Source organism: Paracoccus sphaerophysae (genome assembly GCF_000763805.1).
Taxonomy (GTDB): domain Bacteria; phylum Pseudomonadota; class Alphaproteobacteria; order Rhodobacterales; family Rhodobacteraceae; genus Paracoccus; species Paracoccus sphaerophysae.
On sequence record NZ_JRKS01000017.1, the window covers coordinates 1 to 54,882 of the forward strand.

General features: G+C 70.3%; 47 protein-coding genes and 1 tRNA gene. 14 read left to right on the top strand and 34 right to left on the bottom strand.

Annotation, left to right across the window (positions count from 1 at the left end; genetic code table 11):
- The 5 genes from IC63_RS07110 to IC63_RS07130 form a co-directional block, all read left to right on the top strand.
- Positions 1 to 3,713 (top strand): glycosyltransferase (locus IC63_RS07110; protein ID WP_036718469.1); only part of this gene is annotated, 3,713 nt, incomplete at its 5' end.
- A gap of 17 nt (positions 3,714 to 3,730) precedes the next feature.
- Positions 3,731 to 4,606 carry a sulfotransferase family 2 domain-containing protein gene (locus IC63_RS16950; RefSeq protein WP_052041941.1) on the top strand — a complete coding sequence of 292 codons (876 nt, stop codon included), beginning with the start codon at positions 3,731 to 3,733 and terminating at the stop codon, positions 4,604 to 4,606.
- Positions 4,603 to 5,706, top strand: a complete 1,104-nt coding sequence (wecB, locus tag IC63_RS07120; protein ID WP_036718472.1) for a non-hydrolyzing UDP-N-acetylglucosamine 2-epimerase — start codon at positions 4,603 to 4,605, stop codon at positions 5,704 to 5,706. Before IC63_RS16950 ends, wecB begins: the two co-directional genes overlap by 4 nt.
- 70 nt (positions 5,707 to 5,776) lie before the next feature.
- Positions 5,777 to 6,496 carry a molecular chaperone DjiA gene (locus IC63_RS07125; protein WP_052041942.1) on the top strand — a complete coding sequence of 240 codons (720 nt, stop codon included), beginning with the start codon at positions 5,777 to 5,779 and terminating at the stop codon, positions 6,494 to 6,496.
- A gap of 95 nt (positions 6,497 to 6,591) precedes the next feature.
- Positions 6,592 to 7,098: a hypothetical protein gene (locus tag IC63_RS07130; protein WP_036718473.1), complete on the top strand. Its 507-nt coding sequence runs from the start codon at positions 6,592 to 6,594 to the stop codon at positions 7,096 to 7,098.
- A 3-nt stretch (positions 7,099 to 7,101) separates the two neighbouring features.
- Here the strand turns inward: IC63_RS07130 and IC63_RS07135 are convergent, their stop codons facing one another.
- From IC63_RS07135 to acs, 8 genes are all read right to left on the bottom strand, one after another.
- Positions 7,102 to 9,288 (bottom strand): 3'-5' exonuclease, encoded by a 2,187-nt coding sequence (locus IC63_RS07135; protein ID WP_036718475.1) that lies wholly within the window; start codon positions 9,286 to 9,288, stop codon positions 7,102 to 7,104.
- A complete protein-coding gene (locus IC63_RS07140; protein ID WP_036718478.1) occupies positions 9,285 to 9,650 on the bottom strand; it encodes a response regulator transcription factor in 366 nt (121 codons plus the stop codon). Before IC63_RS07140 ends, IC63_RS07135 begins: the two co-directional genes overlap by 4 nt.
- Positions 9,647 to 12,370, bottom strand: coding sequence for a sensor histidine kinase (locus tag IC63_RS07145; RefSeq protein ID WP_036718480.1), 2,724 nt, complete (start codon positions 12,368 to 12,370; stop codon positions 9,647 to 9,649). The genes IC63_RS07140 and IC63_RS07145 overlap by 4 nt, the downstream gene beginning before the upstream one ends.
- A 4-nt stretch (positions 12,371 to 12,374) precedes the next feature.
- Positions 12,375 to 12,608 carry a hypothetical protein gene (locus tag IC63_RS07150; RefSeq protein ID WP_052041944.1) on the bottom strand — a complete coding sequence of 78 codons (234 nt, stop codon included), beginning with the start codon at positions 12,606 to 12,608 and terminating at the stop codon, positions 12,375 to 12,377.
- Entirely contained in the window at positions 12,605 to 14,056 is a 1,452-nt protein-coding gene (locus IC63_RS07155) for a DUF294 nucleotidyltransferase-like domain-containing protein (RefSeq protein ID WP_036718481.1), read from the bottom strand. The genes IC63_RS07150 and IC63_RS07155 overlap by 4 nt, the downstream gene beginning before the upstream one ends.
- 56 nt (positions 14,057 to 14,112) lie before the next feature.
- A complete protein-coding gene (locus IC63_RS07160) occupies positions 14,113 to 15,834 on the bottom strand; it encodes a cation acetate symporter (RefSeq protein WP_036718482.1) in 1,722 nt (573 codons plus the stop codon).
- Between the two features lie 8 nt (positions 15,835 to 15,842).
- On the bottom strand, positions 15,843 to 16,151 hold the full coding sequence (locus IC63_RS07165) for a DUF485 domain-containing protein (protein WP_036718485.1): 309 nt from the start codon (positions 16,149 to 16,151) through the stop codon (positions 15,843 to 15,845).
- 110 nt (positions 16,152 to 16,261) lie between these two features.
- Entirely contained in the window at positions 16,262 to 18,214 is a 1,953-nt protein-coding gene (gene acs, locus IC63_RS07170) for an acetate--CoA ligase (protein WP_036718486.1), read from the bottom strand.
- A 187-nt stretch (positions 18,215 to 18,401) separates the two neighbouring features.
- Between acs and IC63_RS07175 the strand changes: the two genes are divergently transcribed.
- On the top strand, positions 18,402 to 18,908 hold the full coding sequence (locus IC63_RS07175; protein WP_036718488.1) for a pyridoxamine 5'-phosphate oxidase family protein: 507 nt from the start codon (positions 18,402 to 18,404) through the stop codon (positions 18,906 to 18,908).
- 60 nt (positions 18,909 to 18,968) lie between these two features.
- Here IC63_RS07175 and IC63_RS07180 read toward each other — a convergent pair whose 3' ends face one another.
- Together IC63_RS07180 and IC63_RS07185 are read right to left on the bottom strand one after the other, a co-directional pair.
- A complete protein-coding gene (locus IC63_RS07180; RefSeq protein WP_036718490.1) occupies positions 18,969 to 21,260 on the bottom strand; it encodes a glycosyl hydrolase family 28-related protein in 2,292 nt (763 codons plus the stop codon).
- A gap of 140 nt (positions 21,261 to 21,400) precedes the next feature.
- Positions 21,401 to 22,993, bottom strand: a complete 1,593-nt coding sequence (locus IC63_RS07185; RefSeq protein ID WP_036718493.1) for a lysine--tRNA ligase — start codon at positions 22,991 to 22,993, stop codon at positions 21,401 to 21,403.
- Positions 22,994 to 23,074: 81 nt separating this feature from the next.
- Here IC63_RS07185 and IC63_RS07190 point away from each other — a divergent pair, with 81 nt between their 5' ends.
- Positions 23,075 to 23,497 carry a tellurite resistance TerB family protein gene (locus IC63_RS07190; protein ID WP_036718495.1) on the top strand — a complete coding sequence of 141 codons (423 nt, stop codon included), beginning with the start codon at positions 23,075 to 23,077 and terminating at the stop codon, positions 23,495 to 23,497.
- A 78-nt stretch (positions 23,498 to 23,575) separates the two neighbouring features.
- On the opposite strand, the gene IC63_RS07195 is transcribed toward IC63_RS07190, so the two are convergent.
- Genes IC63_RS07195 through IC63_RS07215 form a run of 6 tightly spaced genes read right to left on the bottom strand, consistent with a single transcriptional unit; the run spans position 23,576 to position 31,879 of the window.
- Positions 23,576 to 25,036, bottom strand: a complete 1,461-nt coding sequence (locus IC63_RS07195; protein WP_052041946.1) for a D-alanyl-D-alanine carboxypeptidase — start codon at positions 25,034 to 25,036, stop codon at positions 23,576 to 23,578.
- Positions 25,037 to 25,045: 9 nt separating this feature from the next.
- The gene (locus tag IC63_RS07200) at positions 25,046 to 27,196 is read right to left on the bottom strand and encodes a hypothetical protein (RefSeq protein WP_052041948.1); all 2,151 of its coding nucleotides are present in this window, start codon (positions 27,194 to 27,196) and stop codon (positions 25,046 to 25,048) included.
- Complete coding sequence (locus IC63_RS19170) at positions 27,193 to 28,062, bottom strand: DUF4159 domain-containing protein (RefSeq protein ID WP_332257760.1); 870 nt, start codon at positions 28,060 to 28,062, stop codon at positions 27,193 to 27,195. The genes IC63_RS07200 and IC63_RS19170 overlap by 4 nt, the downstream gene beginning before the upstream one ends.
- Complete coding sequence (locus IC63_RS07205) at positions 28,059 to 29,999, bottom strand: BatA domain-containing protein (RefSeq protein WP_156965399.1); 1,941 nt, start codon at positions 29,997 to 29,999, stop codon at positions 28,059 to 28,061. Before IC63_RS07205 ends, IC63_RS19170 begins: the two co-directional genes overlap by 4 nt.
- On the bottom strand, positions 29,996 to 30,874 hold the full coding sequence (locus IC63_RS07210; protein WP_052041950.1) for a DUF58 domain-containing protein: 879 nt from the start codon (positions 30,872 to 30,874) through the stop codon (positions 29,996 to 29,998). The genes IC63_RS07205 and IC63_RS07210 overlap by 4 nt, the downstream gene beginning before the upstream one ends.
- A 3-nt stretch (positions 30,875 to 30,877) precedes the next feature.
- Positions 30,878 to 31,879 carry an AAA family ATPase gene (locus tag IC63_RS07215; RefSeq protein WP_036718549.1) on the bottom strand — a complete coding sequence of 334 codons (1,002 nt, stop codon included), beginning with the start codon at positions 31,877 to 31,879 and terminating at the stop codon, positions 30,878 to 30,880.
- Between the two features lie 63 nt (positions 31,880 to 31,942).
- Between IC63_RS07215 and IC63_RS07220 the strand changes: the two genes are divergently transcribed.
- The 4 genes from IC63_RS07220 (at position 31,943) to IC63_RS07230 (ending at position 34,272) form a co-directional block, all read left to right on the top strand.
- Positions 31,943 to 32,497, top strand: coding sequence for a DUF1285 domain-containing protein (locus tag IC63_RS07220; protein WP_036718497.1), 555 nt, complete (start codon positions 31,943 to 31,945; stop codon positions 32,495 to 32,497).
- A 1-nt stretch (position 32,498) separates the two neighbouring features.
- Complete coding sequence (locus IC63_RS07225) at positions 32,499 to 33,263, top strand: hydroxypyruvate isomerase family protein (RefSeq protein ID WP_036718498.1); 765 nt, start codon at positions 32,499 to 32,501, stop codon at positions 33,261 to 33,263.
- 471 nt (positions 33,264 to 33,734) lie between these two features.
- On the top strand, positions 33,735 to 33,911 hold the full coding sequence (locus IC63_RS18030) for a hypothetical protein (protein ID WP_156965400.1): 177 nt from the start codon (positions 33,735 to 33,737) through the stop codon (positions 33,909 to 33,911).
- Positions 33,912 to 34,195: 284 nt separating this feature from the next.
- Positions 34,196 to 34,272, top strand: a tRNA-Arg gene (locus IC63_RS07230).
- 1,053 nt (positions 34,273 to 35,325) lie between these two features.
- On the opposite strand, the gene IC63_RS07235 is transcribed toward IC63_RS07230, so the two are convergent.
- From IC63_RS07235 to IC63_RS07265, 7 genes are read right to left on the bottom strand one after another with little or no spacing between them, the layout of a single operon-like run.
- The gene (locus IC63_RS07235) at positions 35,326 to 35,667 is read right to left on the bottom strand and encodes a hypothetical protein (protein WP_036718501.1); all 342 of its coding nucleotides are present in this window, start codon (positions 35,665 to 35,667) and stop codon (positions 35,326 to 35,328) included.
- On the bottom strand, positions 35,667 to 36,053 hold the full coding sequence (locus tag IC63_RS07240) for a response regulator (RefSeq protein WP_036718503.1): 387 nt from the start codon (positions 36,051 to 36,053) through the stop codon (positions 35,667 to 35,669). The genes IC63_RS07235 and IC63_RS07240 overlap by 1 nt, the downstream gene beginning before the upstream one ends.
- A gap of 18 nt (positions 36,054 to 36,071) precedes the next feature.
- Positions 36,072 to 36,896, bottom strand: coding sequence for a CheR family methyltransferase (locus IC63_RS07245; RefSeq protein WP_052041952.1), 825 nt, complete (start codon positions 36,894 to 36,896; stop codon positions 36,072 to 36,074).
- A 4-nt stretch (positions 36,897 to 36,900) separates the two neighbouring features.
- Positions 36,901 to 37,383: a chemotaxis protein CheW gene (locus tag IC63_RS07250; RefSeq protein ID WP_332257761.1), complete on the bottom strand. Its 483-nt coding sequence runs from the start codon at positions 37,381 to 37,383 to the stop codon at positions 36,901 to 36,903.
- Complete coding sequence (locus tag IC63_RS07255) at positions 37,373 to 39,541, bottom strand: chemotaxis protein CheA (RefSeq protein WP_052041953.1); 2,169 nt, start codon at positions 39,539 to 39,541, stop codon at positions 37,373 to 37,375. Before IC63_RS07255 ends, IC63_RS07250 begins: the two co-directional genes overlap by 11 nt.
- A gap of 13 nt (positions 39,542 to 39,554) precedes the next feature.
- Positions 39,555 to 39,920, bottom strand: coding sequence for a response regulator (locus IC63_RS07260; RefSeq protein ID WP_036718508.1), 366 nt, complete (start codon positions 39,918 to 39,920; stop codon positions 39,555 to 39,557).
- Positions 39,917 to 40,192 carry an STAS domain-containing protein gene (locus tag IC63_RS07265; protein ID WP_052041954.1) on the bottom strand — a complete coding sequence of 92 codons (276 nt, stop codon included), beginning with the start codon at positions 40,190 to 40,192 and terminating at the stop codon, positions 39,917 to 39,919. The genes IC63_RS07260 and IC63_RS07265 overlap by 4 nt, the downstream gene beginning before the upstream one ends.
- 308 nt (positions 40,193 to 40,500) lie before the next feature.
- Here IC63_RS07265 and rpsB point away from each other — a divergent pair, with 308 nt between their 5' ends.
- Together rpsB and tsf are read left to right on the top strand one after the other, a co-directional pair.
- Positions 40,501 to 41,295, top strand: a complete 795-nt coding sequence (gene rpsB, locus IC63_RS07270; protein WP_084115600.1) for a 30S ribosomal protein S2 — start codon at positions 40,501 to 40,503, stop codon at positions 41,293 to 41,295.
- Positions 41,296 to 41,368: 73 nt separating this feature from the next.
- Complete coding sequence (gene tsf, locus IC63_RS07275; protein ID WP_036718557.1) at positions 41,369 to 42,256, top strand: translation elongation factor Ts; 888 nt, start codon at positions 41,369 to 41,371, stop codon at positions 42,254 to 42,256.
- Between the two features lie 110 nt (positions 42,257 to 42,366).
- Here tsf and glcF read toward each other — a convergent pair whose 3' ends face one another.
- The 4 genes from glcF to IC63_RS07295 form a co-directional block, all read right to left on the bottom strand.
- Positions 42,367 to 43,704, bottom strand: coding sequence for a glycolate oxidase subunit GlcF (gene glcF, locus IC63_RS07280; protein ID WP_036718511.1), 1,338 nt, complete (start codon positions 43,702 to 43,704; stop codon positions 42,367 to 42,369).
- Position 43,705: 1 nt separating this feature from the next.
- Entirely contained in the window at positions 43,706 to 44,764 is a 1,059-nt protein-coding gene (locus IC63_RS07285) for an FAD-binding protein (RefSeq protein ID WP_036718514.1), read from the bottom strand.
- The gene (locus IC63_RS07290) at positions 44,754 to 46,202 is read right to left on the bottom strand and encodes an FAD-linked oxidase C-terminal domain-containing protein (RefSeq protein WP_036718516.1); all 1,449 of its coding nucleotides are present in this window, start codon (positions 46,200 to 46,202) and stop codon (positions 44,754 to 44,756) included. The genes IC63_RS07285 and IC63_RS07290 overlap by 11 nt, the downstream gene beginning before the upstream one ends.
- Before the next feature lie 123 nt (positions 46,203 to 46,325).
- Positions 46,326 to 46,571, bottom strand: coding sequence for a YdcH family protein (locus IC63_RS07295; protein WP_036718519.1), 246 nt, complete (start codon positions 46,569 to 46,571; stop codon positions 46,326 to 46,328).
- 96 nt (positions 46,572 to 46,667) lie between these two features.
- Between IC63_RS07295 and IC63_RS07300 the strand changes: the two genes are divergently transcribed.
- A complete protein-coding gene (locus IC63_RS07300; RefSeq protein ID WP_198026271.1) occupies positions 46,668 to 47,387 on the top strand; it encodes a DUF599 domain-containing protein in 720 nt (239 codons plus the stop codon).
- On the opposite strand, the gene IC63_RS07305 is transcribed toward IC63_RS07300, so the two are convergent.
- The 7 genes from IC63_RS07305 to IC63_RS07335 form a co-directional block, all read right to left on the bottom strand.
- Positions 47,346 to 48,542, bottom strand: coding sequence for an MFS transporter (locus tag IC63_RS07305; protein ID WP_036718521.1), 1,197 nt, complete (start codon positions 48,540 to 48,542; stop codon positions 47,346 to 47,348). The genes IC63_RS07300 and IC63_RS07305 overlap by 42 nt on opposite strands.
- 111 nt (positions 48,543 to 48,653) lie before the next feature.
- Entirely contained in the window at positions 48,654 to 49,439 is a 786-nt protein-coding gene (locus tag IC63_RS07310; RefSeq protein WP_036718524.1) for a crotonase/enoyl-CoA hydratase family protein, read from the bottom strand.
- Entirely contained in the window at positions 49,436 to 50,299 is an 864-nt protein-coding gene (locus IC63_RS07315; RefSeq protein WP_036718526.1) for a hydroxymethylglutaryl-CoA lyase, read from the bottom strand. Before IC63_RS07315 ends, IC63_RS07310 begins: the two co-directional genes overlap by 4 nt.
- Positions 50,292 to 50,942, bottom strand: a complete 651-nt coding sequence (locus IC63_RS07320; protein ID WP_036718528.1) for a glutathione S-transferase family protein — start codon at positions 50,940 to 50,942, stop codon at positions 50,292 to 50,294. Before IC63_RS07320 ends, IC63_RS07315 begins: the two co-directional genes overlap by 8 nt.
- Before the next feature lie 52 nt (positions 50,943 to 50,994).
- A complete protein-coding gene (locus IC63_RS07325; RefSeq protein ID WP_036718531.1) occupies positions 50,995 to 52,941 on the bottom strand; it encodes an acetyl-CoA carboxylase biotin carboxylase subunit in 1,947 nt (648 codons plus the stop codon).
- Positions 52,942 to 53,019: 78 nt separating this feature from the next.
- Positions 53,020 to 53,511, bottom strand: a complete 492-nt coding sequence (locus IC63_RS07330) for an O-acetyl-ADP-ribose deacetylase (protein ID WP_036718534.1) — start codon at positions 53,509 to 53,511, stop codon at positions 53,020 to 53,022.
- Between the two features lie 53 nt (positions 53,512 to 53,564).
- A partial coding sequence (locus IC63_RS07335; protein WP_036718563.1) for a carboxyl transferase domain-containing protein occupies positions 53,565 to 54,882 on the bottom strand: 1,318 nt, incomplete at its 5' end.

Genomic DNA, 54,882 nt, shown 5'->3' on the forward strand with positions numbered 1-54,882 from the left:
CGCCCACCCTGCCCGCGCCCGATCCGGCCGTGCTGTCGCGGCTGGACGAGGCCATCGCCACCAGCTTCGGCGATGCCGACCGCATCGTCGTCAAGGACCCGCGCCTGTCGCTGACCCTGCCGCTGTGGCGGGCCTGGGCCGACGCCCGGGGCGCGAAGGCGGTCGTCGTCATCGCCCTGCGCGACCCGCGCGAGGTTGCCCATTCGCTGGACCGGCGCGACGGCATGGCCGCCGATGCCGCGATGCTGTCCTGGATCGCGCACACGCTCGGCTCGGTCGAGCACAGCGAGGGCTTGCCGCGGCAGATCGTGGTGTTTCCCGACTGGATGCAGGCCCCGGCCCGCACGCTCGAGGCGATTGCGGCGCTGGACGGAAGCAGCGTGCCGCCGGACGCCCGCCGTCTGGCCGACGCGGCCTTCATCCCCGGCGCCGTCCACGGCCGCGGCAGCACCTCCGCCGCCGAGGGCCCGATCGAGGCGCTGGCGATGGAGCTGTTCACCACCCTGCGCACCGCCGCCAATGCCGGCCGCGTCCCGCCGGCCGCCGACCTGGCGGGCTTTCGCAAGCGCCTTGACGCGCTGTCGGCGGCGGCGCGCGGGGTCGAGGCCGTCCACGCCACCCGGCACCGCGACGACCACGACCGCATCGCGGCGCTGGACGCCCGCCGCGTCCAACTGGAGACCGACGTCGCCGACCGCCTGGCCGACTGCCGCGCGCTGGCCGACCGGATCACCGCGACCGAGGCGCAGCGCGACACCGCCGCGGCCGAGTTCCTCCGCCGGCTGACCGAAACCGAACGCCAGCGCGACGAGGGCCTTGCCGCCGCACAGCGCCGCGCCGCCGAGGCCGAGGCGCAGCGCGACGCGGGCATGGAATCCGCGCAGCGCCGCATCGCCGACACCGAGGCGCAGCGCGACGAGGCCGTCGCCTCCTTCTCGCGCCGGCTGGCTGCAACCGAGGCGCAGCGCGACGAGGCCGCGGCCGCCGCGCAGCGCTACGGCGCCCAGGCCGACGCCCTGCGGGCGCTGCTGGCCGACACCGAGGCGCAACGCGACGAGGCCGCCGCCTCCTTCTCGCGCCGGCTGGCTGCAACCGAGGCGGAGCGCGACGAGGCCGCGGCCGCCGCGCAGCGGCACGGCGCCCAGGCCGACGCCCTGAAGGCGCTGCTGGCCGACATCGAGGCGCAACGCGACGAGGCCGCCGCCTCCTTCTCGCGCCGGCTGGCTGCAACCGAGGCGGAGCGCGACGAGGCAGCGGCCGCCGCGCAGCGCCACGGCGCCCAGGCCGACGCCCTGAAGGCGCTGCTGGCCGACACCGAGGCGCAACGCGACGAGGCCGCCGCCTCCTTCTCGCGCCGGCTGGCTGCAACCGAGGCGGAGCGCGACGAGGCCGCGGCCGCCGCGCAGCGCCACGGCGCCCAGGCCGACGCCCTGCAGGCGCTGCTGGCCGCGACCGAGACGCAGCGCGACGAGATGGCCGATCTGGCCGATGATCGCTGGCAGGTGATATGCGCGCTGCAGGACGAACTTGCCCACGCCACCGCACATATCGAGGCCAGCGACCGCGCGCTGGCCGAGGCCACACGCTGGCTGGAAAAGGAACGCATGACCGTGCTGAAACCGATCTATCGCCGGCTCTACCGGTGGGGCGGGCGCACCTTGCGGTCGGTGGTCCCCGCCCCGGTGGTCGAACGGATCAAGCGCCGGCTGCCGGTCCCGGGCGGCATCCCCCGCGGGCTCGCCTTCACGCCGCTGGCGGCCGATGCGGCCCCGGCGCACCGCTATGCCGAGGTGCCCGCGCGGACCGGCGACAAGCCCGACATCTTCGTGATGTCGATCATCGGCTGGGATTTCCGCACCCAGCGCCCGCAGCATTTGGCGACCCAGATGGCCGCGGCGGGACACCGGGTGTTCTACCTGGAAATGGAACAGAACCTGGGCGAGGGTACCGCCCGCGACGTCGCGCCCGGCGTGCAGGTGATCCGCCTGCCGAACCGCGGCATGCGCGGCCTCGCGGCCTATACCGGCGTCCCGACGCCGCGGCAGGCGCAGGCCTGGGTCGACCATTTCCACGCCCTGACCGACGCGGTCGGCGCCTCGCCGGTCAGCCACGTGGTGATCGAACACCCCTACTGGTGGCACCTCGCCCGGCACCTGTCGCCCGAATATCAGGTCACCTTCGACTGCATGGACGACATCGGCGGGTTTTCGAACACCGAGGCGCATGTCCTTGAAACCGAAATGGACATGATCGCGCGGGCCGACAAGATGGTGGTCAGCTCGCAGTATCTGTACGACAAGTTCGCCCCGATGCGCGACGTGGTCATGGTCCGTAACGGCACCGATGTCAGCCACTTCATCCGCGACCCCGAGGATGAGCCCGCCCCCGGCTGGCTGGCCGGCAAGCTGAAGCCGGGCACGATCCGGGTCGGCTATGTCGGCGCGATCGCCGAATGGTTCGACACCGACCTGCTGGAACGCGTCGCCCGCGACAACCCGGATTTCGACATCCACCTGTGCGGCGCCGTCACCGCCGAGCCGCCGCTGCGTCTGGGCAAGCTGGCCAACGTGACGCTGCACGGCGAGATCCCCTATCGGGACGTGCCGGCCTTCCACAAGCAGATGGACGTCCTCATCATCCCGTTCCAGCTGCTGCCGATCATCAAGGCCTGCGACCCGGTCAAGTTCTATGAATATTCGGGGGTGATGCGGCCCACCGTCTCGACCTCGCTGCCGGAACTGGACCGTGCGGGGGACCTGGTGTTCCGCGCCGACGATCCCGCGGCCTTCGCCGCCCAGATCCGCCGCGCCGCGCCACTGGCGCGCGACGCCGCCTTCGGGCAGCAGCTGCGCCGGTATGCGCTGGACAACGCGTGGAGCTATCGCGCCGCCGACATGCTGGCGGAGATGGAGCGTGAACCCAGGCTGTCCGTCGTCGTGCTGCATTACGGCGCGGACACCGACATGACCCTGGCCACGCTGCACGCGATGCTGGGCCGCGGCGAGGTCTATCCGAATCTCGAGGTGGTGCTGGTCGACAACGGCTCGACCCCGGCGGTGCTCGAGGTGCTGCGCGCCCGCGCCGCCGCCGATCCGCGCATCGTGCTGGTCGAGAACGGCGAAAACTTGGGCTTCGCGCGGGGCAACAACCGCGGCATCGCGGCGGCCTCGGGCGACTACGTGCTGCTGCTCAACAACGACACCTTCCTCGCCCCCGGCGCGCTGCTGGCGATGGTCCGCCACCTGCAGCGCAACCCCGAGATCGGCATCGTCGGCCCGATGACCAACAACATCGGCAACGAGGCGCGGATCGAGATCGCCTATGCCGACATGGACGGCATGGCCCGCGCCGCCCGCGCGCTGGCAACCGGCCATCGCGGCCAGTGGTCGCCGATCCCCGTCTGCGCCTATTTCTGCGCCATGTTCCGCCGCGCCGACCTGGACCGGCTGGGCGATCTGCCCGAAATCTATGGCCGCGGCATGTTCGAGGATGATGACCACTGCGCGACCTTCCGCGCCGCCGGCCTGCAGACGGCGCTGGCCGAGGACGCTTTCTGCCACCACCACCTGTCGGCCAGTTTCGACGCCCTGCCCTCGGGCGAGAAACAGGCGCTGTTCGACCGCAACAAGGCGATCTATGAGGACCGCTGGGGGGCGTGGGTGCCGCACCGATACCGCGAGACCCGACCCGAGCCGACGCTGAGGCGCGGTTGACAGAAAGGATCGGGCCGATGCGGACCGTTATCGTGCATTACCATATCTACAAGAACGCGGGGACGTCGTTCGACCACGTGCTGCAGCACAATTTCGGCGACCGCGTCGAATTGTTCGACGGCCCCTATCCGTTCTTCACCATCGACCAGGAACAGCTGGACCGCATCATCCAGCGGCGCCCGGCGGCGGTGGCGTTCTCGTCCCACCAGGTCATCCTGCCGGCGCCCAGCTCGCTGGACTACCGGACCCTGTCGGCGATCTTCGTGCGCAACCCGTTCCTGCGCATCGCCTCGATCTATCGCTTCAAGCGCGGGCCCGAGACGGTCGACGGCGTCCCGATCGGTCTGCTGCCGGCCGAGGACCGCGTTCCGGCGCTGGAGCTGGCCGGCCTGGCGCCGGAACTGGCCTATCACATCGACACGACCGCCACAGCCGAGGCCGCCCGCGGGCATGATTTCGCGGGCTGGGTGGAACATTGCCTGACGACTCCGGCCGAGGCGGTGCATGTCTCGAACGCCCAGACCCGGTTCTTTGCCAGCGTCCACCGCCAGCGCCCGCTGATCCGACGCTCGGTCGCGGGGCTGGTCTATGACCTCGCCGCCGCCTTCCGCAACCTGTCCGCGATCGAGCTGCTTGGCCGGACCGAGCATTTCGAAACCGACGTCGCGCGCTTTGCCGACATCCTGGCGGATCACGGCATCACCCTGGCCCTGCCCGAGGACACCCGCAAGAACGTGACCCAGCACCACGAAAACACCATCTCCGAGCGGGTCGAGGCGCTGCTGGCGCCGCTGCCCGCCCCGCTGCGCGAGCGGCTGCAGGCGGCCAACGTGCAGGACGTGGCGCTGTATGACCGCGCCTGCCAGCTGATCGAACGGGACCACCGGATATGACACGCAAGACCGTTCTCGTCACCGTCGGCACCCGCCCCGAGGCGATCAAGATGGCCCCGGTGATCCGGGCGCTGCAGGCCGATCCCGACCTGGACTGCCGGGTGCTGGCCACCGCCCAGCACCGCCAGATGCTGGACCAGGTGCTGGCGGTCTTCGGCATCACCCCCGACATCGACCTGGACATCATGCAGCCCGGCCAGACCCTGTCCGGGCTGACAGGCCGTCTGCTGATCCGGCTGGAGGAGGTGCTCGCGGCCGAAAGACCCGCCGCGATCCTGGCCCAGGGCGACACCACGACCGTGCTCGCGACGGCGCTGGCGGCGTTCTATGACCGCATCCCGCTGGGTCATGTCGAGGCCGGGCTGCGCACCGGCGACATCACCAACCCCTTCCCCGAGGAGATGAACCGCGTCGTCGCCAGCCACCTGACCCGCTGGCACTTCGCGCCGACGCAGCTCGCGGCCGACCGGCTGCTGGCCGAGGGCTATGCCCCGGACAGCGTCCAGGTGACCGGCAACACCGTCATCGACGCGCTGCACCACGTCGCGGCGATGAACCCCGACACCGGGCTGGACCTCGATCCCGGCAAGCGGCTGCTGCTGGTGACGCTGCACCGGCGCGAAAACTTCGGCGCCCCCCTGGCCCGCATCTGCGACGCGCTGGAGCGGCTGATGGCCGACAACCCCGACCTGCAGATGGTGCTGCCGGTGCACCACAATCCCAACGTGCGGGGCGTGGTGAACGCCCGCTTCGGGGGCGCCGACCGGGTGATCCTGTGCGAGCCGCTGGACTATACCGCCTTCGTCGGCGCGATGAGCCGCGCGACGCTGATCATGTCGGATTCCGGCGGCGTGCAGGAAGAGGCCCCTGCCCTCGGCAAGCCCGTCCTGGTGCTGCGCGAGACGACCGAGCGTCCCGAGGCGGTGACCGCCGGCGTCACCCGGCTGGTCGGCACCCAGACCGAGCCGATCCGTGCCGCGGCGCAGGAATTGCTGGACGATCCGGCCGCCTATGCGGCGATGGCGCGGCGGGAATCGCCCTATGGCGACGGCAAGGCGGCTGGCCGCATCGTGCAGACTCTGCGCCGCGACCTGCTGTAACCACCCCTCTCCCGCCGGGCCGGTCCCGGTTTCGCTTTCGTCGCCGGGCGTGCTTCGCTAGGTTGGGGGCATGGACGATCTCGCCCATCCCCCGGCCCCGACGCCCGCGCCCCATCTGCCCCCGCCGCGCGGGTTCTGGCAGCGCATCGGCGATCGGCTGGCGGCGCTGATCGGCCGGCCGCGGGCGGCGGCGCCCCCCGAACGCTCGGTCGCCTTCACCATCGCCGTCATCGCGCTGGGGGCCAAGCTCGCCAAGGCCGACGGCCGTGTCGCGCGGGAAGAGGTCGCGGCCTTCCGCCGCATCTTCAAGATTCCGCGGACCGAGGAACGCCACGCCGCCCATGTCTTCGACCTCGCCCGGCGCGACGTGGCGGGGTTCGACCTGTGGGCGCATCGGATCGCGGCGCTGTTTCCGCCCGACGACCCGGTGCTGGTCGACGTGCTGGACGGGCTGCACGTGATCGCCGTCGCCGACGGCGCCGGGCTGCATGAAAACGAGGTCATATTCCTCGACGAGGTCGCCCGCATCTTCGGCATCCCCGCCGATCAGGTGGCCGCGATCCGCGCCAGCCGGACGCCGGCCACCGGCTGCCCGCCCTGCGAGGTGCTGGGCATCCCCCCCGGAACGCCGCTGCCGCAGGCGCGGGCGCGCTATCGCGACCTGATCCGCGAACACCACCCCGACCGCGCCCAGGCCCACGGCCTGCCGCCCGAGGCGGTGCGCCTGGCCGAATCCCGCACCCGCGCGATCAACGCCGCCTGGGCCAGCTATCGCGCAAACCACCTGTAGAGGTGACCCCCTGAGATCAGCGGCGGGGAACTGCCGGCGGCCAAAGCCGGTTCTGAGGGGACGGGTGTTTTGCCCCTTTCCGGAAAGGCTGACCGATGAGCCGCCACGCTATCCTGACCGCCCTGTTCTTGGCCGCCGCGGGTGCCATCCCGGCGCTGGCCCAGACCGCGGCCCCGTTCGACATGCCCAGGGCCGACGAGGCCCCGCCCGCGACCGGCGGCACCGGAGGCGATCCCTTCCGCTTTCCCGATCGCGCGCCGTCGAGCGAAAACAATCCATTGGACGAACTTCTGAACAACATGCTTGAACGTGCGCAGCCGCATCTCGAGGGTCTGGCGCGCGACATGGGTGGGCTGTTCGATGAATACGCGCCGGTCCTGGAAGAACTGGGCAACCTGATGGACGACATCGGCAATTACGAGATGCCGCCCGAGCGCCTCGCCAATGGCGACATCCTGATCCGCCGCAAGGCCGGGGCCCCGCCGCCCCCGCCGCTGGAACAGTTGCCGAACTTCGTCCCTAAGGGCGACGGTACCCAGCCGCCCGCCCAGCCCGCAGCGCCCGTCGTCACCGCGCCGGACGGCTCGCAGATCGAACTGTGACGCTCAGTACCGCAGGCGGGCGAATTGCGACCGGCCCGAGGCCTCGCGCGCCTCGCCCAGCGTGGTGACGCCCTGCCGCGCCAGCAGCGGGATCAGCCGCGTGAACACCTCGGCCGTCGCCCGCGCATCCCCCAGCGCGGTGTGCCGCCCGCCGATGGTGATGCCCAGCCGCGCGGCGATCGCCTCGAGGCTGTGGCTTTCCTCGGCGGGGTGGACCACCGACGACAGCAGCAGCGTGTCCAGCACCGGATGGTCGAAGACGCAGCCGGTCGCCGCCTCCTTGAGCTTGAGGAAGCGCATGTCGAAGGCGACGTTGTGGCCGACCAGCACGCTGCCCTGCGCAAAGCGGTGAAACACGGGCAGCGCCTGGGCGATGGTCGGCTGGCCGCGGACCATGTGCGGGTGGATGTGGTGGATCGGGATCCCGGCCTCGGGGATCGACCGCTGCGGATCGACCAGCTGGTCGATGGTCTCGCCAGTGAGGATGCGGCCGTTGACGATGCGCACGGCGCCGATCTGGATGATCTCGTCCCCGCCTGACGGGTCCAGCCCGGTCGTCTCGCAGTCGAAGACCGTGAAGGTCAGCCCGGCCAGCGGCTGGTCGTCCGAGGCGCTGCCCGCGCCGGCGGTGAACAGGTCGAAGTCGTAGAATTCGGGCCGGCTGCCGATCTGGGCAGCAGGCTCGGCGATGTCCACGGCGGCCAGCGGCAGCAGCATGCGGAAGAAGGGCTGCGCCGGCTCTCCGCCGATGCCGCGGCCGCGTTCCAGCCAGATCTCGCCGCCATGGCGTTCCACGATCTCGCGCGCCGAGGCGCCCAGCATCTGGCCGTCGGTCTCGACCGCCAGCGAGGGCAGCGCGGTCAGCCGCGCCGCATCCGGCGCCCCCGCCCCCGCGCGCCCGACCCAGCCGAGATCCAGCAGCGCGCGCTGGTTGCCGCGGGTCAGCCGCAGCCACAGCACCGGGTCGTCCTGCAGGTCGCGCAGCTGCCGGGCGAGGAAATCCAGCGCCTGGATCAGCCCGAAACTGTCGATCCGCAGCCACAGGTCGTCCTCGACCGGGGCGGTGGTGATCGGCGTGCCGGTGGTCTCGCCCAAGCGGCGGACGGCGGCGGCGATCAGGTCGCCGCCCAGCATGTCGTTCAGCGGCCAGCGGGTGGCGCGGGTCTGCAACTCGCCCTCGGCAATAGCGCCGATGCGCTCGCCCATCGCGGCCACCTCGTCGCGGACGATGGCGAGGAAGCGGTCGCGGTCCTCTGGGGCGAGGTCGCGGTAGTCCAGCATCTCCAGCGCCGCCTGCATGCTGGCGATGGCGGCGCGGCTCGATTCGGTCAGCCGCAGCAACGCCTCGTCCCGACGCGAGGATTGCTGCTGGTCCAGCGTGATGTCGTCGATCAGCAGCACATAGCCGGTGACCGGGCCGCCCTCGCCCTCGCCGTGATCGGAGCGGCGGATCGGCGACAGGCTCACGCGCAGCAGATGGCCGCCGCGGGCGGTGGTCACGAACTGCGCCACCGCCGCGGCCGCGGCCACCCCGCGCGCCATCCGCCCCTCGACGGTTTCCAGCGCATGGGCGATGGCGGCCTTGTCCAGCAGGTCGTGGACCGACCGGCCGAGGCCGATCAGCGAGCCGTTCTCGAACCCCTGCCCGGCCAGCCGGCGGACCAGATCCCGCGCCTGGCCGTTATACAGCAGCACGCTGCCATCGCGGTTGCACACGATCACCGCCTGGCTCAGCTCGGCCATCAGCGCCGCCAGCTGGTCACGCTGGTCCGAGACCGAGCGGCTCGCCTCGTCCACCAGCCGCGCCATGTCCATCCGCAGCTCGTCGCGCTGGGCGGCCATGTGTTCGAATTCGCGGCCGACCAGACGCAGCATCGGCGCGGCGTCCTCGCTTAGCGGCAGGCTCGTCACGCTCATGTCCGAAGTCATGATCCGCGCCGCGTTCAGCAGCTTGGCCGGACCCAGCACATGCACCCGCCACAGCCGGTGCATCACCCAGGCCCCCGCGGCCAGAGCTGCCAGCCACAGGGACAGCAGCACCATCGCGACCGGCTGCACCACCTGCGGCGCCACCGCGATCCCCGATCCGCCGGTGACGAGCCCCACCAGCAGCAGCGTCACGGCCAGCCACAAGGCCAGCGCCAGCCCGGGCGCGAGCAGGACCAGGATCAGCCGGCGCGTCAGCCTCATGCCAGAAGCTCACCCACGCGCTGGACCAGCTCCTGGGTCGAGAACGGCTTGATGACATAGGCGTCGGCGCCGGCGCCCATGCCGCGGGCCACGTCGGTGTCGCGGCCCTTGGCGGTCAGCATCACGATGCGGGTGCCGGCGAGGTCGGGATCGGCGCGCACGGCCTCGCATACCTCGAAGCCCGACATGCCGGGCATCATCCCGTCCAGCAGCACCAGCGCCGGGCGGCTGGCCCTGATCGTCGCCAGAGCCTCGGTGCCGTCGCGGGCGACGAGAACGTCGTAGCCCTCGCGCTTCATCATGAATTCCAGCGAGACGACGATATTCGGCTCGTCATCGGCAATCAGGATTCGGTGGCTCATCTCGCTTCCCCCTCGCGGCGATCATAGGGCAGACGAAAGGCGAATGTCGCCCCCTGTCCGGGGGCGGAATCGACCCAGATCTCGCCCCCGAAATGTTCGATGATGCGGCGGCTGATGGGCAGGCCCAGCCCGGTGCCGCCGGGGTGACCCGCGGCCTCGCCCACCTGCCGGAACCGTTCGAATACGGCGTCCTGGTCCTCGGGCGCGATGCCGCGGCCGTCGTCGGACACCCGCAGGGTCAGGGAATCGGGGCCGGCGTCCAGCGCGACCGTCACCCGCGCGCGGGCGAACTTGGCGGCGTTCGACAGCAGGTTCAGCACCACCTGGGTCAGCCGGTCGGGATCGGCGCGGATCACCAGCGCCGCGGGCGGCAGCTGCAGGTCGACCCCGATGCCGCGGTCCTGGAACAGCGCCTCGGTCGCGCGCACGGCGTCGCTGACCAGGGTGCGCATGTCGACATCCTCGCTGTGCCAGTCGGCATGACCGGATTCCAGCTTGGCCATGTCCAGCACCTGGTTCACCAGCCGGCTCAGCCGCTGCGATTCCGCGACCACGATGCGCAGGAACTCGGCCCGCTGGGGCTCCTCCATGTCGGGCGCATCCAGCATCAGCTCGCTGAGCGCGCGGATCGAGGTCAGGGGCGTGCGCAGCTCATGGGTGATCGAGGACATGAACTCGTCCTTCATGTGATCGAGGCTGCGCAGCGCCTCGTTCGCCGCGCGCAGTTCGGCCGTCGCCGCCTCGAGCGAGGCGGATTTCTCCTCGAGGGCGCGGGCATAGCCGCGGATCTGCGAAGCCTCGTCGAGGATTTCCAGCACGTCGGCCACGGCCAGCGGTTCCTCCTGCACGACCGAGGCGACCATGACCCGGGCCGAGGCGCTGCCGATCGCGCCGGCGATCTGGCGTTCGACCTGATCGACCATGCGGGCGTCAGCGAAGGGCGCGGCCGCGGCGGCGCCGGTTTCGGCGACGATCTGGTCGGCGCGGGCCGGTCCCAGCAGACGGCGGGCCAGCGCCATCAGGTCGGCGGTCCGCGCCCGGCCGCGCCAGAACACCGGCACCGCCGCGGCCTCGCCCCGGTCATAGACGTCGACGAACAGCACCGCCTGGCTCGCCTCGCGCGCCGAGGCCGGGCGGGCCAGCGACAGCACCACGTACAGCCCGATATTGGCCAGCATCGACCAGAACAGCGCGTGGGTCAGGTTGTCGAAGCCCGACAGCCCGAACAGCCGCTCTGGCGCCAGCCAGCCGATGCCGAACGGCCCGTCGAGGATGCCCGCGGGCAGCCAGCCTGACTTGACCATCGAGGGCAGCATCAGCGTATAGCCCCAGACCGCAAACCCGCCCAGCAGCCCGGCCATCGCACCCCGCCCCGTCGCGCCGCGCCAGTAGATGCCGCCCAGCAGCGCCGGCGCGAACTGCGCCACCGCGGCAAAGCTGATCAGCCCGATCGAGACCAGCGCATAGACGTCTCCGGCGACGCGGAAGTAGACGTAGCCCAGCAGCAGCACCGCGACGATGGCGGCGCGACGGATGTTCAGCAGCAGCCGCGTGACGTCCGGGCCGCGCCCCTGCCCGACCTTGCCCAGACGCAGCAGCGCAGGCATCACCAGGTCGTTGCAGACCATCGTCGACACCGCCACGGTTTCCACGATCAGCATCCCGGTCGCCGCCGACAGCCCGCCCAGATAGGCCAGCAGCGCCAGCCCGGTCGCGCCCTGGGCCAGCGGCAGCGAGATCACGAAGGTCTCCGGGTCGGCGCCGCCGGGGTCAAAGATCAGCAGCCCGCCGATGGCCAGAGGCAGCACGAACAGGTTGATCGCCAGCAGATAGGCCGCAAAGACCCACGCGGCGCGCAGGATGTGACGCTCCTCGACGCATTCGACAACCATCATCTGGAACTGCCGGGGCAGCAGCAGGACCGACAGCATGGCGAGCATCGTCATCGCGAACCACTGCGCCGCGGCAAAGCCCGTCCCCGGCGCCGCCCCCGCGGCCGCGCCCCCCAGCCGCATCAGCGGCGCGAGGTCGGGCGAGGCCGCGGCCCGCGCCCAGATGTCGGTGGGGCCGTCGAACAACCCCCAGGTCACATAGGCGCCGACGACCAGAAAGGCGCCCAGCTTGACCAGCGATTCCAGCGCTACGGCGGCGACCATGCCCTCGTGCCGCTCGGACAGGTCGAGGTGCCGGGTGCCGAAGACGATGGTGAAGGCCGCGAGCCCCAGCGTCACCCCCAGCGTGCCGTCCTGCCACCAGTGGGCGGGGGTGAAACGGTCCCCGGCGAGGATCTCGTAGCCCGCCGACACCGCCTTCACCTGCAGCGCGATATAGGGGATGATGCCGACCACCGTGACCAGCGTCACCGCCGCGGCCAGCGCCGGGCTCTTGCCATAGCGGCTGGCGATGAAGTCGGCGATCGAGGTGATGCGGTAGCTTTGCGCGATCCGCACCATCTTGCGCAGCACCACCCAGGCCAGCGTCATCGCCAGCGTCGGCCCAAGATAGATCGGCAGGAACCAGATGCCCCCGGCTGCCGCCCGCCCGACGCTGCCGAAATAGGTCCAGGCCGTGCAATAGACCGCCCAGGACAGGGCATAGACCCACGGATTGGCGATGATCGAGCGCCCGGCCCGGCCGCGCCGCTCGGCATAGGCCGCGACGACGAACAGCAGGCCCAGATAGGCCACCAGCGTGACGAGAACGGCGGAGGGCCCGATCATGGGCCTAGCGCCGGCCGCCGCCGCCCGGCGCGCGGGACAGCAGCGCCAGCGCGACGATCAGCGCCGCCCAGATGGCGAACAGGGCGACGGCGAGGACCGGCAGCCCCAGCACCGTCGCCGGCCGGTCCCACAGCAGCAGCAGCGGAAAGTTCAGCACCAGGGCGGCGGCTGCGAACAGCGCGATCAGCGGACCGGGGGCCGGGCCCGAGCGCGCCTCGGGGCGGCGGTCCCGGGTCATGTCGAAAGCCTGAACTGCTGGCTGATCCAGTCGCGGAAATCACGCACGATCCCCAGCGAATCCTTCAGCGCCTGCCGGTCCAGCGTGCCCATGTCCTCCAGCCGGATCAGGTTGTCGGGCGTCCGCCCCTGGGCGATCTGGGCCAGGTTGTTGTCGAGCTTGGCGCCCATCAGGAAATGCAGCGCGTCGGTCAGGTCGCGCGCCATCGGGGCGGGCAGCCGCCGCTGTTCGGCCAGCGCGGCCAGCCGTTCGGCGGTGGGCAGCGCCGCGATGCCGTGTTTCAGCGCCAGCGCGCGGGCGCCCTGCACGATCGGAAAGATACCCAGCTTCTTGAGGTCGATCTCGGCCGAGGCCCGTCCCCGCATCCCCGGCAGCCGGGTCCACCAGCTGCGGTCATCCGAAAAGCTGTTCACCGAGGCGGCGAAGCGCGCGAGATAAGCGTCGCTGTCCGACATCAGCCGCTGCATGTGGCCCTTGGCTTCGTCCAGCAGCCGCGCGTCACCGGCGACCGCCAGCGCGTCCATGAAGATGGCAAGGTTCATCGGCCCCTCGGGGTCCTCGCCATAGATCCAGCGGCCGATGGTCTGGCGATAGCCCGACACGGTCTGCCGCCAGACCGGGGTCCTTGCCATAATCCCGCCCGGACAGGGCGGATAGCCGAAATCGACCAGCGCGGCGGTGAAGGCCTCGGCCGCCGGCGCGGCAGCGGCGGGGTCCACGTCGTCGGCCAGGATCAGCCCGTTATCCTGGTCGGTGCGGATGATCTGTTCGCCCCGCCCCTCGCTGCCCATCACGATCAGGCAGGACCGCGCCCGCAGGTCCTCGGGCGAGACCAGTTCCCACAGGCGGCGGAAAACGGCGCGGTTCAGCTCGCCCACCAGCTCGGCGATGACCTCGACACGCACCCCGTCGGCGTGCAGGACCCGGATCAGCGGCTCGATCTGGTCGGCGGCGGCTTTCAGTTCCGGGATCGAGGCGGCCTCGGCGGCCTCGACGGCGATGAGATGCGAGTGGTTGGCGACGAAGCCCATCAGGTCGAGCTGACTCAGCACGCCGGCCACGGCGCCCGCGTCGTCACGCACCACCAGCCGGTGGACGCGGTGACGCAGCATCAGGATCATCGCCTGGAACAGGTCGTCCCCGATCGGGATCGAGACGGCGGGAAAGCTCGCGATCTCGTCCACCCGGATCGCCGCGGGCGGGCGATCCATCAGCAGCACGTCGCGCAGGTTGGTGGTGGTGAAGATGCCCAGCCGGTCGCCGTCCCGGACCAGCGCATCGCCGATGTCGCGCGCCGCCAGTTCGCGGCACAGCGTCACGAGGTCGGTCGCGCCGTCGACGAAGTACGGCTTGCGCAGGAACGCATCCCCCACGCGCGAGGACATCAGCGACAGCGATTCCCGCTGGGCGTGGCCGCCCGAGGCGGCGGTCAGCGCGGCCCGCGGCATGGAAACGGCCGGACCCTTCGGTCCGGCCGCCTTCCCGTTCGTGGACGGATCGTCCGTCAATGCGCCGAGGCCTCGGAGGCGCCGATCCCGGTTTCCGACCGGACTTCCTGCGCCAGGTAGCCGGCCTTGTCGATCGCCGCGCGGCGGCTCTTGTCGGTGACCGAGAACAGCCAGATCCCCAGGAACGCCAGCGTCATCGAGAACAGCGCGGGCGAGGTATAGGGGAACGGCGCCGAGCCCTTGGGATTGCCCAGCGTGGCCTCCCACACCGACGGCGACAGCACCGTCAGCACGACCGACGAGATCAGCCCGAGGAAGCCGCCGATCACGGCGCCGCGGGTGGTCATGCCCTTCCACAGGATCGACAGGAACAGCACCGGGAAGTTGGCCGAGGCCGCGATCGCAAAGGCCAGCGACACCATGAAGGCGATGTTCTGTTTTTCGAACGCGATCCCCAGGATCACCGCGACGATGCCCAGGGCAATCGTGGTGATCTTGGACACCCGCAGTTCGGACGCGCTGTCGGCCCGGCCCTTCTTCACGACGCTCTGGTAGATGTCGTGGGACACCGCCGATGCGCCCGACAGCGTCAGCCCGGCGACCACCGCGAGGATGGTCGCGAAGGCCACCGCCGAGATGAAGCCCAGGAAGACGTTGCCGCCGACCGCGTTGGCCAGATGGACCGCGGCCATGTTGCTGCCGCCGATCAGGCCGGGGACGCCGTCCTTCATCTCCAGGAAGCTGGGATTGGTCAGCACGAACACGATCGCGCCGAAGCCGATGATGAAGGTCAGCATGTAGAAATAGCCAATCCAGATCGTCGCCCACATCACCGACTTGCGCGCTTCCTTGGCCGAGGGGACGGTGAAGAAGCGCATCAGGATGTGCGGCAGACCGGCGGTCCCGAACATCAGCGCCATGCCGAAGCTGATCGCCGAGATCGGGTCCTTGACGAAGTTCCCTGGCCCCATGATCGACTGGCCCGCGGCCGCCGCCTCCTCAGCGGTTTTGCCTTCGGCCGCGGCAAGGTCGGTCTTGATCCGCACCGATTCGGCGAACAGCCGCTCGAAGCTGAAGCCGAAGGCCGACATCACCATGAAGGCCATGAAGGACGCGCCGCCCAGCAGCAGGCAGGCCTTGATGATCTGCACCCAGGTGGTCGCGGTCATGCCGCCGAACAGCACATAGACCATCATCAGCGCGCCGACGATGACCACGGCCATCCAGTATTCCAGGCCGAACAGCAGCTTGATCAGCTGGCCCGCGCCGACCATCTGGGCGATCAGGTAGAACGCCACCACGACCAGGGTCGAGATCGCCGCGAACAGCCGCACCGGCGTCTGTTCAAAGCGGAAGGCGGCCACGTCGGCAAAGGTGAACTTGCCGAGGTTGCGCAGCTTTTCGGCCATCAGGAAGGTCAGGATCGGCCAGCCGACCAGGAAGCCGATCGAATAGATCAGCCCGTCGAAGCCGTTGGCCATCACCGCCGCCGAGATCCCCAGGAACGAGGCCGCCGACATGTAGTCGCCGGCGATCGCCAGACCGTTCTGGAAGCCCGAGATGCCGCCGCCGGCCGTATAGAAGTCGGCCGCCGACTTGGTGCGCCCGGCCGCCCACTTGGTGATGAACAGGGTCAGCACCACGAACAGGCCGAACATGCCGATCGCGGTCCAGTTGGTCGCCTGCTTGGTGACCTCGCCCTCCAGCGCGCCGGCGGCCATCACGGCCGAGGGGGCGACCAGCAGGGTCGACATGCCGAGAAACCGGCCAGGGGTCATGGTCGGCCTCATTTCAGCGCCTCTCGCTTCACACGCTCGGTCAGGTCGTCATATTCGCTGTTGGCGCGCATGACGTAGATCGCCGTCACGACGATGGTGAACAGGATGACGCCAAAGCCGACCGGGATGCCCCAGGTCGTCACGCCGCTGCCGATGCGTTTGGCCAGCAGCGCCTTGTCAAAGGCGATGATGGCGATGAAGCCGTAATAGACCACCAGCATGGCGATGGTCAGCAGCCACCCGAAACGAAGCCGTTTTGATCTCAGCTCCTGATAGTTCGGGTCGGCAGCGATGCGTTCCAGCATGCTGTCCTGCATTGGAATTGTCCCTCCTCCAGTCCTCGTCAATGTGCCGGCTGCGTTTCATCCGCGTCCCGGCGGGTCGTCGCGGGTCGCGCGCGCGATGTGGCGCGACCCTGCGGCGATTCTCAGGCCCGGTTCATCCGGTTCTCGATCAGCTCGTCCACGACCGACGGATCGGCCAGCGTCGAGGTGTCGCCCAGCGCGCCATAGTCGTTTTCGGCGATCTTGCGCAGGATGCGGCGCATGATCTTGCCGGACCGGGTCTTGGGTAGGCCGGGCGCCCACTGGATCAGGTCGGGCTTGGCGATCGGGCCGATCTCGGTGCGGACCCAGGTCTCCAGCTCCTTGCGCAGCGCTTCGCTGGGCTTGATCCCGTTCATCAGCGTGACATAGGCATAGATGCCCTGGCCCTTGAGATCGTGCGGATAGCCGACGACCGCGGCCTCGGCGACCTTGGCATGGGCGACCAGCGCCGATTCCACCTCGGCGGTGCCCATCCGGTGACCCGAGACGTTGATGACGTCATCGACCCGGCCGGTGATCCAGTAATAGCCGTCCTCGTCGCGGCGGCAGCCGTCGCCGGTGAAGTAATAGCCCGGATACTGCTGGAAATAGGCCTCTTCGAACCGCTGGTGGTCGCCCCACAGCGTCCGCATCTGGCCGGGCCAGCTGTCGGCGATGGCCAGCACGCCCTCGACGCCGTTGCCCTCGATCACCGCCCCCGAGGCCGCGTCCAGCACCGCCGGCTTGACGCCGAAGAAGGGCAGCGTCGCGGCGCCCGGCTTGGTTTCGATCGCATAGGGCAGCGAGGTGATCATGTGGCCGCCGGTCTCGGTCTGCCAGAAGGTGTCGACGATCGGGCAGCGCCCCTTGCCGACGTGCTTGTCGTACCAGACCCAGGCCTCGGGGTTGATCGGCTCGCCGACCGAGCCGAGGATGCGCAGGCTCGACAGGTCGTGCTTTTCCACCCACTCCGGCCCCTGCCCCATCAGCGAGCGGATCGCGGTCGGCGCGGTGTAGAACTGGGTGACCTTATGCTTGGCGCAGACCTCCCAGAAGCGGCCGGCGTCGGGATAGGTCGGCACGCCCTCGAACATCAGCGTGGTGGCGCCGTTGGCCAGCGGGCCATAGACGATATAGCTGTGCCCGGTGACCCAGCCCACGTCGGCCGTGCACCAGAAGACGTCGCCGTCCTGATAGTCGAAGGTGTACTGATGCGTCATCGACGCATAGGTCAGATAGCCGCCGGTGGTGTGGACGACGCCCTTGGGCCGCCCGGTAGATCCCGAGGTGTACAGGATGAACAGCGGGTCCTCGGCCCCCATCGGGCGGGCCGGGCAGTCGGGGCTGACCTGATCCATCAGCGCCAGCACGTCGACGTCGCGGCCATCGACCCAGGTGGTCTGGTCGCCGGTGTGCTTGACGACGAGGCAGCGCACCCGGTCCGAGCAATGCAGCAGCGCCGCGTCGGTGTTCGACTTCAGCGCCGTGCGCCGGCCGCCGCGCGGGGCGGTGTCGGCGGTGATGACCAGCTTGGCGCCGCAGTCGTTGATGCGGTTGGCCAGCGCGTCGGGCGAGAAGCCCGCGAAGACGATGGAATGGATCGCCCCGATCCGGGCGCAGGCCAGCATCGCATAGGCGGCCTCGGGGATCATCGGCAGATAGATCACCACCCGGTCGCCGCGCATCACGCCCTGGCTCAGCAGGACGTTGGCCATCCGGTTCACCTTTTCCGACAGCTCGGCATAGGTGATGTGCTCGGCGGGCGTCTGCGGATCGTCGGGTTCGAAGATGATCGCGGTCTGGTTGGCGCGCTGCGGCAGATGCCGGTCCACGCAGTTGACGCAGGCGTTCAGCACCCCGTCCTCGAACCACTTGATCGAGACGTTGCCCAGGGTGAAGTCGGTGTTCTTCACCTTGGTATAGGGCGTGATCCAGTCCAGGCGCTTGCCCTCGCGCCCCCAGAAGCCGTCGGGGTCGGAAACGGATTCGGCATAACGCGCCTGATAGTCGTCGGGCGTGACATGCGCCTTGGTGAAACCCTGCGGAATGGGGTGCTTGGAATTCGCGTCGGACATGGAACCTCCCTGGCAACTCTGCTGCCCGCCGCGGCCTCCTCCCGGGCGGGCGCCCCTTGTGCGGCAGCACTGCACAAGGTCGTGAGCGAACCCTAGGATTTCAGATCGCTTTTGTCACATGTAAAAATTGCAAACTGTTCGGCACCCCTTGCATAAGGTGTAAACCCCGTCGCCCGAAAAGGCCGTCATGCCGCAAGCCGATCCGCACCGTCCTGCCGACGACGAGGCCATCCTGGCCGCGCGTGCCCTCCTCGCATCCGCCGCGACGGCGGTGCTGGCGGTGCTGGGTGACACCGGCTGGCCGATGACCTCGCGCATCGCGCTGCAGACGGATGCCGCCGGAGTGCCGCTGGCGATGCTGTCGGGGCTCGCGCTGCACACCCGGGCGCTGCAGCGCGACCCCCGCGCGGCGCTGCTGATCGACGCCCCGGCCGAGGCTGACGCCCGCGGCACCGCGCTGAACCGGGCGCGGCTGTCGCTGCAGGTGCGCGCGGTTCCGGCGCCGGACTCGGACCACGAACGGCTCGGCGCCGCCTGGCGCGCGCGCGACCCGAAGGCGGCGGTCTATCTGCAGCTGCCCGACTTCCGCTTCTGGCGGCTGACGATCCGCGGCGGGCTGCTGAACCAGGGCTTCGGCCGGGCGACGCTGTTCGGACCGGACGACCTGGCGGGCGCCTCCGACCCGCAGACATGACGACGCCCGGCGAAGGTTTCGCCGGGCGCGTCTCTCAGTCTGCTTCCTCGACTGAGGCGATCAGCCCGGATTGTCCATCCGCACCTGGACCCCCACGCCCCCCTTCACCGGCTGCGAGAAGTCCAGATAGACTTGGTCCTTCGCGGTGCCCTGCCGCACCTGGATCGAGGGCAGGTCGTTGTTGCGCGCCCCCGTCGAGGTCGTGATCGCGCCCTCGGCGACGACCGTCTGGACCTTCAGCGCCTGCCCGTTGAAGGGCAGCGCGCCGCCGGTCGGCACCACCCAGCGCGCCGCCGCGGTATTCTGCGCATGGCTGATATACAGCGGGTTCGAGGTCGGCGTCCTGACCCCGTGGAAGGTGTTGCCCTCGAACCGGACGTTCCGCATCCGCGTCAGGTCCAGATTGGCAAAGCTGGTATCCACCCGCTCGACCCGGTCGATTGTCGCATAGACCGACTTGAACACGTTGCCCATCACCGTCAGCCCCGACAGGATATGCCCCGCGCCATAGGGCTTGATGACCAGCCACGAGAAATTCGCCACCGTGCTGGAACTGAGGAAGGTGTTGCCGGTGATCGTCAGGCCGCCAAACGCCGCCTGCGGCGTCGTGACGACGGGCTGCGGATGATGCTCGTTGGTCCACTCGATGGTGGCGTTGTCGATATAGTTGCCGGTGATCGTCGCCTGCGGCACGCGGCTGGTGATGACCAGCCCCGCGACGCGGTAGGCGGTCGAGTTGTCGCCCTGGAACCAGTGGTTGCCGCTGATGATGTTGCCGGTCCCCGCCGCGACGCAGAAATGGCCGAAGCGGACGAAGCGGTTGTCGCGGATCTTGGCGTCGTTGGCGTTGATGTTCATGCAGACGCTGGTGCGCGACTGCGCCGGCAGGTCCAGATCGTTCGACATGAACTCGCAGCGATCGACCAGCATCCCCTGGCAGGCATCGCCGATCGAGGTGATGCAGCGGTCCAGCGGTCGGGTGAAGAAGCAGTCGCGGAACGACCACAGATGCCCGGTCGGCGGCAGCATGACCCCGTTGGCGATCCCGTCCAGCCCGAATTCCACGTTCATGAAATAGAACCGGTCGACCTGCGGGACGGTCGAGAAATCGAACGCATAGCGCTGACGGACGAACTGATAGCTGCGGGTACCCGACCCGCCATATAGCGGGTTCGACAGCGTCAGGGTCCCGGCGCCGATGTCCTTGGCGCGGACATAGATCTCGCGTCCCACTCCTGGTCCGACGACCAGCGACCCGACTTCGATCGCGGCGACCTGGCCCACGTTCTTCAGCACGTAGCCGTCGGCGATGTCATAGGTCCCGGCAGAGCTGACCGTGCGCGTCGCCCAGGCCGGACCGTCCACGATGCCGATCTGGCCGTTGGCGATCACCCGGCGGGTGGAAAACGCGGTCACGCCGGGGGCGAGATCGCCGATCACCAGCGGCTCGGTCAGGTCGACCTTGCGGCCGCACAGGTCCAGGATGTTGTGGTCCGAATAATCCAGCAGCGCCTGCACTGCCTTCTTCATCCCCTCGGTCTCGTCGCCGAAGGCATCGGCATAGCTGGGCAGGTCAAAGTTCCGCCGCAGCGACAGCCGCGCCACGCGCGGCATCCGCAGCTTGCCGACGAAGCGGACCGGCTCTTTCATGGTCAGGTCGCTGGCGATGTAGTACGTGCCTTCCGGCACCAGCACCTGCCCCCCCGCGGCGGCCGCATCGGCGGCAAGGAAGGCCGCGCGGCAGTCGGTGACCCCATCGCCCTTGGCGCCGTAATCCCGCACGTCGACCCAGTCGATCATCGCCGGCACGAAGGCCGCGGTGATGTCCTCGATCCTCAGGTTCTCGATCCGCACGGCCCCGCCATTCGGCCCCAGCAGGTCCAGCCCCATATGCCCCAGCGCGGCCGTCATGCCCCAGCCCATGTCGACGCCCTGCCGGGAGGCCACCGCGATGATGGCCGAGATCTCGACCACCTCGCCATAGGCTTTCAGCGTCACCGCCGGCGCTGCCTGCGGGACCCCGGTCACCTGCTGGCGCTGCGCGGTCCCCGCCCAGCCGGCGATGCGCACCGACGGCAGGTTGCCTGCCACCGCCTTGACCCGCGCCGACACGCGCAGATAGGTCCCCGGCAGGATCGGGGTCTCGCCGGTAAAGCGGATGCGGGTGACGTCGTCCTGCTTGACGATTTCCAGGCACGCCCCGAAATCCTGGTCGGCCGGCACGATCGCGGCGTTGGCCGCCCCGGCCCAGGTCGGCTCCCCGCTCAGCCCGTTCACCCGCGACCAGGCGGCCAGACCGGCCGAGAATCCCGGCGGCATCAGCTGCAGACCGGCGGTAATGGCGATGTTCATGGCGCTCGTCCCCCTCGTGATCGATGCGAGGATGACGGCCCCGCGACAGCGTCGGAAACTGCCGTTCGGGGGTTTACGGTCTGTTAACGAAACGGGCGGCGCAACGGCACCGCCCGCAACATCCGCCCTGGCCAGCCGGCTCAGGCCACCTGTTCACCGCCCAGCTCTCCGGCCAGCGCGCGGCCGATCAGCGCCTGCGTCTCGGCCACGCCGTACAGCGCGATGAAGCCGCCGAAGCGCGGCCCCTGATCGGCGCCCAGCAGCACCTGGTACAGCGCCGCGAACCAGTCCTTCATCGGCTCGAACCCGTGATCCCGGCCGACGGCATAGACCATCTCCTGCAGCTTTTCGGGGTCGGCGGGGGCGTCCCACGCCGCCAGCCGCGCGGCCAGGTCCTCCAGCGCCGCGCGTTCCTGGTCCGAGGGCTGCCGGAACACCCGGCCCGGGGCGACGAAGTCATTGAAATACTTTACCGCATAGCCCGCGGCTGCATCCAGCTGCGGGTTCGCCTCGGGCGTCGCCTCGGGGGCATAGCGGCGGATGAATCCCCACAGCCCGTCCTTGTCCTTGGCGCCCGCCACCGAGGCGAGGTTCAGCAGCATCCCGAACGGCACCACCATGTCCGAGGCGGGCACCTCGCCGCCGTGGATGTGCCAGACCGGGTTGGCCAGCTGCTGGTCGGGGCTCTGGGCCGGATAGGCGCGCAACTGCTGGTGGTATTCGTCCACCGCCCTTGGGATCACGTCCCACCACAGCCGCTTGGCGGTCTTGGGCTTCTGATACATGAAATAGGACAGGCTCTCGGTCGCCGCATAGGTCAGCCATTCGTCGATCGACAGCCCGTTGCCCTTGGATTTGCTGATCTTCTGGCCCTTGTCGTCCAGGAACAGCTCATAGGTGAAATGCTCGGGCTTGCGGCCCCCCAGCACCTCGCAGATGCCGTCATAGATCGGCGTGTTCGTGCTGTGGTCCTTGCCGTACATCTCGAAATCGACGTCGAGCGCGGCCCAGCGGGCGCCGAAATCCGGCTTCCACTGCAGCTTCACCTGCCCGCCGGTGACCGGCAGCGTCCATTCCCGGCCGGTCTCGTCGTCGAAGGTGACGGTGCCCTCGGCCGCATCGACATGCTTGATCGGCACGTACAGCACCCGGCCGGTTTCCGGGTGGATCGGCAGGAAGCAGGAATAGGTCTGCTGCCGCTCCTCGCGCAGGGAGGCCAGCATGATCTCCATGATCGCGTCATAGCGTTCCGCGGCCAGCCGCAGCGTGTCGTCGAACTGCCCGGACTTGTAGAACTCCGTTGCGCTGATGAACTCGTAATCGAAGCCGAAGGTGTCCAGGAACCGGCGCAGCATCGCGTTGTTGTGGTCGCCGAAGCTGGGAAACTCGCCGAACGGGTCCGGCACCGCGGTCAGCGGTTTTTGCAGGTTCTCCCGCAGAAGCTGTTGATTCGGCACGTTATCCGGGACCTTCCGCATCCCGTCCATGTCGTCCGAGAAACAGAACAGCCGGGTCGGGATGTCCGAGATCATCTCGAAGGCGCGGCGGATCATCGTCGTCCGCGCGACCTCGCCGAAGGTGCCGATATGGGGCAGCCCCGAGGGGCCATAGCCCGTCTCGAACAGCACGTAACCCTTTGCGGGGTCCTTCTTTTCGTAACGTTTCAGCACCCGTCGCGCTTCCTCGAAGGGCCAGGCCTTGGAATTCATCGCGGCATCGCGCAGGGTGGTCATCGTCGGTCTCCGTCGTTACGGCTGCTGCCGTAGCCCCGGGGTCGGGCCGCGTCAATCAGTCCTGCCTGCCGGAGCCTTCCGATGAGCCTCGATCTGCCCTCGTTCTCGCCCTGCGATGCGCTGGTTGCGGTGATGGTGGCGGTCTCGGCCTCGGACCATAACCTGCGCACCGCCGAAATGGTCGCGATCGAGCGGATCGTGAACCACACCCCGGTCTTCGCCAATTACGACATCGACCGGATCCGCGCGGTGTCCCAGACGGTCATGAGCCTTTTCGAAGAAGAGGACGGGCTGGACGCGCTGTTTGGCCTGGTCCGCGACGCGCTGCCCGCGGCGCTGTTCGACACCGCCTATGTGCTGGCCTGCGACGTCGCCTCGGCCGACGGCCGGATCAGCGACGGAGAGTTGCAGCTGCTGACCGAGATCCGCGGCGAGTTCGACCTCGACCGCCTTCATGCCGCCGCCATCGAACTCGCCGCGAAAGCGCGGCATCGGACGCTGTAGACCCTGATAAATCGGTTTAAGTTATCCAACTAACTAGCTGATGAATAATATATTATATTGATCTGTTGACCCTAATTCTCAGATCTCTGCCAGCACTGGCCCAGGCGGCGAGGCGGGACGACACGCTACCTCCACCACGTCCCGCTGCAGCCGCTTCGCCCGCTCGGTCCAGGTCAGGACCCCGGCGGGAAGTTCTGCCCCCTCCGACGCCGCCCGCCGCGGCAGATCGGCGACCATGACCGCAAAGGCCCGCTCGGCGCCGTCCGCCCCCCGCGCATAGCCAGCGAGGTTCGACACGAAATTCAGCGTCCCGGTCTTGGCCTCGACCAGCGGCGCCCCACGCCCGCCATCCCCACGCGACGCCGCTCCCAGCACGTCGCGCAGCGGATCGCGCTTCAGCAGCGGCCGCAGCGCCGCGACAGACTCGGGCCGCGCCAGCAACCGCACCAGCACCGCCGGGGCGATCCGGCTCTCGGCGCTCAGCCCGGAATGATCGGCCAGCACCGCGTCGCCCGCCCCCGTCTGCCGCAGCCAGTCGGCCATCGCCTGCGCGGACTGGCGCAGGTCGCCGGCGCCGCTGGCGGACAGGCCGATCACCTCGGCGGTCAGGTTCGTCGAGTATTCGAGCATCCCGCGCAGCAACGCGTCCAGCGGCTTGCTGTCGCGGAGGGCGAGTTCGTCACCGTCGGGCAGGCTCTCCACCACCTCGGGCGCGGGCAGCGCCAGCCCCGCGGCGCGGCAGAGAGTCTGGAAGACGTCGCCCGCATAGGCCTCGGGGCGGCGGACCGGCAGCCAGCGCGTGCCCGATTTTCCCAGATCGCCGCGCGGGATGTCCCAGTGCTCGCGGCCGCCGGCCAGGATGTGCCCCCAGGGCCCGCCCCCGGGCCGGACCCCGGCGCCCACGCTGTAGGCCCGCGGCGACCGGCCATCGGCCCGCGCCTCGAGCGCCGGCGTGCAGCCGGCCTCGCAACGCCACCCCAGGTGGACTCGGTTGAAGTTCAGGATCATCCCCGACAGCGCCGGGTTATAGGCCAGCTGCGCCGCCTGCCCGGCGCTGATCGCGGGCAGCCGCGGCAGCGCCCCACCCCAGACGACGAACCGGGCCGGTGTCCAGCCGCCCGCGGCCTTGGCGCTGTCCGCGGCCAGCGCCGCCAGCCCGTCGGTATCCAGCTCTGGATCGCCGCCCCCGGCGAGCACCAGCGTGTCGCCGGCGCGCAGGACCCGGGTGGCAAAGCGATGATCCGCCCCCAGCCGGTCCCGCGCGAAAAGCGCCGTCACCACCTTCAGCGTGCTGGCCGGAGGCAGCGGCGTCTCGGCATCGTGGCTCAGGACCGACGCCCCGCCGGGCAGGTCGGCCACCGCGACCCCCATTTGCGCGTCCCCCAGCTTCGCCCGCGCCAGCAGCGCGGCGGGGGACTGAGCCGGCTTGGCGCGCGGCCGGCGCGCTCCGGGCGTCGGGACAGGCGGCACGGTAGTCTCAGCGAGCGCGCCCGAGGCGCAGGCGGCCAGCGATCCCGCAAGGAAATGACGGCGTTTCATTCGCGCGCTCTAGCCGCTCGCCCCCGGGCCGCCAAGACGCCCGCGCGAGAGACCCCGTCCGGTCCCCAGCCGCCCGCCCTCGACCAACCAGGCGAGGATCGCCAGACCGGCGATCAGCGCCAGCCACGCCAACCCCGGCAGGACCGGGCGGATCGCGAGCCCGTCCAGCGCCGCCGCGGCGCGCGGGGTGATCCCGACCCACGGCCGCTGCACGCCCTGCCCGCTCGCCGGTCGCCCGGGCCGGACGGTGCGGATGTCGGGCACCGCCTCCGCCAGCCGCAGGACCGAGCCGCCCGTCGCCGCGACCAGCCCGGCCAGGGCGGCGTCGCTCGCGACGGTCTGTTCGAACTCGCGCGGCGCGGCGGGACCGACGGCGGCGACGCGGGACAGCTCGCCCTCGGCCACCCGATACAGCCCCGGCGCGGGCGCCTGCCAGCTGGCCGAGAACCGCCCCTCGCCAGCGGGCGCCAGCGCCAGTTGCTGCGTCGTGCCATCGGGCAGGGTGATCGTCACCGGCCCCACGCTGTCGCCCATGGTGCGGCGGGTCACGGTCAGGCCCAGATCGCCCGCGACCCCGACCTCGAGCGCCTCTTCCTCAAGCTCCGGCTCCTTCATCCCCCAATGCGCGATGCGGCGCAGCAGCTCGGCCTGCGGCCCCCCGCCCTCGAAGCCGCGGCCCCACAGCCAGACCTGGTCCGAGGTCAGCAGCGCCACCCGCCCCCTGCCGACCCGGTTGGCGATCAGCAGCGGCTGGTCGTCGTCGCCGACCATCAGCACCTGCGCGTCGTCGTCGGGCGTCACCTCGCTCATCCGCAGCCAGCGGCCCCAATGGCGGCCCTCGGTGGTGTCAGGGTCGGGCTCGCCGGGCAGACCGGCGGTCACCGGGTGGCGCTTGCCCTCCTGCGTCAGCCACGGGGTGAACGGCCGCTCCAGCACCCGGCCGGTCGGGCGTGCGGGCAGGATCGGGCCCAGTGGCGACAGATGCAGGCTTTCGACGCTGGCCATCTCCGGCCCCGAGGCGACCAGCAGCGCCCCGCCGTCTTCGACATAGCGGCGGATATTGTCGAAATAGGCCGGCGGCAGGATGCCCCGGACCCGGTAGCGGTCGAGGATGATCAGGTCGAAATCCCCGATCCGGTCCTGAAACAGCGCTTCGGTCGGAAAGGCGATCAGTGCCAGCTCATCCACCGGCACCCCGTCCATCTTGTCCGGCGGGCGCAGGATGGTGAAGTGCACCAGATCGACGTTCGGGTCCGATTTCAACAGGTTGCGCCAGGCGCGCTCGCCGGGATGCGGCTCTCCGGACACCAGCAGGACGCGCAGGCGGTCGCGCACGCCCTCGATCTGGATCGCGGCGCGGTCGTTCAGGTCGGTCAGCTGGGCGGGCGCGCCGCCGGGGTCGTTCAGCGCCAGCGCGACGACGTTCTGGCCGGGATGATCCGGCGTCACCGGGATTTCCAGCGCCACGCCGGGGGGGATGGCGACGGATTGCGGGTCCGCCCCGTCAATCGAGACGGTCAGGTTCGCGGCCCGGCCGGCGACCTCGGGCGGCACGGCACCCTGATCCTCGACCCGGACGCGCAGGGTGACGGGCTGGCCGATCAGCCCGAAGGCCGGGGCCTGCTCGATCACCAGCCGGCGGTCCCAGTCGGCGGGCTGGCCGGTCAGCAGCACATGCACCGGCGCAGGGGCGGTGGCCGGGATTGCCGAGGCGTCATGCGCCTGCCCGTCGGTCACCGCCACCACGCCCGCCACGCGGGTTTCGGGCTCGGCCGCCAGAGCCCGGCTGAGCGCGCCGCCCAGCAGCGTGCCGTCGGGATCGTCGCCGACCGTGATCCGGCGCAACTCGGTCCCTGGCAGGGCGGAGATCTGGGCCGCGATCCGATCGGCGGCGGCGCGGGTCTGGTCGGCCCGGCCGGGCAGCGTCTGGCTGGCGCTCTGATCCTCGACCAGCAGCACGATGTCGGACAGGCCGCGGCGGATGCCGGTTTCCAGCGTCGGCCCGGCCAGCGCGGCCGCCGCGGCAAGCCCCGCCAGACCCCGCCACGGCCAGCCCGGCAGGCCCCGCCACCAGGCCAGCGCGGCGACCAGCACCGCCAGCGCCGCCACCCCCGCGATGACGGGCCAGGGCAGCAGCGGGTCGAAGCCCAGCCGCGTCATCGGAACATCTCGGGGGCGGGCGGCGCCCCGCTCTCGCGGCCCAGCCGTTCGAGCAATTCCGGCACATGCACTTGATCGGATTTGTAATTCCCGCTTAGCGCATACATGACGAGGTTGATGCCAAAGCGCAGCGCAAGCTCGCGCTGGCGCTCGCCGTCATAGCCCGAGCCGATGGCATAGGCGGGCAGGCCGCGGTCGTCCACGGCCCAAGCCTCGGCCCAGGAATTGCCGCCGATGATGACCGGAGAGACGCCGTCATTCGACGGCGCAAAGCCCTCACCCCCTGCCTCGGCGGTTTGCGGCGCCTCGACCCACAGCGTGGTGCCGGCCCAGCGGCCGGGAAAATCGCTCAGCAGATAGAAGGCGCGGGTGAGGACATGGTCGGGCGGGACCGGCGCCAGCGGCGGGATGTCCAGCGCCGCGGCCAGCCGTTGCAGATCGGCCGATCCGTCCGGCGCCCCGGTCCCGGCCACGTCGCCGTCGCGGGTGTCGAACAGGATCATCCCGCCGGTGCGAAGAAAGCGGTTCAGCCGGGCGTAGGCCTGCGGCGACGGCAGCGGCTGGTCGGGCGTCACCGGCCAGTAAAGGAAGGTCAGCAGCGACAGGTCGTCCTCGTCCAGCGCCACCGGCACGGGCGGGCCGGGCTCGACGGTGGTGCGCCGGGTCAGCGCCTCGGTCAGCCCGGCGAGCCCGAGGTCCGAGGCCTCGTCGACCGCCAGATCGCCGGTGACGACATAGGCCAGCGCGCCGGTGCCCGCGGCCTCGATCAGCCGGGGATCGGGGTCGGGGGGCTGTTGCGCGGCAAGCGGCAGGGCGCTCAGCGCCAGCGCGGCTGCCAGCAGGCTGCGGCGGGTCAGGTGCGTCATGCCGCACCCCGCCGCGGCCGGCGGCTGCCGGCGATGATGGCGCTGCCGAGAGCGTCGGCGGCCAGCGCCAGCGCGGCCAGCGCCAGCAGCCATCCGCCCAGGGCGGTGCCGGGCGCGGCCCCCGAGCTTTCCACCACCGCGCCGGGCCAGGTGGCCGGGGTGACGGGACCGCCCGCGTTCAGCGCCGCCCGGCGTTCGCCCGCCGCATAGAGGCCCGCGGGCGCGACCGGCGACGGCCCTTCGGCAAAGGCCGCGGCCGGCACCGGCGCCAGATCGCCGGGCGGCTGCGGGCGGCCAAGGCCGTCCAGCACCAGCTGCGGCTGCCAGTGCGGCGCCCCAGCGGCGGCCGTCGCCTCGGTCTCGGCCCGGTCGTCCACCCGCGCCGACTGCACCAGCCGGTCGAGCATCTGGATGAAGAGGCCGGTCAGCGCGAGATTGCTCCACTCGGCATTGGCCGAGCTGTGGACCAGCACCAGCTGCCCCTCGCCCATCGCCGCGCGGGTGACCAGCGGCGTGCCGTCGGTCAGCTGCGCCAGCGTCCGGGCCGGCAGATCGGGGTCCGGCTCGGGCAGAAGCTGGGCCCGCACCATCACCTCGGCTGGGATCGAGAGCCCCGCGAACAACCCGTCGCCGGCGAACGGCGCGATGCCCCGCGGCGCGCCCCAGCTGAGCGCGCCGCCCGCCGCGCGGCCGCCCGGGCGCAGCCGGACCGGCAGCAGGGGGTCGGCGCCCAGATCCTGCATCGCCGCCATCCGCGGCCCGGCAAAGCGGATCAGCGTCCCGCCCTCGGCAACCCATTGCGCCAGCGCCTCGGCCTGTGCGCCCGGCGCGGCATCGACCAGCGCGATGACATCGGGCGCGGCGGGCAGCACGTCGGCGAGGCTGCCCTCGACCAGATCGGCCGAGGGCGCCAGCGCCTCGCGCAGGTAATGGAGCGGCGACAGCAGCGCCTGGCCCTCGGTCGCGCGCGCATCCCCGACCAGCGCGACCTTGCGCCGCCGCACCCGGTCGTCGGCAAGCACGACCGCGCCCGCCGACGCCTCGCCCTCGAGCACGAAGCGGGTGACGCGGTTGCGAAGCTCGGGCGGCAGGTCGATGGGCAGGGTCGCGGTCACGCCGCCCGGCCCGGCGGTAGGCGGGGGTGGGGTCAGCCGCGCGAGCTGGCGCGGCACGCCCTGCGGGTCCGGTCCCATCGCGAGGATGGCGGGCAGATCGCCGGGGGCGGAGGCGCTGAGCGTCAGCGCCGGCTGCGCGCCGCCGGTCAGCGACAGGGCGCGCAGGATGCGCGACGGCGGAACCACCATCACGCTGCCCCGCGCCGCCAGCGCCGCCAGCAGGGCCGGGCGGTGGACATGCTCGGCGCCGTCGGCCAGCCACAGCGTGTCCAGGCGCTTGGGCGCGCCGGACAGAAACCGCGCGGGATCAACGGGGTAGCGCGTCTCCCACGGCTGCGGCGCGGCGGCCCGCAACGCCGCCTCGGCGGTGCCGGCCTCGGCGAAGAACGGGCCGTCGCCGCGCCCGCCCTGCCCGTCCGCCAGCCACAGCGCCACCGGCCGGCCCTGCGCTTGCGCCTGCTCCACGGCCTGGGCCGCGCGGGCCTGGGTTTCCTGCCAGCCCGGCGCCGCCGCCCAGCCCGCGTCGATCATCACCAGCAGCGGCCCCGACCCCCCGATCTGCGGTCCCGGGCGCCAGACCGGCCCGGCGAGCGCCAGGATCGCCGCCGCCACCGCGCCCAGCCGCAGCGCCAGCAGCCACCACGGCGTCCGCTGCGTCACCGGCGTCGGGTCGGCCAGCCCGAACAGCAGCTGCGTGCCCGGAAACACCACCTCGCGCGCCCGCGGCGGCACGGCGCGCAGCAGGAACCACAGCACCGGCAGCCCGATCCCGGCCGCCAGCACCCACGGCGCCGCAAATCCCAGCGGGCCCAGCATCATCATGGCGCCAGCGCCTTTGCCAGCCACAGCAGCGCCTGCGCGGGCGGGGCGGCGGTGTCATGGGTGCCGAAATGCCAGCCGGCGGCCTCGGCCATCCGCGACAGCTGCCCGCGCCGGGCCTCGAGCCGGGCCAGATAGCGGTCGCGCAGCGCGCCGGCGTTGCGGGTCTGGTGGGCGTCGCCGCCGGGCTGGCGAAAGCGCACCGCGCCAGAGAACGGAAACGCCTCCTCGATCGGGTCCAGCACCTGCAGCAGAGCGCCGCCCGCGGCGATCCCGGCGGCCTCGTGGACCAGCCGCTCGACCGGGGCCGGATCGCCCAGAAAGTCGCCGATCAGCACCAGCCGCCGCTGCGGGCGCAGCGTGCCCGGCGGGGGCAGGTCCGCGGGCCCCGCCGCCAGCAGATCGCGGGCCAGTGTTTCCGCCTGCATCCGACCGGCCCGCGCATCCGCGGCGCCGATCGCCACCCGCTCTCCGCCGCGCAGCAGGATCAGACCCAGCGCCAACCCGATCAGCCGGGCCCGATCCGCCTTGGTCGGCCGCGCGGGGTCGCCGGTCCAGTCCATCCCCGGGCCGCCGGCAACCCAGATCGCGGCGGCCTGCGGGGTCTGGCGTTCGCGTTCGCGCACGAACGCCGCGTCCGAGCGGGCCGAGCGGCGCCAGTCGATCGCCTGCGCCGGATCGCCCTCGGTGGCCGGGCGGTATTGCCAGAATTCGTCGCCGGACCCGGCCCGGCGCAAGCCGTGCGCGCCCGGATCGACCGCCGCGGCCAGCCGTTCTGCCGCCAGCAGCAGCTCGGGCATCGCCGCGGCCGCCGCCTCGGCCCGGGCGCGCAGCGCGACGACAGCGCCGGCTGTGCTGAGAGGCGCGGGTCCCGCCATCGCTCAGGCGGCAGCGCCGAGGCGCGCGTCCATCAGCCGCGCGATGACCGCGTCGATGCCGTCCCCGCGCGCCCGGGCGGCAAAGGACAGCGCCATGCGGTGGCGCAGCACCGGCGCGGCCATCGCCGCCACGTCGTCCAGCGTCGGCGCAAAGCGGCCCTGCAGCACGGCGCGGGCGCGGGTCAGCAGCATCAGCGCCTGCGCGGCCCGCGGCCCCGGCCCCCAGACCAGCGTGTCGGCGAGCCAGCCCGGCGCGTCGCCCGCCCCGGGCCGCGCGGCGCGCACCAGGTCCAGGATCGCCGTCGTCACGCTGTCGCCGACCGGCATCCCGCGGACCAGCCGCTGCGCCGCGATCAGGCCCTCGGCGTCCAGCACCCGGTGCGGGCGATCCTGGTCACTGCCGGTGGTCGCCAGCAGGATCGCGCGTTCGGTGTCGCGGTCGGGATAGTCGATGTCGACCTGCACCAGAAAGCGGTCGAGCTGCGCCTCGGGCAGCGGATAGGTGCCCTCCTGCTCTATCGGGTTCTGGGTCGCGAGGACGTGGAACGGTCGCCCCAGCGGGCGGTGCTGGCCCGAGATGGTGACCTCGCCTTCCTGCATCGCCTGCAGCAGCGCCGACTGGGTGCGGGGGCTGGCGCGGTTGATCTCGTCGGCCATCAGCAGCTGGGTGAAGACCGGACCCGGAACGAACCGGAAGGCGCGCGTGCCGTCGGGGCGCATGTCCAGCACCTCGGACCCGAGGATGTCGGCCGGCATCAGGTCGGGGGTGAACTGGATCCGCGCGCTGTCGAGGCCCAGCACCGTGGACAGCGTGTCGACCAGCATCGTCTTGCCCAGCCCCGGCTGGCCCACCAGCAGCGCGTGACCGCCCGCCAGGATCGCCGCCAGCACCTGTTCGACCACGGCGTGCTGGCCGACGAAGCGGCGTTCCACGCTGGCCCGTGCCTCGGTCAGCCGGGCCGACAGGTCCTGCACATCACCGACGAGTTTATCTTCTGCGGCCATGACTTTGTCCTCGGAGTGATCTATGGGCAGCATATGGGGGGATGAAGGAAGGCTCCACCGGGAATGACCGACACGGCCGACAAAACGACGCGAGGGGTGGAAACCGGCGGCATCGCCGCCGCCGTCCGGGGGGCCGCCCGCAAGGGGCCGCCGCCGGTGCATCTGTGGAATCCCCCTTATTGCGGTGAAATGGACCTGGAGATCCGCCCCGACGGCAGCTGGATCCATGACGGCACGCCGATCGGCCGTCCGGCGATGGTGCGGCTGTTCGCCTCGGTCCTGAAGCGCGAGGGGGACCGGTTCTTCCTGGTGACCCCGGTCGAAAAGCTGGGCATCCGGGTGATCGACGCGCCGTTCCTGGCGATCGACGCCGACATCGGCGCGGATGCGATCACCTTCACGACCAATGTCGGCGACGTGGTGACGGCTGGCCCCGACAACCCGATCCGGGTCGAGCAGCGGGACGGCGCCCCGCGGCCCTATGTGCATGTGCGCCGAGGGCTCGACGCGCTGATCGATCGCAAAACCTTCTATCGGCTGGTCGAGGCGGCCGAACCGGGGCCGGACGGCCAGCTGCTGCTGCGCTCGCAGGGCGCCGAATTCGCGCTGGAGGGGTGAGATGGCGCGGTTTGCGGCGAACCTGACCTTTCTGTTCACCGAGCTGCCGATGCTGGAACGCTTCGCCGCGGCCCGGCGCGCGGGGTTCGACGGGGTCGAGGTGCTGTTCCCCTATGACCTCGCCGCCAAGGATCTCGCTGCGGCCTGCCAGGCGGCCGGGCTGGAATTCGTGCTGCTGAACACCCCCCCGCCGAACTGGTCGGGCGGACCGCGCGGGTTTGCCGCGACGCCGGGGGGCGAGGACCGGTTCCGCCGCGACTTCGACCGCTCGCTGCGCTTTGCGCAAGCGCTGCGGTCGCGGCATCTGCATGTCATGGCCGGCAAGGCCGAGGGCCCGACGGCGCTGCGGACGCTGGTCGACAACCTGAAATGGGCGTGCGAGCGCGCGCCCCATGCCAGCCTGCTGATCGAGCCGATCAACCCCCACGACATGCCCGGCTATTTCGTCAGCTCCTGCGACATCGCCGCCGAGGTCATCGACAAGGTCGGCGCGCCCAACCTGGGGATGCAGTTCGACGCCTATCACGCCCATCTCATCACCGGCGATCTCGTCACCGCGTGGGAGACGCACCTGCCCCACATCCGCCACATCCAGATCGCCGGCGCGCCAGGCCGTCACGAGCCGCGGGTCGGCGACATCGACTATGGCGACTTCTTCCGCCGCGTGGACTCCGCCGGCTACCGCGGCTGGGTGAGCGCCGAATACGTGCCCCTGACCACGACCGAGGCCGGCCTGCGCTGGCTGCGGGGCGGCGCCGCAGCCTGAGATCGGCCGGTTCCGGGGCGCTGTTCAGCCGCCGGGCGGCGGAACGGCACTGTGTATCTGGGGACATGCAGGCGAAAACGCCCGAACCGGGGCGGAGACGGCATCTCGGTGGGACATGGCATACCGTGCGTATCTGCAGCGTGATCGTCAGAACTTCGGCACCCGCCAGCCGTCCACCCTCGGTGGCGCAACCGGCTAGCCGCCGCCCCCGGGCGTTGCGGGGGAGCCGAAACAGTCCGGGGCTGGGCCCTGCCCACCGGCCGCTGCCCCTTCGCGGCAGCCGGCATCGGGCAGTCCTTTCCGTCGATCCGGTGTCGGAGGGACTTCTCGCGGCCCAGCGACCGCTTCCGGCACAATCGTCGGCTGACCGTGTTCCCTGTTCCCTGATTCGCCCGCCATCGCGGGGCCGAGGGGATCGGCAGACCGAGGGCGGGCCTCGCGCGAGTGAGGCAGGTGACCACCGTTGGCCACATGAAGGACATCACCGGCGGCGCGATGCTGCCCGACCGGATAACCAGCAGATCAAGCGGCAAAACGCAGCCGAAACCGCACGTCGCCGTCACCGCCGCTGACATCCGTCGCACCGACAGGGACACGGTGCCGGCGGTGGCGATGAACCGACACAGCGCGGACACGAACGGGCCATAGGAGCCGCGAGCCCAGGCCGTCGCTCGCGCTGCACAGCGGGAAGCACCTTCAGGCCGCAGGAAAAACTGCACTGAACTCCATCCTCTCCATCGTCCGGGTGGTCGTCGCCGTGCTATTCGCGCTGTCCATGCTAGGCCTGCGCTGACTGCACCCACAGCGTCGGCAAGCGCGGTTGATGACCTGGATCGAAGGGGCGCGATTGCCGTCATTCCGCCGCGACCCGCACGAAGCCGCCCGCGAAGGGGTTGCAGAAACACCCCGGCCTGGATTAAACGGCCTCTGCGGCACCCGTAGCTCAGCTGGATAGAGCGCCACCCTCCGAAGGTGGAGGCCACACGTTCGAATCGTGTCGGGTGCGCCACAAGCCCTCAGGCGCTGGCGGAATTGGCGCGGGAAGACGTCTGTGCTGCTCCCCGCTCTCGACTTGGCGCGACCGGCGCAAATTTCGCCCGCTGGGTCCGCTTTATCGCTGCTCGCGTCCAGCTATAGCCGATCGCTTCACGCTTGATGGGACGCTGGATTTCCGCGAAGGGCACCCCCAGCTCGCCCAATGACGCGCGCTGATTACCACCTGTGTCGGTCGGCCAAACGGCGACACCGAACCAATAAGCGCATCCTCGCCGGCGAGCGCAGTCGGGCCCATGCAGCGTTCAGCCAATCAGTTCCGTCCCACACGCCGCACGGTCTCGCCGACATGCGCTGAATGCAAAGCAGAAGCATTCTGCCAACCATCGCTGGCGTGCCAACCCGCGGCGTTTTTCCAACCGGCACCGCGTTGCCAACCGGCACCGCGTCCAACCAGCGCGGTTTGCCAACCACATTGTCGTGCCGACCGGCGACTTTTCGCTAACGCCGTCCTTGAGCCCACACGGTTCCGCCAAAACAGCCCGGTCTTACCAACCGGCACCGTCGTACCAACCGGTAACTTGCTGCCAACCACCGTCGTGCCGCCGGCACTGTTTCGGCGGCACGCGCGAGCCACGAACATGCGTGGGTGGCTTCGCGGCGCCTTTGCGGTCTCGTTCGCGGCTCTGGAGCTGAAACTGAAACTGGCGGTCTCAGATCTTCCCGGATCCTACGCCGCGCATGCACAACGCGCCCCGGACGGGTGCAGCGCGGCCAGCCCCCAGCGCCGCGCACAGGCCCCCCCCTTGCCGCATGCCGCCTTTCGGGACGGCCGAGGATTCTGGCGCCCCGACCAAGCGGCATCTCGATCGATCGACGCTGACCCGCGGTCGAGGCGCCGGGTGGCAAGCTGCGATGGATATGTCAGCCCCCGGTCGAACCAGGATGTGAACCCTCAAGCTCGCACTCCGCATCGTCACGTTCAAGCTCACCTCCCGGCTTGCGGGTCGGGTGTTCGCACCCCGCCAACGGCCCGCGGGACGCAGCGATATGCGCAGGGCGCGGGCCGTCAGTGCACCCCCACGAGCAGTTCCGGCGTCAGTCCCAGCGAGGCCCCCAGCCGATCGGCGACGGAACGCAGCGGCATCTCGGCAATGATCTGCGTCATGTGGGGCGGATCCGTGACACCGTCAGCGCCGGCGACTTTCCGGGCAAACTCGGCCAGCGCCACCGCCGTCTGCGTCAGGCGGTCGAGATCCTGCAGGGCCACCATCGCACGCAGCAGCCCCTCGCCCTCGAGCGGCGTTCCCTCTTCGGATTGCAGCAGCGGCACATCCTGCAGGCGCGCCAGACCCGCCGCGAGATCGGACAACTCGACCGACAGCGCGGCCAGAACAGAGGTGGCGTCCATCAGAACCGCCCGATCACGGCTTCGAGGCAGGACTTGAGGTCGGCGGGCGTGAACGGCTTCTTGATGAAATTGTTCATGCCCAGCGCCTTGCCCCGATCCACGATCTCGCGGTCGGCGCGGCCGGTGATGAGAATGAAGCCCACCCCTTTCGTCGGCGCCTGCGTGCGCAGGGACTTGAGCAGCGTGAGGCCGTCCATGCCCGGCATGTTGAAATCAGACAGCACCAGATGGACCGGGCGTTTGGCGATCTTCGCCAGCGCCTCCTGCCCGTCTGCGGCGTGATGGACGTTCCGGATGCCCATCGCCTCGAGCGCCTGCACGATCAGGCCGCGACTCGTCGACATGTCGTCGACGACCATGACGTGAAGCTGATCCTTTATACTCATGATCTTTTGCCCTTTCAATCAGGCCGGAATGTATTGGTAGATGGTGTGGCGCACCGGGCGAAGCCGATCGCGAAGATGATCGGGAATGCTTTCCGAATGGCCGATGAACAGCCAGCCGCCTGGCCGCAGCTGGCGGCAGAATTTTTCCCACAGGCGCATTTGAGCGGCGGCATCGAAGTAGATGATGACATTCCGGCAGAAGATCACGTCGAACTTGGTGTCGAACGGCCACGCCGCGTGAAGATTGAGATGCTGGAAGGTCACCATTTCGCGGATCTTCCGGGTGACCTGATAACCGGCCGGCGTTCTTGCGAACCCCAGATTGACCAGCTCGGGCGAGACGCCGGACAGCTCGGATTCCCGATAGGTAGCCGCCGAAGCCTGAGCCAGGATCGTCTGGTCGATATCCGTCGCGGTGATGGTGGCGCGGCAGCCAGCCTGCTGCGCCGTGATCGCGGCGGAGTAGGGCTCTTGGCCCGAGGAACAGCCGGCTGACCAGATCTGCGCGGATCGCACGGTGACGAAGGGCTCCTGGAACACCACCTGCCGGAGGAAGTCGAAGTGATGACCTTCGCGGAAGAAATGGGTGAAGTTCGTGGTCAGCGCCGAGACCAGGAAGTCATGTTCGCTGGGCAGCTCTCCGCCGTCCAGGCGGCGCACGTATTCCGCGAGATCGGCGCAGCCGTTGGTGACAATTCTCTTGTTCAGCCGCGCATTCATCATGCTGACCTTTTCCGGGCCAAGCACGATGCCTGCCTCGCGATAGATCAGCTCGGCGATCCGCGAGTAGAGCGGATCGGCGAAGCGCTTGTCTGCGTTGCCCGGGATCACGTGCGCGACCATCGTCTTACGCCGCGGTATCGTTCTGTTGGGTGGGCAGGACGGTATCGAGCTGGAGCATCCGGATCAGCCGGTTGTCGACCAGGGTCAACGCGCTGATGCAGTTGCTTTCCTTGTCCGCGGTCAGGTCCGGCGGCGGCTGCAGATCGGCGCGCGCGACCGACAGGATGTCGGACACGGCGTCGACCAGAAGACCGGCCGTCTGGCCGTTGACCGACACGACGATGATCACGTTGCGCTCGTCGCCTTCGATCGGCGGCATGCCCAGGCGGACCGCGAGGTCGATCACCGGCAGGACCGTGCCGCGCAGGTTGATCACGCCCTTGACGTGGCCGGGCGAGAACGGCAGCGGCGTGGCCCGCGACCAGCCCCGGATTTCCCGGACGGACATGATGTCGACGCAGTATTCCTGTTCGCCCAGTCGAAAAGCCAGCAGTTCGATTTCCTGCGCAGCGTTCTGAGTGTTCTCGGTCATGGCGTTATCCTGCAAGGGCAATCTCGTCCTCGCCCTCGGGCGCGGTCGGATGGGTGAGATCGGAGGGATCGAGGATCAGGGCGACCTGTCCGTCGCCCAGGATGGTGGCGGCCGCAACGCCGGGGATCGGACCGTAGTTGCGGTTGAGACCTTTGATGACGACCTGACGCTGTTCCATGATCTGGTCGACGATCAGCGCGGCCCGCGACCCATCTTCCTGGGTGGTGAGGATGACGATGGATTCGTCGGCCGAAGCGGGGGCGCGGCGGAAGCCGAGTTGCACGCCCAGATCGAACAGCGGCACGAAGTCGCCGCGAATGTGCAGCACTTCGGTCGAGCGCCCGATCCGCCGCACGTCGCCGGGCGAGAGCGTCGCGGTTTCGACGATCGACGACAGCGGCACCACGAGCGTCTCGTCTGCCACCCGCACGACCATCCCGTCCAGCACTGCCAGGGTGAGCGGCAGAGAGATCGAGAACTTGGTCCCGACGCCTGCCGCGCTGCTGATCGTGACCCGCCCTCCCAGAACGGTGATGGCGCTTTTCACGACATCCATGCCGACCCCGCGGCCCGACAGCGCCGAAATCTGGCGGGCAGTCGAAAAGCCGGGAAGGAACAAGAGGTTGTCGATCTCAGCATCGGTAAGCTGCGCATCCGCCGGGATCAGCCCCTTGGAGACCGCGATTTCGCGGACCCGCGGGCGGTTGATGCCGGCGCCGTCGTCGGCGACCTCGATCAGCACCCGGCCGGCGCGATGCGAGGCGGACAGCGTGATGACGCCCTCGGCCGCCTTGCCCGCGGCCTGGCGGACATCCGGCGTCTCGATGCCGTGATCGACCGAGTTGCGGATCATGTGGGTCAGCGGGTCGGCGAGACGTTCGATGACCGTCTTGTCGACCTCGGTCGCCTCGCCTTCGGTGCGCAGGCGGACTTCCTTGCCCACGGCGGCCGAGGCTTCGCGGATGATACGGGCCATGCGCTGGAACAGCGGTTTGACCGGCTGCGCCCGGATCATCATGACCCCATCCTGGATGTCGCGGGTCAGCATCATGAACTCTTCGAGGCCGTTCATGACCGAAGGGTTCTCGCCCATCCCTGCCTCGGTCACGCTTTGCGCGAGCATCGCCTGGTTGATGACCAGCTCGCCCACGAGGTTGACCAGCCGGTCGACCCGTTCCAGATCGACGCGCACGGTTGCCGCCGCCGGCTCGCTTTCCGGCCGCGCGGCGCGGTTGCGCGTCGCGGGATCTGGCGGCGCGGCGCCTGCGGCGACTGCCGGGACATCTTCGTTGGCAGCCGCCACGATCGACCCGCTGTCGAGCCGAAGAGGCGAGGCGTTCTCAATCGCCGGCGGTTCGGTCATGGCAGCCTCGGCAACGGGATGATCAAAAGGGACAGGCTCGCCGGCGGCCGGCTGGTCCTGGGTGATGGCGAGGTCGCAGACGTCGGTGACGAAGTCGAAGACCTCGCGGATGTCTGCCTCGGTCATTTCGCCTTCGAGCCGTACGGTCCAGCCGAGCTGGGGCTGTTCGGCGGTGTCGGCCGACAGCGCCAGATCGTCGGGGACATGACAGTCGACCCGCGTCTCGCCCAGGGCCGCGAGAGCGCGCAGGATCAGCACCGCCTCGTTGCCGCTGGCGTAAAGCTCGGCCCGGGGCCGGAACCCGATCCGCCAGACGGGCAGTTCGACCGGCAGTTGCGGTTCGTCGTCGAGGCCCGGCAGATCGAGGCTGAAGCCCAGCGTCGCGGGGGTGAAATCCACCGCCTCGTCCTCCTCGGGCGCCGCATCGCCCATCAGCGCCTCGAGCGCCTTCAGCACGTCCTCGGCGCCGGCAGGCGGCGCGCTGTCGGATTGCGCGGCGCGGATGTGATCGTGCAGCAGGTCGGCGCCCTGGATGAACAGCTTGGTCGCGTCGCTGGTGAGTTCCAGCTTGCCGGCGCGCAGCTGGTCCAGCACGGTTTCGAAACGGTGCGCAAAGGCGACCAGGTCGTCAAAGCCGAACGCGCCGGCGCCGCCCTTGATCGAATGGACCGCGCGGAACACGACGTTGATCGTTTCGCTGTCGCCGCCATCTTCGTCCAGGATGACGAGCGCATCCTGCAGGCTTTCCATCAGTTCCTCGCACTCGATGAAGAACGAGGCGCGGATTTCGGCCATCGGGTCGGTTGACATTGCCGGGCCTCCCTCAGCCGGTGACCATCTGGATGGTCTTGACGAGCTTGTGCGGATCGAACGGCTTGACGATCCAGCCGGTCGCGCCGGCATCGCGGGCCCGGGCCCGCAGTTCCGGGGCGCTTTCGGTCGTCAGCACCAGGATCGGGGTCGCCCGCATCCGGTCGATCTCGCGGACCGCGCGGATGAACCCGAAGCCGTCCAGCCGCGGCATGTTGATGTCCGAGATGATCGCGTCGGGTTCCATCCCCTCGAGCACCTCGAGACCGTGGACACCGTCATCGGCGGTGGTGACGGTCATGCCGGCCGCGGCCAGCGCGAGGCGGACCATGTCGCGCATCGTGCGGCTGTCGTCGACGGCAAGGATATTGAGGCTCATTCAAACGTCTCCGCAGTAAAATGCCCGGCCAGCCCCATGGCGGCCAGGGCGTCCTCGAAGGCGGGGGAGCGCGGACCGACGACCAGCCGGTGGCCGTGCGCCTGCCACTGGCGGTCCGCCGCAAGCAGCACCTGCGCCGCGAGCGCCCCCAGATGTTCGACCTGGCCCGCATCGACCACCAGGTCGGTGCCGGCGCAGCCGGTGATTTCCGAGACCAGCGGCTGCACGGTCGTCAGGTCCAGCCGGGGCGCGAGCGTGACCGTCGCCGTCATCCCGTTGCCCCGTCATTTGATCGATGCCACATGAAAGCCATCCTTTCGCCCCGCATCCGTTGACGCCGTTATGGCCCCGACCTCTTAAGGTTCGGTTGATCGAGCCCGGTTTTCCGCCGGCCCCCAATTGCCAAGTCGCTAAAATGCGACGGATCCGCGCGTCGCGGCGCTTGCATCCGCCCGCTTTTGCGCCTATCTCGCGCGCACTTCACAGGCGGGGGCGGGCCTCTGGGCGGGAGAAATCCGTTCAGGTCCACCGGTTGGGGCGGTCGCCCTGAATCCCTCGCTCAGGCGCAAACCGGAAAGGAATGGACATGGCGCTTCCCGATTATTCCATGCGTCAGCTGCTCGAGGCTGGCGTCCACTACGGCCACCAGACCCAGCGCTGGAACCCGCGCATGGCCGAATACATCTATGGTGACCGCAACGGCATCCACATCATCGACCTGACCCAGACGGTCCCGATGCTGGACCAGGCGCTGCAGGTGATCCGCGACACCGTCGCCAAGGGTGGCCGGGTGCTGTTCGTCGGCACCAAGCGGCAGGCGCAGAAGGCCGTGGCCGAGGCGGCGGAAAAATCCGCGCAATTCTACATGAACCACCGCTGGCTGGGCGGCACGCTGACCAACTGGAAGACCGTCTCGCAGTCGATCCAGCGGCTCAAGGCGATCGACGAGGCGATGGAATCGGGCGCCGAGGGCCTGACCAAGAAGGAACGGCTGGGCATGGAGCGTGAGCAGGCCAAGCTGCAGGCATCGCTGGGCGGCATCCGCGAGATGGGCGGCCTGCCGGACCTGCTGTTCGTGATCGACGTGAACAAGGAAGACCTCGCCGTCCAGGAAGCCAACAAGCTGGGCATCCCGGTGGTCGCGATCGTCGACACCAACTGCTCGCCCAAGGGCATCAACCACGTGATCCCGGGCAACGACGACGCTGCCCGCGCGATCGCGCTGTATTGCGACCTGGTCGCCCGCGCGGCGCTGGACGGGATGTCCGCGCAGATGGGCGCCGCCGGTGTCGATCTGGGCGCGCTGTCGGATGCACCGGCCGAGGACCTGGACGACGTCCAGGCCGCAGATGCGGCCGAGGCCGCGGACGCCTGACCGGCACCATGACGGGACTTTCATCAGGCAGGGCGACGCTCTGCCTGACGTTCTGACAAACAAGGAGACGACCATGGCTATCACGGCCGCGATGGTGAAGGAACTGCGCGAAACGACCGGCGCAGGGATGATGGACGCCAAGAAGGCGCTGGAAGAAACTGCCGGCGAAATGGAAGCCGCCGTCGACTGGCTGCGCACCAAGGGCCTGGCCAAGGCGGCCAAGAAATCGGGCCGCGTCGCTGCCGAGGGCCTGGTCGCCGTGGCCGTCCGCGACGGCAAGGGCGTGGCGGTCGAGGTGAACTCGGAAACCGACTTCGTCGGCAAGAACGAGGAATTCCAGTCGATGGTCCGCGGCATCGCGGATGCGGCCCTGGGGGTGAACTCGGTCGAGGACCTCGCCGCGGCGCAGCTGAACGGCAAGCCGGTCAGCGAGGTGCTGACCGACGCCATCGCCAAGATCGGCGAGAACATGACCCTGCGCCGGATGGTCACGGTCGAGGGCGAGAACGTCGTCTCCTACGTCCACAACGCCGCCGCGCCGAACATGGGCAAGATCGGCGTGCTGGTCGCGCTGAAGGGCGACGCCGCCAAGGCGCAGGAACTGGGCAAGCAGATCGCGATGCACATCGCGGCGACCTCGCCCGCCTCGCTGTCCGAGTCCGATCTGGACCCGGCGCTGGTCGAGCGTGAAAAATCGGTGCTGACCGAGCAGGCGCGCGAATCCGGCAAGCCGGATTCGGTGATCGAGAAGATGATCGTCGGCCGGATGGCCAAGTTCTTCGAGGAAGTCACCCTGCTGGGCCAGAAATTCGTCATCAACCCCGACGTGACGGTGGCCCAGGCCGCCAGGGACGCCGGCGTCGAAGTGACGGGTTACGCTCGCGTCGCGGTTGGCGAGGGCATCGAGAAGAAAGAGGAAGACTTCGCCGCCGAAGTCGCCAAGACGCTGAAAGGCGCCTGATCCAGCGGAACGCTCGGTCATGAACTGGAAAGGCCGGTCCTTGGGGACCGGCCTTTTCCGTTTGCAGCCGTGACGCGCGACCGGCTGCGCCAGCACGGCTCGGCGTCGGGTCAGGCGGGCTGCGCCAGCGGAGCAATGGGCCGGGTCGCTTCCGGATGGGCTGACTCCCACGCCGGCGGCGGCGGGCCGCCCGTGGCCCAGTCCAGCAGTTGCACCGTGTGCACCACCGGCACGTCCGTCCCCGAACCGATCTGCATCATGCAGCCGATATTGCCGGCCGCGACGATCTGCGGCCCCAGCGCCTCGATGGTGCGCAGCTTGCGGGCGCGCAGTTCGGCCGACAGTTTTGGCTGCAGCAGGTTATAGGTCCCCGCCGAGCCGCAGCACAGATGGCTGTCGACGGGGGTGACCACCTGGTACCCGGCGGCGCCCAGCAGCGACTTGGGCGCCGCCACGATCTTCTGCCCGTGCTGCAGCGAGCAGGCCGCGTGGTAGGCCACCCGCAGGCCCTGCGGGCTGGTCACCGGCGGCAACCCGTGGCTGTCGAGGAATTCGGTCACGTCGCGGGCGAGCCCCGCCACGCGCGCGGCGCCCTCGCGGTCGGGGTCGTGGGCGAACATGTGGCCGTAATCCTTGACCGTCGTTCCGCAGCCCGAGGCGTTGATGATGATCGCGTCCAGCTTCTCGACCGCGTCGGCGCGCAGGAAGGCGTGGATGGCGGCGCGGGCGCTGCGCATCGCCTGCTCCTCACGCCCCATGTGGTGGGTCAGCGCCCCGCAGCAGCCGAGGTTCTCGGGGATGACGACCTCGCACCCCGCCCGCCGCAAGAGCCGGATCGTGGCATCGTTGATCTCGGGATCGAGCGCCTTCTGCGCGCAGCCGGTCAGCAGCGCCACCCGCGCGCGGCGGGGATCGATGGGTGGAAAGGTCGCGCCCAGATCGTCGCGGCTGGGGCCGGCGATGCGGGCCGGCGCCATCCTCAGCATGGCGCGCAGCCGCGCGTCGGGCATCAGCCGGGCGAACGGCCGGGCGAGCCGCGCCCCCAGCAGGGCCAGGCGAAAGCGGCCCGGATGCGGGATGATCGCGGCCAGCAGCCAGCGCAGCGCGCGGTCGTGCCAGGGCCGGCGGAAGGTGCGTTCGACGTGGACCCGGGCATGGTCGATCAGGTGCATGTAGTCCACGCCTGACGGGCAGGTCGTCATGCAGGCGAGGCACGACAGGCAGCGATCGACATGCAGCGCGGTCTTCGCATCCGCCGGGCGGCCGGCTTCCAGCATGTCCTTGATGAGGTAGATGCGACCGCGCGGGCTGTCCAGTTCGTCGCCTAGCACCTGATAGGTCGGGCAGGTAGCGGTGCAGAAGCCGCAATGGACGCAGGTGCGCAGGATCTTGTTCGCGGTCGCGATGCCGGGGTCGGCTAGCTGTTCGGGGGTGAAGTTCGTCTGCATCTCAGCCGGCCCCCGCAAGGATGCCGCGCGGATCGAACCGTCCGCGCACGCCGTCGTTCAGCGCCGCCAAGGCCGGAGCCATCGGCGGCAGGCTCAGCCCCGGGCCGCCGTGGACCCGCGCCGCGATGGCGCCGGGCGGCAGGTCCGGCACCCACTCCGCGGGTGTCTCGGCCCAGATCAGCGCCCCGCCCCAGTCGAGCGCGGTCGGGCCCGGCAGCTGCGCCACCAGCGCCGCCGCCTGCGACGGGCGGCAGACGATGCGCCAGACCGCGCGGCCCGGGCCCGCCGCGGCCGCCATGTCGCGCCCGATCTGGCGCAGGTCGGCAAAGGCCGCGTCCCCTTCGGTGGTCTCGACCGGCCCGAACACCGCCAGCCGCGCGGCGAGGCTCTCGGCGCGGATCGCGACCGATCCGGCGAGCCCCTCGAGCCGCAGCACCGTCTCGCCCGAGGGCAGCCGCCCCGCCCCCGACACGTCCCACGGGCCGGTCAGCGCCGCGGTCATCGCCGCCACCGAGCGATCCGCGGCCAGCCCCGCCAGGGTCAGTGTGGCCGAGGCAGGGGAAACCGGCTGGGTTTTCAGGCTCACCTCGGTCAGCACCCCCAGTGTCCCGCGGCTGCCGGCCATCAGCTTGACCAGATCATAGCCGGTGACGTTCTTCATCACGCGACCGCCATTGGCGATCACCGCGCCGGACCCGTCCACGAAGCGCACCCCGATCAGGCTGTCGCGCGCCGCCCCGTCCTTGACCCGGCGCGGACCCGAGGCATTGGCCGCGATCACCCCGCCGATGGTCGAACCCTCGGCCTCGTCGGGCTCGAAGGCCAGCCGCTGCCCTTCCGCCGCCAGCGCCGCCTGCACCTCGGCAAGGGGCGTGCCCGCCCGCGCCACCAACGTCATCGCGGCCGGTTCATACAGGGTGATGCCGCGCAGCCCGGCGGTGGACAGGCGCGCGCCCTGCCCCTCGCCCGGCCGCAGCCGGGTGCCGCCGCCGACCGGCGACAGCGGCGCCGTCGCCCCGCGGATGATCGCGGCCAGCTCGGCCTCGGTCTCAGGCCGCATTGCGGCGCGCCTCGCGGCGGCTGGCCGAGACGTGCAGCGGGAACACCTTGGCGGCGTTCAGCAGCCAGTGCGGATCGAACACGTCCTTGACCCGCATCTGCGCCTCCATGTCGGCATCGGAAAACTGCGCGCCCATCAGGTCGCGCTTCTCGACGCCCACGCCATGTTCGCCGGTCAGGCAGCCACCGACCTCGACGCACAGCCGCAGGATGTCGGCGCCCAGGGCCTCGACCCGCTCTAGGTCTCCGGGGCGGTTGGCGTCGAACAGGATCAGCGGGTGCATGTTGCCGTCGCCGGCGTGAAAGACGTTGGCCACCAGCAGGCCGGCCTCCTCCGACATCTCGGCGATGCGCCCCAGCACCTGCGGCAGCGCCGACACCGGAATGGTCCCGTCCAGGCACATGTAGTCGCCCATCTGCCCCATCGCGCCAAAGGCCGACTTGCGGCCCAGCCAGATGCGGCGGGATTCCTCCTCGGAGCGGCTCTCGCGGAACTCGACGGGCGAGAACCCCTGGGCCAGGGCGCGGATCAGCGCCAGTTGCTCGTCGATCTCGGGGGGCGTGCCCTCGACCTCGACGATTAGCAGCGCCTCGCAATCCGGGTAGCCGGGGGCGGCGAAATTCTCGGTCGCGGTGATGCAGGGGCGGTCCATGAACTCGATGGCGACGGGCAGGATGCCGGCGCGGATGATCGCCGCAACGCAGGCCCCGGCGGTTTCCGACGAATCGAACCCGATCAGCACCGGCCGCGCGCCGGCGGGCTTGGGCAGGATGCGCAGCACGGCCTCGGTCACCACGCCCAGCTGCCCCTCGGCCCCGCAGACGACGCCCAAGAGGTCCAGCCCCGGCGCCTCGCCCATCGGGCCGCCGAGTTCCACAACCGCGCCATCCATCAGCACGACAGTGACGCCCAGCAGGTTGTTGGTGGTGACGCCGTATTTCAGGCAATGCGCCCCGCCGGAGTTCATCCCGATATTGCCGCCGATGGCGCAGGCCAGCTGCGAGGACGGGTCGGGGGCATAGAAGAACCCCGCCTCGTCCACCGCCCCCGAGACCGAAAGGTTGGTGCGCCCCGCCTGCACCCGGATCAGCCGGTCGCCGTAATCGACCTCAAGCACCGCGTTCATCCGCGCCAGCCCCAGCACCACCGCATCGGCGGTGGGCATCGAGCCGCCGGCCAGGCTGGTCCCTGCCCCGCGCGGCACGACCGGCACCCGTTCCTCGTGACAGACGCGCAGCACGGCGGCGACCTCGGCGGTCGTCGTCGGCAGCGCGACGGCCAGCGGAGGGCAGCGATAGGCCGACAGCGCGTCGCATTCATAGGCGCGGGCCTCGACCGGGTCGTCGATCACGTCGCCCGCCCCGATCACGGCGCGCAATCGCGCGACGATGGCGGCGCGGCGGGCAAGGATGGCGGCGTCAGGGGTGGGCATCTGCATGGCGAAGGGCCTTTCCGTCGGCTCATTCGACCTTAGCAGACGATGCGGGGACGATGGCAAGACCCCGCCGCCCCGCTTCCGCATCGCGAAAGGCCGCGGGACTGGCCCCCGCGGCCCTCGGGATCACTCGGCCTTGGCGGCCGACAGCCGGCGCGCGATCTCGTCCTTGAGATGGCTGCGCTTCTTGCGCAGCTCGACCTCGGCCTCGTTCGACATCGGGGTCTGCAGCGACTCGGCGCCGGCCACCTGGTCGTTGATCGCGTCATACTCGTCGAGCAGCCGGGCGAAATGCGCATCCGACACCTTGAGCGCGTGGATGCGATCGGCGTCGTTCGGGAATTCCTCGTGGATGGCGTGCGGTGCGGCCATGGCGTCGTCCTCTCGATCGGCTGCGAATTGTCAGGGCGGGGATAGCGGGCGCGGCCTGCGCTGGCAACGGGCTTCGCTTGGCCCTATCGTCGCGCCATGACCAAGCTGCCGATCGTCCTCTCGCTGCCGCTGTCGCTGACCATCGCCGACCTGCTGGCGCTGGCGCTGCTGTTCCTGGCCTGGTTCGGCTGCGCCCACGTGATCGAACATTCGCCGCCAGGGCGACCCTCGGTCTCGACCCTGATGCGGCGCTATCGCCGCGACTGGATGGAGCAGTTCGTCCATCGCGATCCGCGCATCTTCGACGGCAACATCCTGTCCAGCCTGCGCGAGGGCACCTCTTTCTATGCCTCGGCCTGCATGATCGCCATCGGCGGCGGCCTGGCGCTGATCGGCAACACCGATCCGCTGGCCGGGATCGCGCGGGAACTGGACGCGGGCGAGATCCCCGCGCTGGTGTGGAGAGTCAAGATCCTGCTGGTGCTGGGCTTCGTGGCCAATGCGTTCCTGAAATTCGTCTGGTCGCACCGGCTGTTCGGCTATTGCGCGATCATGATGGCGGCGGTGCCGAACAACCCGGAGGCGCCGGACGCCATGTCGCGCGCCCACGCGGCGGCGCAGGTCAACATCCACGCCGCCCGCAACTTCAACATCGGCCTGCGGGCGGTCTATTTCGCGCTGGGTGCGATAGGCTGGCTGGCGGGGCCGATCGGGCTGGTGGTGGGGACTGTGCTGGTCACCGCGCTGACCCTGCGGCGCGAGTTCGCCTCGGGCTCACGCCGGGCAATTCTTCGGGACCTCGGCGACCGGCGATGACTGGCGGCGGGCGTGAAGCCAGGCCAGCCCCAGCGCGACGATCCCGGCCAGGGACAGGCCGACCCCGACCAGCCCCGACGACCGCCAGCCCCAGCCCGCGGCCAGCGCCAGCCCGGCGAGCCAGGGGCCCAGCGCGTTGGCGGCGTTGAAGGCCGCGTGGTTCATCGCCGCGGCCATCGACTGCGCCTCGCCCGCGACGTCCATCAGCCGGGTCTGCAGCGGGATCACCATCCCCGAGCCCAGCCCCAGCAGGAAGGCCGACAGCACCATCGCCCGCCAGTCGCCCACCGCGAACGAGGCAAAGGCCTGCGTCGCCGCCATGAACAGCATCGCCCGCAGGGCGGTCGGGAACTGCCCCCAGCGTTCGGTCAGCCGTGCCACGCCCAGGTTGCCCAGCGTGCCGCCGACGCCAAAGGCCGACAGCGCCAGGGGCACGCCCCAGCCGGGGGCCGACGTCGTGGCCAGCATCGCCGCGGACAGATAGGAATAGACCGCGAACAGCCCGCCAAAGCCGATGGCGCCCACGGCCAGCGTCAACAGCACGGCAGGGTTGCGCAGCGCCGACAGCTCGGCCAGCGGGCGGATGCCCGGCCGAACGCCGACCCGCGGCGCCACCCGCAGGATCAGCACCGCGGCAATGAGCCCCAGCACACCCGGCAGCGCAAAGCCCCAGCGCCAGCCGATCCCCTGCCCCAGCGCACCGGCCAGCGGCACCCCGGCGATATTGGCGACCGTCAGCCCCATGAGGATCTGCGCCGTCCCGCGGCCACGCTGCTCGAACGGCATCGCGTCGGCCGCCATTAGCATCGACACCCCCAGGAACCCGCCATGCGGCAGCCCGGCCAGAAACCGCGTCGCGGTCAGCGCCGACAGCCCCGGCAGCAGCGCCGAAGCGAGGTTCATCACCCCGAAGAACGCGATCAGCCCGGCGAGATAGCGCCGCCGCGGCAGCCTCGCCCCCAGGATCGAGGTCAGCGGCGCGCCGACCACCACCCCCAGCGCATAGGCCGAGATGACGTGGCCGGCCTGCGGCTCGGTGATGCCCAGATCGGCGGCGAAGAATGGCAAGAGGCCCATCGCCGCGAATTCGGACGTGCCGATGGCAAAGGCGCCAAGCGCCAACGCCAGCACGGCGAGCGTTTTCTGGTCCAGCATGCGGCCATTCCCCGGGAAAGTTAGTCCCGTTTGCGATAACAGCGACCTGCCGGTGCGTCACCCCTTAGCGCCCGAAAGGCGGCTATGCGCGCGGCACAGGTCTGCCGCGCGTCAGCCTTGCCAGCGCGGCTTGCGCTTGGCGAAGAAGGCGGCGATCCCCTCGGGGGCCTCGTCGTCTTCCCACACCCCCGTCAGGGCGTCGATGCTGCGGGCGATCACCTCGGCGTCGATCCGCGGGCCCAGGTCGCGGGCCAGCCGCTTGGCCGCGGCGACGGCCTTGGGGGCGGTCTGCAGATAGGGCAGCACCTCGTCCTCGACGGCGGCGTCCAGGTCCTCGGGGTCGACGACGCCGGCCAGCAGGTTCAGGCGCTCGGCCTCGGCGGCGTCGAACAGCCGCGAGGACATGAACACCCGCCGCGCCTTGTCCTCGCCCATCCGGGCCAGGACGTAGGGGCCGATGGTGGCGGGGATCAGGCCCAGCTTCGTTTCGGTCAGCCCGAAGGTCGCACCGTGCACGCCGATCGCCACGTCGCAGACCGCCATCATCCCGATCCCGCCGCCAAAGGCGTTGCCGTGGACGCGGCCGATCAGCGGCTTGGGCAGTTCGTTCAGCGCGTTCAGCATCCCGGCCAGCGCCTGCGCGCCGGCGCTGCGGGTGGCGGCGTCGGCGGTCATCTGCTCCTGCATCCAGGCCAGGTCGCCGCCGGCGCAAAAGCTCTTGCCCTCGGCGGCGAGGATTACAGCGCGCACGCCCGTATCAGCGCCCAGCCGGCCGGCGGCCTCGGTCAACTCGTCGATCATCTGCGCCGACAGGGCGTTGTGCTTGTCCGGCCGGGCCAGCCACAGCGTGGCGATGCCGCGGGCGTCGGTCTCGATGCGGATGGTCTGATGGCTCATGCGGTCTCTCCGGTGGCGCGCAGGGCGCGGGCGAAGGCGGCCGCCTCGCGCAGGATGTCCATGTCCAGGCCGGGGTCGAAGCCCTGTCCGGCCAGGTGGGCCGCGACCTTTTCGGTCGCGACGTTGCCGGCGGCGCCCGGCGCATAGGGGCAGCCGCCCAAGCCCCCCACGGCGGCATCGAAGACGCGGATGCCGCGGGCCAGGCTCGCGTCGATGTTGCCCAGCGCCCGCCCGGCGGTGTCGTGGTAATGCCCGGCGAGCCGCTCGGCCGGCACCTCGTCCAGCACCGCCGCCAGCATCGCGTCGATGGTCTCGGGCCGGCCCTGCCCGATGGTGTCGCCCAGGCTGATCTCATAGCAGCCCATCGCGAACAGCCGCGAGGCCACCCGGGCGACGTTGGCCGGCGGCGTCGGCCCGTCAAAGGGGCAGTCCGTCACCACCGAGACATAGCCGCGCACCGGCACCCCCTCGGTCGCCGCCTGCTGCATGATCGGCACGAAGCGGTCGAGCGATTCCTCGATGGTGGCGTTCAGGTTGGCCTTGCTGAACCCCTCCGAGGCCGAGGCGAACACCGCCACCTCGTCGGCGCGGGCCGCGCGCGCGCCCTCGTAGCCAGTCAGGTTCGGGGTCAGCGCCGCGTAGCGCACCCCCGGGGCGCGGGCGATGCCGCCCAGCACCTCGGCGGCGTCGGCCATCTGCGGCACCCATTTCGGGCTGACGAAGCTGGTGACCTCGATGCGCCGAAACCCCGCGCGCGACAGCAGGTCGACCAGCGCGATCTTGTCGGCGGCCGGGATCAGCCGCTTTTCGTTCTGCAGCCCGTCGCGCGGACCCATCTCGAAGAGCTCGACGTCAGGCATCTGGAATCTCGAAGAAATCGCGGTCGAACATCTCGCCGCCCTCGCGCTCGAGCGCGCGGGCGCAGGCAGGGCGCGCCTGCATCCGCTCCCACCAGGCGAAGATCGCCGGGTAATCGCCGCGCGGCAGGAAATAGCCCAGCGAGCGGACATTGAAGCCGAACATACAGTCCGCGGCCGAGAACCCGCCGTCGAGCAGATGATCGCGCCCGGTCAGCCGCCGTTCCAGCGCCCGGGCCGTGACGACCAGCCGCTTGGTTTCCAGCTTCATGGTCGGGATCGACCGCGCCGCCTCGGGGCGGATGAAATTGTGCTGGATGTTCAGGTTCTGCAGGCAGATCGCCTGGGTTTCCGCGAAATGCAGCCATTCGAGGAACGCCGTCCGCTCGGCCTCGCCCGGTTTCGGCGCCAGCCGCCCCTCGCGCTCGGTCAGCACCTGCACGATGGCGCCCGATTCAAAGATCGTGCCGCCGTCGATCTCGAGCGCCGGGACCTTGCCGGCCGGCGAGCGCGCCAGGTGCTCGGGCGAACGCAGGCTGCCGTCGGTGAAGTCGTACTCGGTCAGCGCGTATGACAGCCCCAGCTCCTCGAGCAGCCACAGCACCCGGAAACTGCGCGAGCCCCGCGCATGGTGCAGATGTATCATCGCCAGCTCCCACCTGTCTTCTTTGCCCAAATATCCCGGGGGAACGGCCGCGTCACGCGGCCGTAGGGGCAGCGCCCCCGTCCTCGTCCTCCAGCCGGATCAGCGGCGCGCCGGCCTCGACCTGATCCCCGGCGGCGGCCAGCACCTCGGCCACCACCCCGTCGCGGGCGGCGGTCAGAGTGTGTTCCATCTTCATCGCCTCGAGGATCGCCAGCCGGTCGCCCGCCGCCACCCCCTGCCCGGCGGCGACGAACACCGCCTTGACCAGCCCCGGCATCGGCGACAGCGTCATCCCGCCGCCCGCGGCCTCGGTCTGCCGGTCCAGCGGGTCCTGCGGCACCAGTGTCAGCGAGCGCCCGCCAAAGACGCTGACCCCCGCCGGGTGGGCCACGATCCGCGACCGCCGCGGCGCGCCGTTGACCCACCAGCGGCCGCCCTCGTGGCTGACCTCGTGGGTGGCGCCGTCCAGCGTCACCCGCGCCTGACCGGGGCCGAGCACCTCGACGACGCCCTCGCCGCCCTCCCAGGTGACGGTGCGGCGCAGCGGCGCCCACAGGGTGACGCCGCCGCGCACCTCGGGGTCGTGCAAACCGGCGACGCCCAGCACCGCCAGGGCGCGCGTCTCGGGCGCTGGATCGGACTGGTCCAGCAGCGCATCCAGATCGCGCCCGATCAGCCCGGTATCCACTTCACCGGCGCGGAACCCCGCGTGCCGGGTCAGGGCGATGAGGAAATCGAGGTTCGTCACCGTCCCCGCCACCTCGGTATCGACCAGCGCCTGTTCCAGGGCCCGCAGCGCGATGGCGCGGGTCGGGCCGTGGGTGACGATCTTGGCGATCATCGGGTCGTACCAGGGCGAAATGCTGTCACCCTGCCGCACGCCGGTCTCGTTCCGGGCGTTCTCCGCAAATTGCAGGTGCGCCAGCCGCCCCGTGGCGGGCAGGAACCCGGCCGGCACGTCCTCGGCATACAGCCGCGCCTCGAAGGCGTGGCCGTGGATCGTCAGGTCCTGTTGGCGGGCAGGCAGCGGCTCGCCGCTGGCGACCCGCAGCTGCCATTCGACCAGATCGACGCCGGTGATCGCCTCGGTGACCGGGTGTTCGACCTGCAGCCGCGTGTTCATCTCCATGAACCAGAACCCGTCGGGGCGCAGGCCGCGGCTGCCGTCGACGATGAACTCGATGGTGCCGGCGCCGGCATAGCCGATCGCCTCGGCAGCGCGGACGGCGGCGGCGCCCATCGCGGCGCGGACCTCGGGGGTCATGCCGGGGGCCGGGGCCTCCTCGATCACCTTCTGGTGGCGGCGCTGCAGGGAACAGTCGCGCTCGAACAGATGCACGGCGCGCTGCCCGTCGCCGAACACCTGCACCTCGATATGCCGCGGCGCGGTCACGTATTTCTCGATCAGCACCGCCGGGTTGCCAAAGGCAGTCTGCGCCTCGCCCTGCGCCGAGGCCAGCGCGTCGGCGAAATTCGCGGCGCGGTCCACCTTGCGCATCCCCTTGCCGCCGCCGCCCGCGACCGCCTTGATGAGCACCGGATAGCCGATCCGGTCGGCCTGATCGGCGAGGAACCCGGCGTCCTGATCCTCGCCGTGATAGCCAGGAACGACCGGGACGCCGGCCCTCTCCATCAGCGCCTTGGCCGCGTCCTTGAGCCCCATGGCCCGGATCGCGTCCGCCGACGGGCCGATGAAGACCAGCCCCGCCGCGTTCACCGCGTCCACGAAATCGGGGTTCTCGGACAGAAAGCCATAGCCCGGATGGATCGCCTGCGCGCCGGTATCGAGCGCCGCCCGGATGATCGCGTTGCCGCGCAGGTAGCTGTCCTTCGGCGCCGGCCCGCCGATATGGACCGCCTCGTCGGCCAGCGCCACGTGGCGCGCGCCGCGGTCGGCGTCGGAATAGACCGCGACCGTCCCCACCCCCAGCCGCCGGCAGGTGTCGATGACGCGGCAGGCGATCTCGCCACGATTGGCGATCAGGATCTTGCTGAACATGGCGTCCCTTTCATCGCAGCGCGGCACCGGGGGTTTTCCACCCCCGGAACCCCGGAGGATATTTTGGCAAAGAAGAACTCATGGCCCCAGCGCCGCGATGAGCAGCCGTTCGGCTGCGGGGTCATAGGCGACCAGCGTCACCTGCAGACCCGCGCCGTGACGGCGGATCGTGTCGACCGCGATGCGGGCGGCGCGGTCGGCGGGAAAGCCGTAGACGCCGGTCGAGATGGCGGGAAAGGCGATGGTCGTCAGCCCGTTCTGGCGGGCAAGCGCGAGGCTGTTCTCATAAGCCGAGGCGAGCAGCGCGTCCTCGCCCTGGCCGCCGCCGCGCCAGACCGGCCCGACGGTGTGGATGACGTGCCGCGCGGCCAGGTCGTGGCCGCCAGTGATCCGCGCCTCGCCGGTCGGACAGCCGCCCAGCGTCCGGCACTCCCCCAGCAGCCCCGGACCCGCCGCGCGGTGGATCTCGCCGTCGACGCCGCCGCCCCCCAGCAGCGACTCGTTGGCGGCATTGACGATGGCATCGACCGCCAGCGTGGTGATGTCGCCGCGCCAGACGCGGATCGCCACGGGTATCTTCTGTCCCGAAATATCCCCGCCGGAGGCTGAGTGCCGCGCCATCGTCACATCCGGAACACGCCGAAGCGCGTCGGCTCGATCGGGGCGTTGAGGCTGGCGCGCAGGGACAGCGCCAGCACGTCGCGGGTCTTGCGCGGATCCACCACGCCGTCGTCCCACAGCCGCGCCGAGGCATAGAGCGGGTGGCTCTGACGCTCGAACATCTCGATGGTGGGACGCTTGAACTCGGCCTCGTCCTCGGCCGACCAGCTGCCGCCCTTGCGCTCGATCCCCTCGCGCCGGACGGTGGCCAAAACGCCCGCGGCCTGCTCGCCGCCCATGACCGAGATGCGGCTGTTCGGCCAGCTCCACAGGAAGCGCGGCGAATAGGCACGGCCGGCCATGCCGTAATTGCCGGCCCCGAACGACCCGCCGACAAGCATGGTGATCTTGGGCACCGCGGTCGTCGCCACCGCCGTCACCATCTTGGCGCCGTGCCGGGCGATGCCCTCGTTTTCGTATTTCCGCCCGACCATGAAGCCGGTGATGTTCTGCAGGAACACCAGCGGGATCGACCGCTGCGAGCACAGTTCGATGAAATGCGCGCCCTTGATCGCCGCCTCGGAAAAGAGCACGCCGTTATTGGCCACGATGCCGACCGGGCAGCCCTCGATATGGGCAAAGCCGGTCACCAGTGTCTCGCCGAAGCGCGGCTTGAACTCGTCGAAGCGCGACCCGTCGACCACCCGCGCGATCACCTCGCGGATGTCATAGGGGGTGCGCAGGTCGCCGGGGACCACGCCCAGCATCTCTTCGGGGTCGTGGGCCGGAGGTTCCGGGGACTGCCAGACCACCGTCTGCGGCAGGCGGCGGTTCAGGTGGCTGACGGCGCGCCGCGCCAGCGCCAGCGCGTGGGTGTCGTCCTCGGCGAGATAGTCGGCCACGCCGGACAGGCGCGTGTGCACGTCACCGCCGCCGAGGTCCTCGGCCGAGACGACTTCGCCGGTGGCGGCCCTGACCAGTGGCGGGCCGGCGAGGAAGATCGTGCCCTGGTCGCGGACGATGATGGTGACGTCCGACATCGCAGGGACGTAGGCGCCGCCGGCGGTACAGGACCCCATCACCACGGCGATCTGCGGGATGCCCTTGGCCGACATCTGCGCCTGGTTATAGAAGATGCGGCCGAAATGGTCGCGGTCGGGGAAGACCTCGTCCTGATTGGGCAGGTTCGCCCCGCCGGAATCGACCAGATAGATGCAGGGCAGCGCGCATTGCTCGGCGATCTCCTGCGCGCGCAGGTGCTTTTTCACCGTCATCGGATAATAGGTGCCGCCCTTGACCGTGGCGTCGTTGGCCACGACCATGACGTCCAGCCCGTGGACC

Coding starts and splice junctions, on each gene's coding strand:
- glcF (WP_036718511.1), bottom strand. CDS start 43,704: ATGCAGACGAACTTCACCCCCGAACAGCTAGCCGACCCCGGCATCGCG.
- IC63_RS07320 (WP_036718528.1), bottom strand. CDS start 50,942: ATGATACATCTGCACCATGCGCGGGGCTCGCGCAGTTTCCGGGTGCTG.
- IC63_RS07130 (WP_036718473.1), top strand. CDS start 6,592: ATGAGCCGCCACGCTATCCTGACCGCCCTGTTCTTGGCCGCCGCGGGT.
- IC63_RS07205 (WP_156965399.1), bottom strand. CDS start 29,999: ATGATGATGCTGGGCCCGCTGGGATTTGCGGCGCCGTGGGTGCTGGCG.
- IC63_RS07175 (WP_036718488.1), top strand. CDS start 18,402: ATGCCGCAAGCCGATCCGCACCGTCCTGCCGACGACGAGGCCATCCTG.
- IC63_RS07245 (WP_052041952.1), bottom strand. CDS start 36,896: ATGGTCGCGCACGTGATCCCGGGCAACGCAGACAAGCGCTTCGCCGAT.
- wecB (WP_036718472.1), top strand. CDS start 4,603: ATGACACGCAAGACCGTTCTCGTCACCGTCGGCACCCGCCCCGAGGCG.
- IC63_RS07240 (WP_036718503.1), bottom strand. CDS start 36,053: ATGAGTATAAAGGATCAGCTTCACGTCATGGTCGTCGACGACATGTCG.
- IC63_RS07310 (WP_036718524.1), bottom strand. CDS start 49,439: ATGAGCCATCAGACCATCCGCATCGAGACCGACGCCCGCGGCATCGCC.
- IC63_RS07315 (WP_036718526.1), bottom strand. CDS start 50,299: ATGCCTGACGTCGAGCTCTTCGAGATGGGTCCGCGCGACGGGCTGCAG.
- IC63_RS07325 (WP_036718531.1), bottom strand. CDS start 52,941: ATGTTCAGCAAGATCCTGATCGCCAATCGTGGCGAGATCGCCTGCCGC.
- IC63_RS07155 (WP_036718481.1), bottom strand. CDS start 14,056: ATGCCGCGGGCCGCGCTGACCGCCGCCTCGGGCGGCCACGCCCAGCGG.
- IC63_RS07210 (WP_052041950.1), bottom strand. CDS start 30,874: ATGGCGGGACCCGCGCCTCTCAGCACAGCCGGCGCTGTCGTCGCGCTG.
- IC63_RS07265 (WP_052041954.1), bottom strand. CDS start 40,192: ATGACGGCGACGGTCACGCTCGCGCCCCGGCTGGACCTGACGACCGTG.
- IC63_RS07200 (WP_052041948.1), bottom strand. CDS start 27,196: ATGACGCGGCTGGGCTTCGACCCGCTGCTGCCCTGGCCCGTCATCGCG.
- IC63_RS18030 (WP_156965400.1), top strand. CDS start 33,735: ATGAAGGACATCACCGGCGGCGCGATGCTGCCCGACCGGATAACCAGC.
- IC63_RS07160 (WP_036718482.1), bottom strand. CDS start 15,834: ATGACCCCTGGCCGGTTTCTCGGCATGTCGACCCTGCTGGTCGCCCCC.
- IC63_RS07125 (WP_052041942.1), top strand. CDS start 5,777: ATGGACGATCTCGCCCATCCCCCGGCCCCGACGCCCGCGCCCCATCTG.
- IC63_RS07140 (WP_036718478.1), bottom strand. CDS start 9,650: ATGAGCCACCGAATCCTGATTGCCGATGACGAGCCGAATATCGTCGTC.
- IC63_RS07145 (WP_036718480.1), bottom strand. CDS start 12,370: ATGATCGGGCCCTCCGCCGTTCTCGTCACGCTGGTGGCCTATCTGGGC.
- IC63_RS07295 (WP_036718519.1), bottom strand. CDS start 46,571: ATGGCCGCACCGCACGCCATCCACGAGGAATTCCCGAACGACGCCGAT.
- IC63_RS07165 (WP_036718485.1), bottom strand. CDS start 16,151: ATGCAGGACAGCATGCTGGAACGCATCGCTGCCGACCCGAACTATCAG.
- IC63_RS07185 (WP_036718493.1), bottom strand. CDS start 22,993: ATGACCACCCTGCGCGATGCCGCGATGAATTCCAAGGCCTGGCCCTTC.
- tsf (WP_036718557.1), top strand. CDS start 41,369: ATGGCTATCACGGCCGCGATGGTGAAGGAACTGCGCGAAACGACCGGC.
- IC63_RS07255 (WP_052041953.1), bottom strand. CDS start 39,541: ATGTCAACCGACCCGATGGCCGAAATCCGCGCCTCGTTCTTCATCGAG.
- IC63_RS16950 (WP_052041941.1), top strand. CDS start 3,731: ATGCGGACCGTTATCGTGCATTACCATATCTACAAGAACGCGGGGACG.
- IC63_RS07235 (WP_036718501.1), bottom strand. CDS start 35,667: ATGGACGCCACCTCTGTTCTGGCCGCGCTGTCGGTCGAGTTGTCCGAT.
- IC63_RS07180 (WP_036718490.1), bottom strand. CDS start 21,260: ATGAACATCGCCATTACCGCCGGTCTGCAGCTGATGCCGCCGGGATTC.
- IC63_RS07215 (WP_036718549.1), bottom strand. CDS start 31,879: ATGGCCGCAGAAGATAAACTCGTCGGTGATGTGCAGGACCTGTCGGCC.
- IC63_RS07260 (WP_036718508.1), bottom strand. CDS start 39,920: ATGAGCCTCAATATCCTTGCCGTCGACGACAGCCGCACGATGCGCGAC.
- IC63_RS07225 (WP_036718498.1), top strand. CDS start 32,499: ATGGCGCGGTTTGCGGCGAACCTGACCTTTCTGTTCACCGAGCTGCCG.
- IC63_RS07135 (WP_036718475.1), bottom strand. CDS start 9,288: ATGAGGCTGACGCGCCGGCTGATCCTGGTCCTGCTCGCGCCCGGGCTG.
- IC63_RS07290 (WP_036718516.1), bottom strand. CDS start 46,202: ATGCAGATGCCCACCCCTGACGCCGCCATCCTTGCCCGCCGCGCCGCC.
- acs (WP_036718486.1), bottom strand. CDS start 18,214: ATGTCCGACGCGAATTCCAAGCACCCCATTCCGCAGGGTTTCACCAAG.
- IC63_RS07195 (WP_052041946.1), bottom strand. CDS start 25,036: ATGAAACGCCGTCATTTCCTTGCGGGATCGCTGGCCGCCTGCGCCTCG.
- IC63_RS19170 (WP_332257760.1), bottom strand. CDS start 28,062: ATGACGCACCTGACCCGCCGCAGCCTGCTGGCAGCCGCGCTGGCGCTG.
- IC63_RS07300 (WP_198026271.1), top strand. CDS start 46,668: ATGACCAAGCTGCCGATCGTCCTCTCGCTGCCGCTGTCGCTGACCATC.
- IC63_RS07190 (WP_036718495.1), top strand. CDS start 23,075: ATGAGCCTCGATCTGCCCTCGTTCTCGCCCTGCGATGCGCTGGTTGCG.
- IC63_RS07285 (WP_036718514.1), bottom strand. CDS start 44,764: ATGCGGCCTGAGACCGAGGCCGAGCTGGCCGCGATCATCCGCGGGGCG.
- IC63_RS07220 (WP_036718497.1), top strand. CDS start 31,943: ATGACCGACACGGCCGACAAAACGACGCGAGGGGTGGAAACCGGCGGC.
- IC63_RS07150 (WP_052041944.1), bottom strand. CDS start 12,608: ATGACCCGGGACCGCCGCCCCGAGGCGCGCTCGGGCCCGGCCCCCGGT.
- IC63_RS07305 (WP_036718521.1), bottom strand. CDS start 48,542: ATGCTGGACCAGAAAACGCTCGCCGTGCTGGCGTTGGCGCTTGGCGCC.
- rpsB (WP_084115600.1), top strand. CDS start 40,501: ATGGACATGGCGCTTCCCGATTATTCCATGCGTCAGCTGCTCGAGGCT.